The sequence below is a fragment of the Pseudomonas sp. AU12215 genome (assembly GCF_001675465.2).
In the GTDB taxonomy this organism is placed as follows: Bacteria; Pseudomonadota; Gammaproteobacteria; order Pseudomonadales; family Pseudomonadaceae; genus Pseudomonas; species Pseudomonas nitroreducens.
This window is the reverse complement of record NZ_MACM02000016.1, coordinates 1-56,199: the sequence shown is the minus strand read 5'-3', so window position 1 is coordinate 56,199 and position 56,199 is coordinate 1. Positions and strand designations below refer to the sequence as shown.

The 56,199-nt window shown below is 66.4% G+C and carries 48 protein-coding genes and 1 pseudogene (1 of these 49 only partly in view); 27 read left to right on the top strand and 22 right to left on the bottom strand.

Annotation, left to right across the window (positions count from 1 at the left end; all coding sequences use genetic code 11):
- From pcaF to pcaC, 4 genes are all read left to right on the top strand, one after another.
- Positions 1-560, top strand: partial view of a 3-oxoadipyl-CoA thiolase gene (pcaF, locus tag A9513_RS05030; protein ID WP_065084133.1) — the 3' portion only. 646 nt of this gene lie to the left of the window's left edge; the window shows 560 of its 1,206 coding nt (coding positions 647-1,206); the start codon falls outside the window, past its left edge; it ends in the stop codon at positions 558-560.
- 213 nt (positions 561-773) lie between these two features.
- Positions 774-2,144, top strand: a complete 1,371-nt coding sequence (locus tag A9513_RS05025; protein ID WP_083196000.1) for a 3-carboxy-cis,cis-muconate cycloisomerase — start codon at positions 774-776, stop codon at positions 2,142-2,144.
- Positions 2,145-2,153: 9 nt separating this feature from the next.
- Positions 2,154-2,942 (top strand): 3-oxoadipate enol-lactonase, encoded by a 789-nt coding sequence (pcaD, locus tag A9513_RS05020; RefSeq protein WP_037016936.1) that lies wholly within the window; start codon positions 2,154-2,156, stop codon positions 2,940-2,942.
- A 37-nt stretch (positions 2,943-2,979) separates the two neighbouring features.
- Positions 2,980-3,378, top strand: coding sequence for a 4-carboxymuconolactone decarboxylase (gene pcaC / locus A9513_RS05015; protein WP_024765605.1), 399 nt, complete (start codon positions 2,980-2,982; stop codon positions 3,376-3,378).
- 150 nt (positions 3,379-3,528) lie between these two features.
- Here the strand turns inward: pcaC and A9513_RS05010 are convergent, their stop codons facing one another.
- The 11 genes from A9513_RS05010 to A9513_RS04960 all read right to left on the bottom strand — a co-directional run bounded on the left by A9513_RS05010 (position 3,529) and on the right by A9513_RS04960 (position 18,579).
- Positions 3,529-5,484: an acetoacetate--CoA ligase gene (locus tag A9513_RS05010; RefSeq protein ID WP_065084132.1), complete on the bottom strand. Its 1,956-nt coding sequence runs from the start codon at positions 5,482-5,484 to the stop codon at positions 3,529-3,531.
- Positions 5,485-5,579: 95 nt separating this feature from the next.
- Positions 5,580-6,350: a 3-hydroxybutyrate dehydrogenase gene (locus A9513_RS05005; protein WP_065084131.1), complete on the bottom strand. Its 771-nt coding sequence runs from the start codon at positions 6,348-6,350 to the stop codon at positions 5,580-5,582.
- A 202-nt stretch (positions 6,351-6,552) separates the two neighbouring features.
- Positions 6,553-7,944: a GntP family permease gene (locus tag A9513_RS05000; protein WP_065084130.1), complete on the bottom strand. Its 1,392-nt coding sequence runs from the start codon at positions 7,942-7,944 to the stop codon at positions 6,553-6,555.
- A 78-nt stretch (positions 7,945-8,022) separates the two neighbouring features.
- Positions 8,023-9,288, bottom strand: coding sequence for an OprD family porin (locus tag A9513_RS04995; RefSeq protein ID WP_065084129.1), 1,266 nt, complete (start codon positions 9,286-9,288; stop codon positions 8,023-8,025).
- Positions 9,289-9,597: 309 nt separating this feature from the next.
- On the bottom strand, positions 9,598-11,022 hold the full coding sequence (locus tag A9513_RS04990) for a sigma-54-dependent Fis family transcriptional regulator (RefSeq protein WP_065084128.1): 1,425 nt from the start codon (positions 11,020-11,022) through the stop codon (positions 9,598-9,600).
- 328 nt (positions 11,023-11,350) lie between these two features.
- Positions 11,351-12,253 carry a hydroxymethylglutaryl-CoA lyase gene (locus A9513_RS04985; RefSeq protein ID WP_037018116.1) on the bottom strand — a complete coding sequence of 301 codons (903 nt, stop codon included), beginning with the start codon at positions 12,251-12,253 and terminating at the stop codon, positions 11,351-11,353.
- 135 nt (positions 12,254-12,388) lie between these two features.
- The gene (locus A9513_RS04980) at positions 12,389-14,350 is read right to left on the bottom strand and encodes an acetyl/propionyl/methylcrotonyl-CoA carboxylase subunit alpha (protein ID WP_065084127.1); all 1,962 of its coding nucleotides are present in this window, start codon (positions 14,348-14,350) and stop codon (positions 12,389-12,391) included.
- Positions 14,350-15,162: a gamma-carboxygeranoyl-CoA hydratase gene (locus A9513_RS04975; RefSeq protein ID WP_065084126.1), complete on the bottom strand. Its 813-nt coding sequence runs from the start codon at positions 15,160-15,162 to the stop codon at positions 14,350-14,352. The genes A9513_RS04980 and A9513_RS04975 overlap by 1 nt, the downstream gene beginning before the upstream one ends.
- Before the next feature lie 10 nt (positions 15,163-15,172).
- Entirely contained in the window at positions 15,173-16,780 is a 1,608-nt protein-coding gene (locus A9513_RS04970; protein WP_065084125.1) for a carboxyl transferase domain-containing protein, read from the bottom strand.
- Between the two features lie 174 nt (positions 16,781-16,954).
- Positions 16,955-18,118 carry an isovaleryl-CoA dehydrogenase gene (locus A9513_RS04965; RefSeq protein WP_024765596.1) on the bottom strand — a complete coding sequence of 388 codons (1,164 nt, stop codon included), beginning with the start codon at positions 18,116-18,118 and terminating at the stop codon, positions 16,955-16,957.
- A gap of 56 nt (positions 18,119-18,174) precedes the next feature.
- Positions 18,175-18,579 (bottom strand): MerR family DNA-binding transcriptional regulator, encoded by a 405-nt coding sequence (locus A9513_RS04960; RefSeq protein WP_024765595.1) that lies wholly within the window; start codon positions 18,577-18,579, stop codon positions 18,175-18,177.
- A gap of 241 nt (positions 18,580-18,820) precedes the next feature.
- Here A9513_RS04960 and A9513_RS04955 point away from each other — a divergent pair, with 241 nt between their 5' ends.
- The 5 genes from A9513_RS04955 (at position 18,821) to A9513_RS04935 (ending at position 25,193) form a co-directional block, all read left to right on the top strand.
- Entirely contained in the window at positions 18,821-20,719 is a 1,899-nt protein-coding gene (locus tag A9513_RS04955) for a sigma-54-dependent Fis family transcriptional regulator (RefSeq protein ID WP_024765594.1), read from the top strand.
- Complete coding sequence (locus tag A9513_RS04950; protein WP_065084124.1) at positions 20,719-22,446, top strand: ABC transporter ATP-binding protein; 1,728 nt, start codon at positions 20,719-20,721, stop codon at positions 22,444-22,446. Before A9513_RS04955 ends, A9513_RS04950 begins: the two co-directional genes overlap by 1 nt.
- Positions 22,436-23,107: a S8 family serine peptidase gene (locus A9513_RS04945; RefSeq protein ID WP_065084123.1), complete on the top strand. Its 672-nt coding sequence runs from the start codon at positions 22,436-22,438 to the stop codon at positions 23,105-23,107. The genes A9513_RS04950 and A9513_RS04945 overlap by 11 nt, the downstream gene beginning before the upstream one ends.
- A 178-nt stretch (positions 23,108-23,285) precedes the next feature.
- Positions 23,286-24,602: an NAD(P)/FAD-dependent oxidoreductase gene (locus tag A9513_RS04940; RefSeq protein ID WP_024765592.1), complete on the top strand. Its 1,317-nt coding sequence runs from the start codon at positions 23,286-23,288 to the stop codon at positions 24,600-24,602.
- A 63-nt stretch (positions 24,603-24,665) separates the two neighbouring features.
- Positions 24,666-25,193 (top strand): DUF3828 domain-containing protein, encoded by a 528-nt coding sequence (locus tag A9513_RS04935; protein ID WP_038803153.1) that lies wholly within the window; start codon positions 24,666-24,668, stop codon positions 25,191-25,193.
- 249 nt (positions 25,194-25,442) lie between these two features.
- On the opposite strand, the gene A9513_RS04930 is transcribed toward A9513_RS04935, so the two are convergent.
- Positions 25,443-26,828 carry an NAD-dependent succinate-semialdehyde dehydrogenase gene (locus A9513_RS04930; RefSeq protein WP_065084122.1) on the bottom strand — a complete coding sequence of 462 codons (1,386 nt, stop codon included), beginning with the start codon at positions 26,826-26,828 and terminating at the stop codon, positions 25,443-25,445.
- Positions 26,829-26,960: 132 nt separating this feature from the next.
- On the opposite strand from A9513_RS04930, the gene A9513_RS04925 reads away from it, so the two are divergent.
- From A9513_RS04925 to A9513_RS04915, 3 genes are all read left to right on the top strand, one after another.
- Positions 26,961-27,839, top strand: coding sequence for a LysR family transcriptional regulator (locus A9513_RS04925; protein WP_065084121.1), 879 nt, complete (start codon positions 26,961-26,963; stop codon positions 27,837-27,839).
- A gap of 223 nt (positions 27,840-28,062) precedes the next feature.
- Positions 28,063-29,049: a hypothetical protein gene (locus A9513_RS04920; RefSeq protein WP_024765588.1), complete on the top strand. Its 987-nt coding sequence runs from the start codon at positions 28,063-28,065 to the stop codon at positions 29,047-29,049.
- Complete coding sequence (locus tag A9513_RS04915) at positions 29,046-29,855, top strand: N-acetylmuramoyl-L-alanine amidase (RefSeq protein WP_065084120.1); 810 nt, start codon at positions 29,046-29,048, stop codon at positions 29,853-29,855. Before A9513_RS04920 ends, A9513_RS04915 begins: the two co-directional genes overlap by 4 nt.
- Before the next feature lie 49 nt (positions 29,856-29,904).
- Here A9513_RS04915 and A9513_RS04910 read toward each other — a convergent pair whose 3' ends face one another.
- The gene (locus A9513_RS04910) at positions 29,905-31,452 is read right to left on the bottom strand and encodes a nucleobase:cation symporter-2 family protein (RefSeq protein ID WP_024765586.1); all 1,548 of its coding nucleotides are present in this window, start codon (positions 31,450-31,452) and stop codon (positions 29,905-29,907) included.
- Between the two features lie 379 nt (positions 31,453-31,831).
- On the opposite strand from A9513_RS04910, the pseudogene A9513_RS36400 reads away from it, so the two are divergent.
- From A9513_RS36400 to A9513_RS04905, 3 genes and pseudogenes are all read left to right on the top strand, one after another.
- Positions 31,832-31,966: pseudogene (locus A9513_RS36400) on the top strand (LysR family transcriptional regulator); the annotation flags it as partial.
- Positions 31,967-32,064: 98 nt separating this feature from the next.
- On the top strand, positions 32,065-32,241 hold the full coding sequence (locus A9513_RS36395) for a LysR substrate-binding domain-containing protein (RefSeq protein ID WP_226046402.1): 177 nt from the start codon (positions 32,065-32,067) through the stop codon (positions 32,239-32,241).
- A 494-nt stretch (positions 32,242-32,735) separates the two neighbouring features.
- On the top strand, positions 32,736-33,428 hold the full coding sequence (locus tag A9513_RS04905) for a B3/4 domain-containing protein (RefSeq protein WP_065084119.1): 693 nt from the start codon (positions 32,736-32,738) through the stop codon (positions 33,426-33,428).
- A gap of 4 nt (positions 33,429-33,432) precedes the next feature.
- Here the strand turns inward: A9513_RS04905 and A9513_RS04900 are convergent, their stop codons facing one another.
- Positions 33,433-34,062: a TetR family transcriptional regulator gene (locus A9513_RS04900; protein WP_065084118.1), complete on the bottom strand. Its 630-nt coding sequence runs from the start codon at positions 34,060-34,062 to the stop codon at positions 33,433-33,435.
- Positions 34,063-34,157: 95 nt separating this feature from the next.
- Between A9513_RS04900 and A9513_RS04895 the strand changes: the two genes are divergently transcribed.
- Positions 34,158-34,823, top strand: coding sequence for an O-methyltransferase (locus tag A9513_RS04895; RefSeq protein WP_037012220.1), 666 nt, complete (start codon positions 34,158-34,160; stop codon positions 34,821-34,823).
- Between the two features lie 11 nt (positions 34,824-34,834).
- On the opposite strand, the gene A9513_RS04890 is transcribed toward A9513_RS04895, so the two are convergent.
- Positions 34,835-35,758, bottom strand: coding sequence for a LysR family transcriptional regulator (locus A9513_RS04890; RefSeq protein ID WP_065084117.1), 924 nt, complete (start codon positions 35,756-35,758; stop codon positions 34,835-34,837).
- 153 nt (positions 35,759-35,911) lie between these two features.
- On the opposite strand from A9513_RS04890, the gene A9513_RS04885 reads away from it, so the two are divergent.
- Together A9513_RS04885 and A9513_RS04880 are read left to right on the top strand one after the other, a co-directional pair.
- The gene (locus A9513_RS04885) at positions 35,912-36,307 is read left to right on the top strand and encodes a RidA family protein (RefSeq protein WP_037012222.1); all 396 of its coding nucleotides are present in this window, start codon (positions 35,912-35,914) and stop codon (positions 36,305-36,307) included.
- A gap of 84 nt (positions 36,308-36,391) precedes the next feature.
- A complete protein-coding gene (locus A9513_RS04880) occupies positions 36,392-36,892 on the top strand; it encodes a GNAT family N-acetyltransferase (RefSeq protein ID WP_065084116.1) in 501 nt (166 codons plus the stop codon).
- 4 nt (positions 36,893-36,896) lie between these two features.
- Here A9513_RS04880 and A9513_RS04875 read toward each other — a convergent pair whose 3' ends face one another.
- Positions 36,897-37,316, bottom strand: a complete 420-nt coding sequence (locus A9513_RS04875) for a hypothetical protein (protein ID WP_024765580.1) — start codon at positions 37,314-37,316, stop codon at positions 36,897-36,899.
- 202 nt (positions 37,317-37,518) lie between these two features.
- On the opposite strand from A9513_RS04875, the gene A9513_RS04870 reads away from it, so the two are divergent.
- Together A9513_RS04870 and A9513_RS04865 are read left to right on the top strand one after the other, a co-directional pair.
- Positions 37,519-37,908: a hypothetical protein gene (locus tag A9513_RS04870; protein WP_226046405.1), complete on the top strand. Its 390-nt coding sequence runs from the start codon at positions 37,519-37,521 to the stop codon at positions 37,906-37,908.
- A 449-nt stretch (positions 37,909-38,357) separates the two neighbouring features.
- Positions 38,358-40,052: an amidase gene (locus tag A9513_RS04865; RefSeq protein WP_065084115.1), complete on the top strand. Its 1,695-nt coding sequence runs from the start codon at positions 38,358-38,360 to the stop codon at positions 40,050-40,052.
- Positions 40,053-40,202: 150 nt separating this feature from the next.
- Here A9513_RS04865 and A9513_RS04860 read toward each other — a convergent pair whose 3' ends face one another.
- Positions 40,203-41,216, bottom strand: a complete 1,014-nt coding sequence (locus tag A9513_RS04860; RefSeq protein WP_141678342.1) for a GlxA family transcriptional regulator — start codon at positions 41,214-41,216, stop codon at positions 40,203-40,205.
- A gap of 260 nt (positions 41,217-41,476) precedes the next feature.
- Here A9513_RS04860 and A9513_RS04855 point away from each other — a divergent pair, with 260 nt between their 5' ends.
- Positions 41,477-42,136: a glutathione S-transferase family protein gene (locus A9513_RS04855; RefSeq protein ID WP_065084113.1), complete on the top strand. Its 660-nt coding sequence runs from the start codon at positions 41,477-41,479 to the stop codon at positions 42,134-42,136.
- 87 nt (positions 42,137-42,223) lie between these two features.
- On the opposite strand, the gene A9513_RS04850 is transcribed toward A9513_RS04855, so the two are convergent.
- The gene (locus tag A9513_RS04850; protein ID WP_065084112.1) at positions 42,224-43,717 is read right to left on the bottom strand and encodes an aldehyde dehydrogenase; all 1,494 of its coding nucleotides are present in this window, start codon (positions 43,715-43,717) and stop codon (positions 42,224-42,226) included.
- Between the two features lie 173 nt (positions 43,718-43,890).
- A complete protein-coding gene (locus A9513_RS04845; protein ID WP_065084111.1) occupies positions 43,891-45,567 on the bottom strand; it encodes an MFS transporter in 1,677 nt (558 codons plus the stop codon).
- Between the two features lie 489 nt (positions 45,568-46,056).
- Between A9513_RS04845 and ccsA the strand changes: the two genes are divergently transcribed.
- The 5 genes from ccsA (at position 46,057) to peaD (ending at position 53,033) form a co-directional block, all read left to right on the top strand.
- On the top strand, positions 46,057-48,240 hold the full coding sequence (gene ccsA, locus A9513_RS04840; protein ID WP_065084110.1) for a cytochrome c biogenesis protein CcsA: 2,184 nt from the start codon (positions 46,057-46,059) through the stop codon (positions 48,238-48,240).
- Between the two features lie 197 nt (positions 48,241-48,437).
- A complete protein-coding gene (peaA, locus tag A9513_RS04835; RefSeq protein ID WP_065084135.1) occupies positions 48,438-50,009 on the top strand; it encodes a quinohemoprotein amine dehydrogenase subunit alpha in 1,572 nt (523 codons plus the stop codon).
- A gap of 75 nt (positions 50,010-50,084) precedes the next feature.
- The gene (gene peaB, locus A9513_RS04830) at positions 50,085-51,515 is read left to right on the top strand and encodes a quinohemoprotein amine dehydrogenase maturation protein (RefSeq protein ID WP_024765571.1); all 1,431 of its coding nucleotides are present in this window, start codon (positions 50,085-50,087) and stop codon (positions 51,513-51,515) included.
- A gap of 1 nt (position 51,516) precedes the next feature.
- Positions 51,517-51,840, top strand: coding sequence for a quinohemoprotein amine dehydrogenase subunit gamma (gene qhpC, locus A9513_RS04825; RefSeq protein WP_015477047.1), 324 nt, complete (start codon positions 51,517-51,519; stop codon positions 51,838-51,840).
- 59 nt (positions 51,841-51,899) lie between these two features.
- On the top strand, positions 51,900-53,033 hold the full coding sequence (gene peaD, locus A9513_RS04820) for a quinohemoprotein amine dehydrogenase subunit beta (protein ID WP_083195996.1): 1,134 nt from the start codon (positions 51,900-51,902) through the stop codon (positions 53,031-53,033).
- A gap of 76 nt (positions 53,034-53,109) precedes the next feature.
- On the opposite strand, the gene A9513_RS36705 is transcribed toward peaD, so the two are convergent.
- Positions 53,110-53,247, bottom strand: a complete 138-nt coding sequence (locus A9513_RS36705) for a PSPA7_2676 family Cys-rich small protein (RefSeq protein WP_280050495.1) — start codon at positions 53,245-53,247, stop codon at positions 53,110-53,112.
- A gap of 338 nt (positions 53,248-53,585) precedes the next feature.
- Here A9513_RS36705 and A9513_RS04815 point away from each other — a divergent pair, with 338 nt between their 5' ends.
- Positions 53,586-54,392 (top strand): SDR family oxidoreductase, encoded by an 807-nt coding sequence (locus A9513_RS04815; RefSeq protein WP_037013022.1) that lies wholly within the window; start codon positions 53,586-53,588, stop codon positions 54,390-54,392.
- A 160-nt stretch (positions 54,393-54,552) separates the two neighbouring features.
- On the opposite strand, the gene A9513_RS04810 is transcribed toward A9513_RS04815, so the two are convergent.
- Positions 54,553-55,119 carry a TetR/AcrR family transcriptional regulator gene (locus A9513_RS04810; protein WP_065084108.1) on the bottom strand — a complete coding sequence of 189 codons (567 nt, stop codon included), beginning with the start codon at positions 55,117-55,119 and terminating at the stop codon, positions 54,553-54,555.
- A 204-nt stretch (positions 55,120-55,323) separates the two neighbouring features.
- A partial coding sequence (locus A9513_RS04805; RefSeq protein ID WP_065084107.1) for a thiolase family protein occupies positions 55,324-56,199 on the bottom strand: 876 nt, incomplete at its 5' end.

The window sequence follows — 56,199 nt, the reverse complement described above, 5'->3', positions numbered from 1 at the left end:
GCGAAACCGTCGTCGATACCGACGAACACCCGCGCCCGGATACCACCCTGGAAGCGCTGGCCAAGCTCAAGCCGGTCAACGGCGAGGGCAAGACCGTCACCGCCGGCAACGCCTCGGGCGTCAACGACGGCGCTGTGGCGCTGATTCTCGCCAGTGCTGAAGCGGTGAAGAAACACGGCCTGACACCGCGTGCGAAAGTGCTCGGCATGGCCAGCGCCGGCGTCGCCCCGCGGGTGATGGGCATCGGCCCGGTGCCGGCGGTGCGCAAGCTGCTGGAGCGCCTGAATCTGTCGATGGATCAGTTCGACGTCATCGAGCTGAACGAAGCCTTCGCCGCGCAGGGCCTGGCGGTGACCCGTGAACTTGGCGTCGCCGATGACGATGCGCGGGTGAACCCCAACGGCGGCGCCATCGCCCTTGGGCATCCGCTGGGCGCCAGCGGTGCACGGCTGGTGCTCACTGCTGTGCATCAGTTGCAGAAGACGGGCGGCAAGCTCGGTCTGTGCACCATGTGCGTGGGCGTAGGGCAGGGTGTGGCGCTGGTGGTCGAGCGGGTGTGATCCCAAGAGCCCCTCACCCTAACCCTCTCCCGGAGGGAGAGGGGATTGTCCGTCATGGCGGTGATTGCGTGCGCATCCTGAAGTGTCAGGATGCATGGCGGAATATCTTCTCACTGCGAACGGCTCCCTCTCCCTCTGGGAGAGGGCTGTGGTGAGGGCCGCCCAACGCGCCATACTGTCCCGACAACGCCCGCCGATCTCCGGAGCTGCCTCGTGAGCACCAACCTTCTGTTCGACGCCTACTTCACCCAGCCCGCCATGCGCGCGATCTTCAGCGACCACGGCCGGGTGCAGGGCATGCTCGACTTCGAGGCCGCCCTGGCTCGTGCCGAGGCCCGCGTTGGCGTGATCCCGGCGAACGCGGTGGCACCCATCACCGCTGCCTGTCGCGCCGAGCTCTACGATTTCGAGGCACTGGCCCAGGCCATCTGCAGTGCCGGCAATTCCGCGATCCCGCTGGTGAAGGTGCTGGGCAAGCGCATCGCCGCTGAGGACGCCGAGGCCGAGCGCTACGTGCATCTGGGCGCCACCAGCCAGGACGTCATGGACTCCGGGCTGGTCCTGCAACTGCGTGCTGCCATCGAGCTTCTGGAGAGTGATCTCGCTCGACTGGCCGACGCGCTCGTCGCTCAAGCACAAGCCCACGCCGGTACGCCCATGGTCGGCCGCACCTGGCTGCAACATGCCACGCCGGTCACCCTTGGCATGAAGATCGCCGGTTGGCTGGGCGCGATCACCCGCCACCGCCAACGCCTGGATGAACTCAAGCCGCGCCTGCTCTGTCTGCAGTTCGGCGGCGCTTCCGGCAGCCTCGCCGCATTGGGTGAGAAGGGCTTTGCCGTGGCTGAGACGTTGGCTGAAGAGCTGGACCTGCAACTGCCCGAGCAACCCTGGCACACCCAGCGCGACCGTCTGGTGGAGTTTGCCAGCCTGCTCGGCCTGATCGCCGGCAGCCTCGGCAAACTGGGCCGCGACCTCAGCCTGCTGATGCAGACCGAAGCCGGCGAAGTCTTCGAGCCATCCGCGCCGGGCAAGGGTGGTTCCTCCACCATGCCGCACAAGCGCAATCCGGTGGGCGCTGCCGTGCTGATCGGTGCGGCCACCCGTGCGCCGGGGCTGGTCTCGACGCTATTCGCCGCCATGCCCCAGGAACACGAGCGCAGCCTTGGCCTGTGGCACGCCGAGTGGGAAAGCCTGCCGGAGCTGTGTTGTCTCGTCTCGGGTGCCCTGCAACAGGCGCTGTCCCTCGTGCCGGGCCTGGAAGTCGACGCCGAGCGCATGCTCGCCAACCTCGACCTGACCCGCGGCCTGGTGCTCGCCGAAGCAGTGAGCATCGCCCTGGCCCAGCGTATCGGCCGCGATGCCGCGCACCACCTGGTGGAAAAGTGCTGCAAGCAGGCGGTGAAGGAGGGCGCGCACCTGCGCGTGGTGCTCGGCGCCAATGCCGAAGTCGCTGCACAACTGAATACCGAGGAACTGGATCGACTGCTCGATCCTGCCCATTACCTGGGTCAGGCGCGCCGCTGGGTCGAACGCGCGCTGGCCGAACACCAAGAACTTTCCTTGCGCAAAGAATCCCGATAGGAGCCTTGCATGCCTGCCGTACGTCTCGCCGATGGCGACCTGAACTACCAACTGGACGGCCCGGCCGGTGCGCCGGTGCTGGTGCTGTCCAACTCCCTGGGCACCGACCTGCACATGTGGGACGCACAGGTCGCGGCCTTCGCCGAACACTTCCGCGTGCTGCGCTATGACACCCGTGGCCACGGCGCTTCGCTGGTCACCCCCGGCCCCTACAGCGTCGAGCAGAACGGCCGCGACGTGCTGGCGCTGCTGGACGCGCTGGACATTCCGCGCGCGCATTTCTGTGGTCTGTCCATGGGCGGCCTGATCGGTCAGTGGCTGGGCATCCATGCGCCGGAGCGCCTCTCGCGGCTGGTGCTGTGCAATACCGCCGCGAAGATCGGCACCCCGGAAGTCTGGAACTCGCGCATCGAGACCGTACTCAGCGGTGGTGCCGAGGCCATGCGCAACTTGCGTGACGCGTCGATCTCGCGCTGGTTCACCGCTGACTTTGCCGAGGCTGAGCCGGGCAAGGTGGAGCCCATCGTCGGCATGCTGGCGCAGACGTCGCCGGAAGGTTATGCGGCCAACTGCGCAGCCGTGCGTGATGCCGATTTCCGTGGCGAGATCGGTGCGATCACCGCGCCGACCCTGGTGGTCTGCGGCTCAGCTGACCCGGTGACCACTACCGAGGACGGCCGCTTCCTGCAGGCGCGCATTCCCGGCGCCGAGCTGGTGGAGTTCCGCGCCGCGCACCTGTCCAACGTGCAGGCGGGGGATGCCTTCAGCCAGCGCGTGCTTTCCTTCCTGCGCGCGTAATTGCTCGCTCCTACAAGGTTCCGATTTGGAGTTTGAGATGGACGAAAAAGAACGCTACGAAGCCGGCATGCAGGTGCGTCGCGCGGTACTCGGCGATGCCCACGTCGACCGCAGCCTGGCCAAGCGCAACGCCTTCAACGAAGAGTTCCAGGAAATGATCACCCGCCACGCCTGGGGTGACATCTGGACCCGCCCCGGCCTGCCGCGCCACACCCGCAGCCTGATCACCATCGCCATGCTGATCGGCATGAACCGCGAGGGCGAACTCACACTGCACCTGCGCGCCGCGCGCAATAATGGAGTGACCCGCGAAGAGATCAAGGAAGTGCTGCTGCAGAGCGCTATCTACTGCGGCATCCCCGCCGCCAACGCCACCTTCCACCTCGCCGAGGCGGTGTGGGACGAGCTGGGTACCGAGTCGCTGGACGACGCCTGATTCAGCGCCGCCCGGACCACGCATCCGGGCGGTGCCTGATTGGCTGATGCTCGTCCGCCCTACGACCCTGCGATATTCCGAGCGGGAGAGTCTCGCGGAGAAACTCCGCTCCCATGAGATCAAGAGCCGCTCCCACGACTCTGGAGAGACTCAGCTCTCCAGCTCCTTGCGATCCCTGAACAACTCCAGCGCCTGCGGATTGGCCAGCGCATCGGTGTTCTTCACCGGCCGGCCGTGCACCACGTTACGCACCGCCAGTTCGACGATCTTGCCGCTGATGGTGCGCGGGATGTCGGTGACCGCGAGAATCTTCGCCGGCACGTGGCGCGGGGTGGTGTTGCTGCGGATGGTCTGGCGGATGCGCTCCTGCAGTGTCTCGTCCAGTTCCACGCCGTCGCGCAGGCGCACGAACAGCACCACGCGCACGTCGCCCTGCCAGTCCTGACCGATAGCGATGGATTCCAGCACCTGCTCGACCTTTTCCACCTGGCGGTATACTTCCGCGGTGCCGATGCGCACGCCGCCGGGGTTGAGCACGGCATCCGAACGACCATGGATCACCAGGCCGCCGTGCTCGGTTTCTTCGGCGTAGTCGCCGTGGGCCCACACGCCGGGGAAGGTGGCGAAGTAGGCCTCGTGGAATTTCTCGTCGTTATCGTCGTTCCAGAAACCCACCGGGATCGATGGGAAGTGCTTCACGCAGACCAGCTCGCCCTTTTCACCGTGCACCGCTTTACCCGTCTCGTCCCAGACCTCAACTGCCATGCCCAGCGCCTTGCACTGGATTTCCCCGCGCCAGACCGGCGCAGTCGGATTGCCGATGGCGAAGCAGGAAACGATGTCGGTGCCGCCGGAAATCGACGACAGGCAAAGGTCGGGTTTCACCTCGCGGTAGACGTAGTCGAAGCTCTCGTGGGCCAGCGGTGAACCCGTGGAGAGGAGCGTCTTCAGACGCTCCAGCGAGTGGGTCAGGCGCGGGCGCACACTGGCTTTCTCCAGCGCCGCGATGTACTTGGCGCTGGTGCCGAAGACACTGATGTGTTCCGCATCGATCAGGTCCATCAGGCGCTCGGGGCCGGGGTGGAAGGGCGAGCCGTCGTAGAGCACCAGCGTGGCGCCGACGGCCAGGCCGGAGACCAGCCAATTCCACATCATCCAGCCGCAGGTGGTGTAGTAGAACAGCGTGTCGTCCTGCCCCAGGTCGACGTGCAGGCCGTGTTCTTTCAGGTGTTGCAGCAGTACGCCGCCGGTGCCGTGGACGATGCACTTGGGTACGCCGGTGGTGCCGGAGGAGTAGAGGATGTACAGCGGGTGATCGAAGGGAACCGGGGTGAATACGGGCTCGCCGCCGCTGTGGAAGAAGTCCTGCCAGAGGCTGACCCGCGCCGGCGTCTGGAAGTCCGTGCGGCGCGCATGGCCGTTGGCGTAGGGGACGATCAGCAACTGTTCGAGGCTCGGCAACTGGGCGAGGATTTCGTTGAGCTTGGCGGTCAGGTCCAGCACCTTGCCGGCGTAGCGGTAGCCGGCGCAGGCGATCAGCACCTTGGGTTCGATCTGGCCGAAACGGTCGATCACGCCCTGGGTGCCGAAGTCCGGTGAACAGCTCGACCAGGTGGCGCCCAGGCTGGTGGTGGCGAGCATGCCGACCACGGTCTGCCAGGTGTTGGGCATGAAGGCCGCGACGCGGTCGCCGACGCCCACGCCGGCTTCGCGCAGGGCGCGCTGCAGGCCGGCGACCTGGGCGGCCAGTTCGGCGTGGCTGAGCACTTCGCGCTGTTCATCCTCGCTGACGGCGATCAACGCCGGCTTGTGGTCGCGGCGGCGCAGCAGGTGTTCGGCGAAGTTCAGGGTGGCGCCGGGGAACCAGCGCGCATCGGGCATTTCCGGGCCTTCCTCGAGGACCGCCGTGGGCGCCTCGTGGAATTGCACGTCGAAGCTGTCGACGATGGCCAGCCAGAAGGCCTCGCGCTCGGCGATGCTCCAGGCGTGCAGGGCGGCGTAATCGGGCAGGTCAAGGCCGTGCTGCTGCGCTACCTTGCGCCGGAAGGCGTCCATGTGGGTGGCGGCGATGCGTTCGGGGGAGGGGCTCCAGAGCGCCTGGTTCATCGACTACGACTCCAACTGATTCGTGTGGGGCGGAAGGCACCGCCGACGAACGGTGCCTGCGCAGCATGTCACGAAGCGCCGCAAGAACCCTCAAGTCACTGGGCGACCCAGCCGCCATCCATGTTCCAGGCGGCGCCGCGGACCTGGGCGGCAGCTTCAGAACACAAGAATAGCGCCAGCTCGCCGAGCTGGTCGGCGGTGACGAAGTCCAGCGACGGCTGCTTCTCCGCCAGTAGGTCGTGGCGCGCCTGTTCGGGGCTGGCGCCGGCGGCGATACGCGCGTCGATCTGCTGTTGTACCAGCGGCGTCAGCACCCAACCGGGACAGATGGCGTTGCAGGTGATGGCCGTGGTGGCGGTTTCCAGGGCGGTGGTCTTGGTCAGCCCGATCACCCCGTGCTTGGCCGCCACGTAGGCGCTCTTGCCGGCAGAGGCGACCAGGCCGTGGGTCGAGGCGATGTTGAGGATGCGCCCCCAGCCGCGCTGGCGCATGCCCGGTAGCGCCAGGCGGGTGGTGTGGAACACCGAGGAGAGGTTGATGGCGAGGATCGCGTTCCAGCGCTCCACGGGGAAGTCCTCCAGCGCCGCAACGTGCTGGATGCCGGCGTTGTTGACCAGGATGTCGGGGCCGCCGAACTCGCGTTCGACGTAGGTGATCATCTCGGCGATCTGCTCGGGTTGTGCCATGTCCGCACCGTGGTGCCCGATGCGCGTGCCGTGCACCGACAGCTCGCGCACGGCCGCGTCGATGTCGCCGAAGCCGTTGACCACCACATTGGCGCCCGCCTGGGCCAGGCGCGCAGCGATGCCCAGGCCGATGCCGCTGGTGGAGCCGGTGACCAGTGCGGTCTTGCCCTTGAGTGTCATGCAAATCTCCTCTGGAACGGGTTAGCCGCATCGCTGCGACTATCAAAACATTGGAATACCCAGAATTCGTTTGTGGCCTTGCGAGCTAGAGCAGAACAAGGAAAAAGCAGGCGAGGACGCGGAGTTGACGTGTAGTCAATGAGCAGTCATCGCCTGCTTTTGACGCAGTTATGCCGACGCGCAGCTAGCCACAAGCGGATTCTCAGACGATGCCGGTGGCGTAGAAGGTGCTTATCACCACGAACACCGCGAGGGTCTTGATCAGGGTGATGGCGAAGATGTCCTTGTAGGCTTCGCGGTGGGTCAGGCCGGTGACCGCGAGCAGGGTGATCACCGCGCCGTTGTGCGGCAGGGTGTCCATGCCGCCGGAGGCCATGGCCGCCACCCGGTGCAGTACTTCCAGCGGGATGTTGGCGGCGTGGGCGGCAGCGATGAACTGTTCGGACATGGCCGCCAGCGCGATGCTCATACCGCCGGACGCGGAGCCGGTGATGCCGGCCAGGGTGGTGACGGTGATGGCCTCATTGACCAGCGGATCGGGAATCTTCTTCAGTGCCTCGGCCAGTACCAGGAAGCCCGGCAGCGAGGCGATCACCGCGCCGAAGCCGTATTCCGAAGCCGTGTTCATGGCCGCCAGCAGCGCGCCGGAAACAGCGGTCTTGCTGCCCTCGGCGATCTTGCTGCGAATCACCGCGAAGCTGGTCACCAGCACCAGCAGGATGCCCAGCAGTAGCGCCGCCTGCACCGCCCAGATGCCGGTCAGCTTGGCCACATCGCTGGCCACCGGCGCGGCCATGCCGGCCAGTTGCAGGCTGTGGGTCTTGCCGTAGACCTGGGGAATCCAGTGGGTGAACAGCAGGTTGGCGACGCCCACCAGCACCAGCGGCGAGAGCGCCAGCAGCGGGTTGGGCAATCGGATGTCGTCCGCGGTTTCCGGCTCGTTGCGCAGTTCGTTGCCGTAGCCTTCACCGGCCGCGCGCGCCTTGCCGGCCTGGCGGCGGAGGAACAGCATGCCCACGGTGAACACGAACAGGCTGCCGATCACCCCCAGCCAGGGCGCGGCCCAGCCGGTGGTGTTGAAGAAGGCAGTGGGGATGATGTTCTGGATCTGCGGGGTGCCGGGCAGGGCGTCCATGGTGAAGCTGAAGGCGCCCAGGGCGATGGTCGCCGGGATCAGTCGCTTGGGGATATTGCTCTGGCGGAACATCTCGGCGGCGAACGGATAGACCGCGAACACCACCACGAACAGTGACACGCCGCCGTAGGTGAGCAGGGCGCAGACCAGCACGATCACCAGCATCGCCTGGCGGGTGCCGAGCAGGCGGATGGCCGCGGCGACGATGGAGCGCGAGAAGCCCGACAGCTCGATCAGCTTGCCGAACACCGCACCGAGCAGGAACACCGGGAAGTAGAGTTTGACGAAGCCGACCATCTTCTCCATGAACACCCCGGTGAAGGCCGGTGCCACGGCGGAAGGGTCGGTGAGCAGCACTGCCAGCAGCGCGGCGATGGGGGCGAAGAGGATCACGCTGTAGCCGCGGTAGGCGGCGAGCATCAGCAGGGCGAGGGCCGCGAGGGCGATGACCACGCTCATCGAAGTATCTCCAGTTGTCGCGCGGCTCCGGGCCGCGCGTCGTTCTTGTTGTAGTGGGATTGCCTGACGCTCAGATGATCACCACAGCGGCAGCACGTAGCTGAGGATCAGGCGGTTTTCGTCGAGGTCGTTGCCGAAGTGGCTGGAGCGAACTGTCGCATTGCGCCACTTCACGCCGAAGTTCTTCAGCGGCCCGTTCTGCACCACGTAGCTGATGTCGGTGTCGCGCTCCCACTCCTTGCCTTCGGGCTTGCCGGCGCCCAGTTCGATGTTGTCGCCGGACAGGTAGCGCGTCATGAAGGTCAGACCGGGCACGCCAAGGGCGGCAAAGTCATAGTCGTAGCGCGCCTGCCAGGATTTCTCGTCGCGGTTGGCGAAGTCGCCGATCTGCACGAAGTTGACCAGGAAGGCGTCGGTGCCGCCGATGTAGGCGAAGCCGGTGTCGCCACTCATCTTCTGGTAGCCGGCGCCGAAGCCGTGGCCGCCGAGGGTGTAGGTGAGCATGGCGCCGAAGGCGCGGTTGTCGACGTTGCTGTGGCCGTCGTCGTCGGAGCGGGCGTAGCGCAGGTCGGTCTTCAGTGACTGGCCGGCGGCGATGGGCAGTACGTGCACCAGGTTGACGATGTGCTGGTCGTAGAGCCCGTCGAGCTTGGCGTAGCTGTAGCCGGTGGTGAGTTGCGGCGTCCACTTGTAGCTGAGGCCGGCGAAGTCGAACTGGTCGCTGGTGTCGGTGGCGACGATGCCGCGCGCGCTGCCACTGGTGACTGTCATGTCCTCGCGGTTGGACGAGTCGCGCTGGCTCACCTGGCGCAGGCGGCCGCCGTCGAAGGTCAGGCCGGCGAACTCGGCGGAATTCAGGTGCGCACCTTCGAAGGTCTGTGGCAGCAGGCGCGAATCGTTGGCCAGCACGGTGGGCAGCTTGGGCAGCAGGGTGCCGATCTTCAGCGTGCTCTTCGAGGCGCGCAGCTTGGCGGTCAGGCCCAGTTCGCTGTAGTCGTCCGGCGCGCCGTTGACCTTGTCCTTGTCGCGTGGCAGCAGGCCGGACCCGGCGCGGTCGGGGCTGGAGTCCAGCTTTAGGCCCAGTAGACCGATAGCATCGACGCCCACGCCGATGGTGCCTTCGGTGAAGCCGGATTCGTAGCGCAGCAGGAAGCCCTGCGCCCACTCGTCCTGCTTGGACTGCGCGGCGTTGTCCTGGCGGAAGTCGCGGTTGAAGTAGAAGTTGCGCAGTTCGACGCTGGCCTTGCTGTCGGCAAGGAATTCGGCGAAGGCCTGGGGCGAAAGGGCGAGGGTGGAACCGAGGGCGGTGATGACGGCGGCATGATTGAGCGTGGAGCGGCTCATCGGGTGATCTCCTGGCGCGGCGCCGTATGCGAAGCGGGACTAGCCGTGGTGTCCGCTGGGGTCTGTTCGCGTTCGGGCAGCGTTGATTGTTGTTATGTCGGCTGTGCGGCGCGAAGGCCGCGAGAGGCGACATAGCCAGGACCGTGCCAGGATTGTAACTATTTGATTTATAAGTCTTATTTTGAGATTTTCGTGAATTGGGAGAAGCGGTTTGTCTCTAACTGGAGACAAGGCGACGGATTGAATCGCCTGGGGGCCATCATTCAAGAGCTTGGAGTGTTTGTCTCTTTTTTGAGACTTGTCTCTTTTTCAGGACTGAAGGCCCAGCGCTGCCATTTTCTTGTACAGCGTCGAGCGCCCCAGGCCCAGGCGTTGTGCGGCCGCATCGACGTTGCCGGCATGCTCGGCCAGGGTGTTGGCAATCAGTTCGCGCTCAAAGGCATCCCGTGCTGCGTAGAAGTCCTGCCCCTCGGCCAGACGGGTTCCCGGTGTCGTCGAGGCGGCGGGCAGTGGCTGCAACTCGCCCAGTGCCGAACGCAGCGCGGCGGCGTCGATCTGCGGGCGATCACCCAGCAGCACGGTGCGCTCCAGCAGGTTGCGCAGCTCGCGCACGTTGCCCGGCCAGGAGTGCCGGGCGAGTAGGGCGAGGCCATCGGTGTTCAGTTCATAAAGTGTCTGGCGGTCGTCGCGCAGGCCGTCGAGGATGGCTTCACACAGCGCCGGCAAATCCTCCAGGCGCTCGCGCAGCGGCGGAATCTCGATGGGCAGGACGTTGATGCGGTAGAACAGGTCGGCGCGGAAACGTCCCTCGCGCACGGCCGCAGCGAGGTCGATGGAGGTGGCGGCGATCAGGCGGATGTCGCTGCGCAGGACTTCGTTCGAGCCGACCGGTTCGAACTCCTTCTCCTGTAGCACCCGTAGCAGTTTGCTCTGCAAGGTCAGCGGCATGTCACCAATCTCGTCGAGGAACAGCGTGCCGCCTTGGGCGATCTGCAGCTTGCCGGCGCGGCCCTTGCGGTCGGCGCCGGTGAAGGCGCCCGGCGCGGTACCGAAGAACTCGGCTTCCAGCAGGGACTCGGGAATGGCGGCGGCGTTGAGGCTGACGAAGGGTTTGTCGGCGCGTGGCGAGGTCGCGTGGATGGCGTGGGCCAGCAGTTCCTTGCCGGTGCCGGTCTCGCCCAGCAACAGGATCGGTGCCTCGCTGGCGGCACCCCGGCGGGCGCGGCGCTTCACTTCCAGGCTGGCCGGGCTGGTGCCGATGAAGTGGCCGAAGCTGTACTTCGCCTGGCGCGCCTGCAGCAGCGAACGGGTCGAGGCCAGCTCGGCCTGCATGCGCTGGTAGCGGGTGAGCAGGGGCGACAGCGCACGCAGTTCGTCGAACAGGGCGAAGCCGATGCCACCGATGACCTCGCCCGCATCGTCGCGGATCGGCACGCGCATGACCACCAGCGGGTCCTTGGCCATGTCGAGGATGTCCAGCAGCATCGGCCGGCCGCTGCTGACCACTTCGCGCATCAGGCTGCCGGGGATCACCTGTTCTACCGGGCGGCCGACGGCCTGCTCGGCACTGTCCAGGCCGAAGCGCTGCGCATAGCGCTGGTTGATCCAGACGATCCGCGCCTCGCGGTCGACGATCACCGTGCCCTCGCTGAACTGCTCGAAGATCTCGAACAGCGAGCGGATCGCCAGTTGGCGGACGCTGGGGTAGTCCTTGAGGCTGTGGGTGTCGGTCATGGTCAGGCCGTGCGCGGGGAGGCAGAGGGCGCACTGTACCGGGATGCGAAGATCAGGTCAGCCGGTAGGGCGAATAACGCCACAGGCGTTATCCACCGATGGCTCGGCGCTGGATGAAGCGCGCTGCTTCAGGCGCCCTACGTTCTGGGAGTGTGCCGGCGAGCAGCCCCGTGAATCGGCGTCGCCGGCTCCCCCTCACCCCAGCCCTCTCCCCGAGGAGAGGGGGCAGTCCGTGCCGGCTGACACATTGGTGTCAGCCGGCGCCGAACGGTTCCCTCTCCCTTTGGGAGAGGGTTAGGGTGAGGGGCTCTTGTAGGATCGGTCGACGTCAGCGCTTGGACAGTTGCGCCTTGGCCACCCGCGAGCCGTTGGGCTTGTCCAGCACCGCGCAGATGCGTTGGCCAGCATCGATCAGCTGGTCCAGGTCGACGCCGGTGTGGATGCCCAGGCCGCCCAGCAGGTAGAGCACGTCCTCGGTGGCGACGTTGCCGGTGGCGCCCTTGGCGTAGGGGCAGCCGCCCAGGCCGGCGACCGAGCTGTCGAACACCGCAATGCCTTCCAGGAGGCTGGCGTAGATGTTCGCCGTCGCCTGGCCATAGGTGTCGTGGAAGTGCCCGGCCAGTTGCGCGCGCGGCACGCGTTGGCCGACGACGTCGAACATGTGCCGGGTGGCGCCGGCGGTGCCGACGCCGATGGTGTCGCCCAGGGAGACTTCGTAGCAGCCCATGGCGTGCAGTTCCGCGGCGACGGCGGCGACCTGCTCTGCGTCCACTTCACCCTGATAGGGGCAGCCGAGCACGCACGAGACATAGCCGCGCACGCGCACGCCGTGCTGGCGTGCCGCTTCCATCACCGGCACGAAGCGCTCCAGGCTCTCCTTGATCGAGCAGTTGATGTTCTTCTGCGAGAAGGCCTCGGAGGCGGCGGCGAATACCGCGACTTCCTTCACCTGGGACTCCAGCGCGGCTTCGAAGCCCTTCAGGTTCGGCGCCAGGGCTGCGTAGGTGACGCCGGCCTTCTGCCGGATGCCGGCGAAGACTTCGGCCGAGCCGGCCATCTGCGGCACCCACTTGGGCGACACGAAACTGCCGACTTCGATGTAGCCCAGGCCGGCGGCGGTGAGGTCATCGACCAGGCGCACCTTGTCGGCGACGGCGATGGGTTGCTTCTCGTTCTGCAGGCCGTCGCGCGGGCCGACTTCGACCAGGCGGACGGATGTTGGCAGTGTCATGAAATGTCCTCGTTGGGTTTGGGCGAAGGGCGCAGGAGCTTTCGGCCAAGTAGGGCGCATAAAGCGGAACGCTTTATGCGCCGTTGCCTGGTGGCGGATAACGCTGGCGCGTTATGCGCCCTACAAGAGCCGGCGTCAGGCCGGCGCTTCTTCCAGTTCGACCAGCGCGGTGCCTTCGGACACCAGTTCGCCCTCGCTGCAATACAGCGATTTCACCACGCCGGCGTGCGGCGCGCGAATGCTGTGTTCCATCTTCATCGCTTCGAGCACCACCAGTGCGGCGCCGGCTTCGACGCTCTGCCCCGGTTCGACCAGGATGCGCACGATGCTGCCGTTCATCGGCGCGCCCAGGCCGCCCTGGTGCGAATGCGCGGCTTCGGCCTCGGCGATGGCGTCGAAACGCTGCACGTTGACCAGTTCACCGTTCCACTCCAGGTAGAGGCTGTCGCCACGGCGGATCACCTGATGGCGGCGGCGAATCTCGCCGTCCTTCACATCCAGCCACTGACCCTCGAGCTGGGCGATGCGCTGCCCGTCGGCATGGCGCAGGCGCACCACGTGCGACTCACCCTTGGCCAGCAGGTGCAGGTCGGTCTCGCCCGGCAGGCCGCTGCGCCAGCCGCTCTGGGCGGACCAGGGCGAATGGGCGTCATCGCCGCGCACGCGGGCGGCTTCGCTCTGCACCCAGGCTTCGCCAGCCAGCTGCCAGAAGCGCTCGGGCAGGGCGGTCGGAGCGGGCAGCAGGGTGTCCTGGTAACGGGCGATGAAGCCGGTGTCCAGCTCGCCGTCGGCGAAGGCCGGATGGGCCAGCACGCGGCGCAGGAAGGCCAGGTTGGTCTTGAAGCCGCCAACGGCGGTTTCGGCGAGCATCGACAGCAGGCGCTGGCGCGCTTCTTCGCGGTTCTCGCCCCAGGCGATCAGCTTGGCCAGCATCGGGTCGTAGAACGGCGAGATGTCATCGCCCTCGCGGATGCCGCTGTCGGTGCGGCGGCCGGGGCCGGCGGCGGGTTCGCGGTACAGCGCGAGATGGCCGCTGGCGGGCAGGAAGCCGCCTTCGGGGTCTTCGGCATACAGGCGCACTTCGATGGCGTGGCCGTTCAGCGGCACCTGTTCCTGGGTGATCGGCAGCGGCTCGCCACGGGCGACGCGGATCTGCCAGGCGACCAGGTCGAGGCCGGTGATGGCTTCGGTGACCGGATGTTCCACCTGCAGGCGGGTGTTCATTTCCATGAAGAAGAACTGCCCGCTGCCTTCGTCGTAGAGGAACTCCACGGTGCCGGCGCCGACGTAGCCGATGGCCTGGGCCGCGCGCACGGCGGACTCGCCCATGGCGGCGCGCAGTTCGGCGGAGAGGCCCGGAGCCGGCGCTTCCTCGACGACTTTCTGGTGGCGGCGCTGGATCGAGCAGTCGCGCTCGTTGAGGTACAGGCAGTGGCCATGCTGGTCGGCGAACACCTGGATTTCCACGTGGCGCGGCTTGGTCAGGTACTTCTCCACCAGCATGCGCGAGTCGCCGAAGCCGGACTGCGCTTCACGCTGGGCGGATTCCAGCGCCTCGGCCAGTTCGGCCTCGCGCTCGACCACCTTCATGCCTTTGCCACCGCCACCGGCGGCGGCCTTGAGCAGCACCGGGTAGCCGATGCGCTGCGCTTCGCGCTGGAAGGTGGCGTAGTCCTGCGCTTCGCCGTGGTAGCCGGGCACCAGCGGCACGCCAGCGGTTTCCATCAGCGCCTTGGCCGCGGACTTGCTGCCCATGGCGTCGATGGCGCTGGCCGGCGGGCCGAGGAAGATCAGCCCGGCCTCTTCGCAGGCGCGGGCGAAGCCGGCGTTCTCCGAGAGGAAGCCGTAGCCGGGGTGGATGGCCTGGGCGCCGGCAGCTTTCGCGGCGGCCAGCACAGCGTCGGCGCGCAGGTAGCTTTCAGCGGGTTTGGCGCCGCCCAGGTCGATGGCGATGTCCGCCTCCTCGACGTGGCGGGCGTTGCGGTCAGTGCCGCTGTGCACGGCCACGGTGGTCAGGCCCAGGGCCTTGGCGGTGCGCATCACGCGGCAGGCGATCTCGCCGCGGTTGGCCACCAGCAGGGTATCGATCTTCTTCATCAGACTTGCTCCTGCCAGGCCGGTTTGCGTTTTTCCAGGAAGGCGTGCAGGCCTTCCTGCCCCTCGGGGCTGATGCGGATGCGGGCGATGGCGGCTTCGGTGTAGTGGCGGCGTTCGGGGGTGAGCTCGCCGGCGCCGATTTCGTGGAACAGCGCCTTGCAGGCCACCAGGGCCGCCGGACTGTTGTTCAGCAGGTTGGCGATCCACGCTTCGGCCTCGTCGTCCAGTTCGGCCGCCGGATAGGTTTCGTCCACCAGGCCCAACTCTCGCGCGCGGATGCCGCTGAAGCGCTCGGCGGTCATGGCGTAGCGGGTGGCGGCGCGCTGGCCGATGGCCTTGGTGACGAAGGGGCCGATGGTGGCCGGGATCAGGCCGATGCGCACTTCGGACAGGCAGAACTGCGCGTCCTCGGCGGCCAGCACCATGTCGCAGCAGGCGGCCAGTCCGACACCGCCGCCAAACGCCGCGCCCTGGACGATGGCGAGGGTCGGCTTCTTCAGTTGGTGCAGGTTGTAGAGCAACTCCGCGAGCTGCTGGGCGTCGTTCAGGTTGCCCTGGTAGTCCAGCTTCACGGACTCCTGCATCCACGCCAGGTCCGCACCGCCGCAGAAGTGGCGGCCACGGCCGCGCAGCACGACGAGGCGTACGCGGTCGTCGTTGGCCACGGTGTCCAGTGCCTGGATCAGCTCGGCGATGGTCTGTGCGTTGAAGGCGTTGTTCTTCTCCGGGCGGTTCAGCCACAGGCTGGCGACGCCGCGCGGGTCGATATCGAGCTCGATGCTCTCAAAAGAGAAAGTCTGATAGTCGGTCATGGCTGCGGCCTTACATGCGGAAGACGCCGAAGCGGGTTGCTTCGACAGGCGCGTTGAGCGAGGCGGAGAGGGCGAGGCCGAGCACGTCGCGGGTCTGCGCCGGGTCGATCACGCCGTCGTCCCACAGGCGGGCGCTGGAATAGTAGGGATGGCCCTGGCGCTCGTACTGCTCGAGGATCGGTGCCTTGATCTTTGCCTCGTCTTCGGCGGACAGCGCGTTGCCGGCGCGTTCGGCCTGCTCGCGCTTGACCTGGGCCAGCACGCCGGCGGCCTGTTCGCCGCCCATCACGCCGATCCGCGCGTTGGGCCACATCCACAGGAAGCGCGGGTCGTAGGCGCGGCCGCACATGCCGTAGTTACCGGCGCCGAAGCTGCCGCCGATGATCACGGTGAACTTCGGCACCTGGGCGCAGGCCACCGCGGTGACCAGCTTGGCGCCGTGCTTGGCGATGCCGCCGGCCTCGTACTTCTGGCCGACCATGAAGCCGGTGATGTTCTGCAGGAACACCAGCGGGATGCCGCGCTGGCAGGCCAGTTCGATGAAGTGCGCGCCTTTCTGCGCGGCCTCGGCGAAGAGGATGCCGTTGTTGGCGAGAATCGCCACCGGGTAGCCGTGCAGGTGAGCGAAGCCGCACACCAGGGTGGTGCCGAACAGCGCCTTGAACTCGTCGAATTCGCTGCCGTCGACCAGGCGGGCGATGATCTCGCGCACGTCGAAAGGCTGCTTGCTGTCCACCGGAATGACTCCGTACAGCTCGTCGGCGGCGTACAGCGGCGCGCGCGGGGCGCGGGTGTTGAGCTGGCCCTGCTTGGTCCAGTTGAGGTTGGCGATGCAGCGGCGGGCGATGGCCAGCGCGTGCTCGTCGTCCTCGGCGTAATGGTCGGCCACGCCGGAGGTCTTGCAGTGCACGTCGGCGCCGCCCAGGTCCTCGGCGCTCACCACCTCGCCGGTGGCGGCCTTCACCAGCGGCGGGCCGGCGAGGAAGATGGTGGCCTGGTTGCGCACCATGATGGTCTCGTCGCTCATCGCCGGCACGTAGGCGCCGCCGGCGGTGCAGGAGCCCATCACCACGGCGATCTGCGGGATGCCCTGGGCGCTCATGTTGGCCTGGTTGAAGAAGATGCGGCCGAAGTGTTCGCGGTCGGGGAACACCTCGTCCTGGCGCGGCAGGTTGGCGCCGCCCGAGTCCACCAGGTAGATGCACGGCAGGCGGTTCTGCTGGGCGATGGTCTGGGCGCGCAGGTGCTTCTTCACGGTCAGCGGGTAGTAGCTGCCACCTTTTACCGTGGCGTCGTTGCCGACGATCATGCACTCCACGCCTTCCACGCGGCCGATGCCGGCGACCACGCCGGCGGCGGCGACGTCTTCGCCGTACACCTCATGGGCGGCGAGGGCGGAGACTTCGAGGAAAGGGGAGCCTGAGTCGAGCAGGCGGTTGATGCGCTCGCGCACCAGCAGCTTGCCGCGCGCGGTGTGCTTGGCCTGGGCGGCGGCGCCGCCGCCTTCATGGACGCGGCCGAGGACGGCGCGCAGGTCCTGGACGTTCTCCAGCATGGTCGCGGCGTTGGCGGCGAAGTCGGGGGAACGCGGGTTGATCTGGGTGTGCAGGATGGCCATGGGGGCTCCATCAGGTTGAGCTCGGTGCCGGGGCTTTTCTCTCACCCCGACCCTGGCTGCGCGCCCCGCTCCTGAGGGAGAGGGGGCGCAATCGGAACGCTGAAGGTTCAGCCGGCACCGCTCAGTTCCCTAACCCTCCGGGAGAGGGTTAGGGTGAGGGTGCTCTCAGGCTGCTCAGCGGGTCTCGTTGAACAGCTCGCGGCCGATCAGCATGCGGCGGATTTCGCTGGTGCCGGCGCCGATCTCGTAGAGCTTGGCGTCGCGCAGCAGGCGGCCGGTGGGGAACTCGTTGATGTAGCCGTTGCCGCCAAGTATCTGGATGGCGTCCAGGGCCATTTGCGTGGCGCGCTCGGCGGTGTAGAGGATCACCCCGGCGGCGTCCTTGCGGGTGGTTTCGCCACGGTCGCAGGCCTGGGCCACGGCATAGAGATAGGCGCGGCTGGCGTTGAGCTGGGTGTACATGTCGGCGACCTTGCCCTGGATCAGCTGGAACTCGCCGATGCTCTGGCCGAACTGCTTGCGGTCGTGGATGTAGGGAACGATCACGTCCATGCACGCCTGCATGATGCCGATTGGGCCGCCGGCGAGGACGACGCGCTCGTAGTCCAGGCCGCTCATCAGCACCTTCACGCCGCCGTTGACCGCGCCCAGCACGTTCTCTTCCGGCACTTCCACATCATCGAAGAACAGCTCGCAGGTGTTCGAGCCGCGCATGCCCAGCTTGTCGAACTTGCTGCCACGGCTGAAGCCCTTCCAGTCGCGCTCGACAATGAACGCGGTGATGCCGTGGGCGCCTTTTTCCGGTTCGGTCTTGGCGTAGATCACATAGGTGTTGGCGTCCGGGCCGTTGGTGATCCAGGTCTTGCTGCCGTTCAAAACGAAGCGGTCGCCGCGCTTCTCGGCGCGCAGCTTCATCGACACCACGTCGGAGCCGGCGTTGGGCTCGCTCATGGCCAGGGCGCCGATGTGCTCGCCGCTGATCAGTTTGGGCAGGTACTTAGCCTTCTGCTCGGCGTTGCCGTTGCGCTTGATCTGGTTGACGCACAGGTTGGAATGCGCCCCGTAGGACAGGCCGACCGACGCCGAGCCACGGCTGATTTCCTCGATGGCGATGACGTGGGCCAGGTAACCCATGTTGGCGCCGCCGTATTCCTCCGCCACGGTGATGCCGAGCAGGCCCATGTCGCCGAACTTCTTCCACATGTCCATGGGGAACAGGTTGTCGGCGTCGATCTGCGCGGCGCGCGGGGCCAGTTCGCTGGCGACGAAGCCCTGCACCTGCTCGCGCAGCATGTCGATGGTTTCGCCGAGGCCGAAGTTGAGGGAGGGGTAGCTCATGGAATCACCTGTACTTGTATTTATATGCGGATGAGAGGGCGGGCAGGGCGGCGAGATCAACTCGTGGCGCGCTGCTTGCGGGGTTTGTCGGTCTCGGCCATGGCCGCCAGGCAGCGCTCCTCGGCCGTGTCCAGTTCCAGTTTCATCTGCTCGATGTCGAGCAACTGTTGCTCAAGCTGCGCGCGGCGCGCGGTGATCTTGTCGAGGAAGGTCTGCAGCTGCCTGGTGTTGCCGCTGCTGGGGTCGTAGAGGTCGATCAGCTCCTTGCACTCGGCCAGCGAGAAGCCGATGCGCTTGCCGCGCAGGATCAGCTTCAGGGCTACCAGGTCCTTGGCGCTGTAGATGCGCTCCTGGCCACGGCGCTCGGGGCTGAGCATGCCTTGCTCCTCGTAGAAGCGGATGGCGCGGGTGGTGACGTCCAGTTCGCGGGCCAGCTCGGAGATGGTGTAGGTCGTGGGCATGGGAATCTTCTTGCTCGGTCGTTTACCTTTACGTTAACGTAAACCTGCCTTGGGTCACTGTCAACACACCTCGCAGGCGGCGTAGGAAAGGTGGATGGCGCGGGAATTGCCTCGTGGTCGCCTCTAACCTTTCCCACCAGGGGCTTCCCCTTTACGGACGCCGCCGGCGGGTGTACACAGCCCTGACCAGCCTGCGAGTTCCGTGCCCTGAAAGAGGGCGCGGAACCTACCGGAGCGATGCATGACGACAAGAACAATAAGCAGCAACCTGTTGCGCGAAGCCCACCTTGCCCGTGAACACCTGCAGCAGGAGGGCGAAGTGCCCAACGGCGTGCTCCGCGAGGAAATCGACGCCTCCTGGCGACGCAGCCTCGGCCACGGCCTGGACTGCGCCAGCGGCACCGAGCACGGCCTCGACACGCGGGTGAAGCCCGACGTGCTGCTGGCCGGCAATCGCCTACTGCTCGACGCCGCCACGCCCGAGCTCGACTACCTGCAGCAGCGCCAGGGCCACGACGGCGTGATCATCCTGGCCAACGCCGACGCCACCATCCTGTCCGTCGAAGGCGCGCGCGAGCGCATGCAGAGCAAGGGCCTGGCCGATATCGTCCAGGGCGCCTGCTGGAGTGAAGCTTCCCGCGGCACCAACGCCCTGGGCACCGCGCTGGTGGAAAAGCGCGCCACGCAGATCGACTGCGGCGAACACTTCCTCGACCGCCTGAGCCGCTTCTCCTGCACCTCGGTGCCCATCGAGGGGCCGCAAGGCACGTTGCTCGGTGTGCTCGACATGACCCGCGAAGGGCCGCTTTCCGGTCCGCGGGAAAGCCTCTCGCTGCTCAGCCTCGCGGTGTTCCAGATCGAGGCGCGGCTGTTCGCCGTCAGCCATCCGGGACAGGTGGTGATCGCCTTCCATTACCGCCGCCAGTACCTCGATTCCGCCTGGCAGGGCCTGCTGGCGCTGGGGCTGGACGGCAAGGTGCTGGCCGTCAGCGGCCAGGCCTGCCAGTTGCTCGGCGCCAACCGCGAAGCCCTCGTCGGCCGGCGCAGTGAAGATTTCCTCGGCGTGCGCGGTGAGCAGCTCATCGCGCGGCTATACCAGGGCGGCGTGGGCAGCCTGCAGACGCCCAAGGGCGAGCTGTTCTACAAGACCCTGCAAGCGCCGCTGCGCAGCCATGCGGTGCCGGTCAGTACGCGTGCACCGCGCCCGGCGGCCGGTCCCGAACTCGAAGCTCTGGCCGGCAATCACCCCCGCTACGCCCGTGCCCTGCGCATGGCGCGCCAGGGGTTGGTGAACGAACTGCCCGTGCTGCTGCTGGGCGAAACCGGCAGCGGCAAGGAAGTGGTGGCCCGTGCCCTGCACCAGGCCAGCGCGCGCAGCGACAAGCCCTTCGTCGCGGTGAACTGCGCGGCGATTCCCGAGGGCCTGATCGAGTCCGAACTCTTTGGCTACCGCGACGGCGCCTTTACCGGCTCTCGGCGCGGCGGCATGGTCGGACGGCTGCAGCAGGCCCACGGCGGCACGCTGTTCCTCGATGAAATCGGCGATATGCCCCTGGCCCTGCAGGCGCGGCTGTTGCGCGTACTGCAGGAGCGCAAGGTGGCGCCGCTGGGCGCCGGCGAAGAGCAGGACATCGACGTCGCGCTGATCTGCGCCACCCACCGCGACCTCAAGCGCCTGGTGGAGGAAAAGCACTTCCGCGAGGACCTCTACTACCGCGTCAACGGCATCAGCGTGAAGCTGCCGGCGCTGCGCGAACGCGACGACCTCGCCGAGCTCGCCAGAGGTCTACTGGCACGCCTGGGCGCGCCGAAGGTGAAACTCTCCGCCGAACTGCTCGGCCTGCTGCGCGAATACCATTGGCCGGGCAACATCCGCCAGCTGGAGATGGTCCTGCGCACCGCGCTGGCCATGCGCGAGGAGGGCGAGGAGGAACTTGGCCTCGACCATCTGCCCGACAGCACTCTCGACGAACTCGCCGCCGGCGAGCGGCCGCAGAGCGGCAGCATCCGCGAGAACGAACTGGAGTTGATCCGCCAGGCGCTGGAGCGCCACCAGGGCAACGTTTCCGCCGCTGCCGATGCGCTGGGCATCAGCCGCGCCACGCTGTACCGCAAGCTCAAACAACTCAAGGTGGGCTGATGTTCTTCACCCGCCTGATCGAGAGCGACGATCCCCAGGCGCTCAAGGCTTCGCTGCGTTGGCTGTACGGCTTCGTGAGGCCGCACAAGGCGGCCATCGCCGGCCTGCTCGGGTTGTCGTTCTGCGCATCCCTGCTGGTGCTGGCGCAGCCCTGGCTGACCAAGACGCTGATCGACGACGGCCTGCTGGCGAAGAACTTCCCGGTGCTGGTGACGGTGGCGGTGGCGATGATCATCGTCGGCCTGGCGGGTACGGCGTTGTCCGGCCTCAACCGCTACCTGCACACGCGGCTGTCCGGGCGCATCCTGTTCGCCTTGCGCGATGCGTTGTACCGCCACCTGCAGACGCTTTCGCCGAGCTTCTTCGGCCGCCGTCGCATCGGCGACCTGATGTCCCGGCTGGATGGCGATGTCGCGGAAATCCAGCGCTTCGCCGTGGACTCGCTGTTCTCCGCCGTCTCCAGCGTGATCGGCCTGGTTGGCGCGCTGGTGCTGTTGCTGACCCTGTCGTGGAAACTGTCGCTGCTGGTGGCGCTGCTGATTCCGCTGGACGTGCTCTGGCTGCGCTGGATGCGGCGCAAGGTCGAGCGCGAGGCGCGCGGTTTGCGCGAGCGTTCGGCGGACCTTTCGTCGTTCTTCGTCGAGACCCTGCCGGCAATGAAGTTCATCCAGTCCGCCGGCCAGCAGAACCGCGAAGCCGGGCGCCTGGAAGGCCTGGGGCAGGGCTATCTGGGCCAGCTGCTGCGCCTGCAACTCACCGAGTTCTTCACCCAGGCCGTGCCGGGCACGCTGATGTCGCTGTCCCGCGCCTGCGCCTTCCTGGTCGGTGGCTACTGGGTGGTGCAGGGCACCTGGCAACTGGGTTCGCTGATCGCCTTTTCCACGTACCTGGGCATGGCCATCGGGCCGGTGCAGAGCCTGCTCGGCCTGTATGTCGCGTTGCAGCGCATGACGGTCAGCCTTGGCCGGGTGATGGAACTGCGCGGCGAGGAAGCCAGCATCGTTTCACCGGTCACTCCACGGGCCATGCCTGCGATTGGCGAGCTGCGCCTGGAGAACCTGAGCTACGCCTGGCCGGGCCGTGCGCAAGCCGTTTTGCTGGACGTACAGGCGGTGATTCCTGCCGGCCTGAAAGTCGCGCTGAGCGGCCCGTCCGGCGTCGGCAAGAGCACTTTGATCGACTTGCTGCAACGCTTCTACGACCCCGACAAGGGGCGCATCCTGCTGGACGGCGTGGACCTGCGCGAACTCGACCTGCAAGCCCTGCGCCGGCGCGTGGCGGTGGTCAGTCAGGACATCGTGCTGTTCCGCGGCAGCCTCGCCGACAACCTGGCCTACAGCGCACCCGAGTCGAGCCGCGAGGCCATCGAGAAGGCCGCTCGCGCCGCGCAGCTGGACAGCCTGATCGCCAGCCTGCCCGAAGGCCTCGACAGCCCGCTGGGCGAGCGCGGCCAGCAGCTGTCCGGTGGGCAGAAGCAACGCATCGCCATTGCCCGCGCGCTGCTGCAGGACCCGCTGATCCTGGTGCTGGACGAGGCCACTTCGCAAGTGGACGAGAGCACCGAACGCGAGGTGATCGCGGCCATCGACCAGTTGTTTGCCGGGCGTACGCGATTGCTGATCAGCCACCGTACTTCGACGTTGGCCGCCGCCGACCTGTACCTGGAATTGCAGGACGGGCAGATGCGCGTGCGCGCAGCGCAGCCGGTGCAGCGACATGAGGCCTGAGCTGCGGGTTGGGGTGGTCGATAGCGGTTTTGCCGAGTCGCAGTCAGCGAGTGTCAGCGCTGCGCGCCGTTTCTTCCTCACCGACACCGGCCATGCTGGAAGCGAACCCCAGGTGGATGCCCTTGGCCACGGAAGCGCTGTCTGCGAGGCCATTCTTTCCCGTACGCCGGATGCTCGCCTGTCTGTCGCACAGGTCTTCGATGAACGCGGCGTGACCAGCCCGCTGCAGATCGCCGCTGCGCTGCACTGGCTCGGCGAGCAGGGTGTGCGGGTGATCAACCTGAGCCTGGGCGTGCGCCAGGATCGGCCGATCCTGCGTGATGCCGTGGCGGAACTGGTCGAAGCCGGCCTGATCGTTTGCGCGTCCAGCCCGGCGCGGGGGGAAGCGGTGTTTCCGGCAGGTTATCCGGGTGTGATTCGCGTGACGGGTGATGCGCGCTGCGGTGAAGGCGAGTGGTCCTGGCTGGATAGTCCGCAGGCGGATTTTGGCGCGGCGGTGAAGGTCGGCGGGCGTTCCGGGGCGAGCCTGGGGTGTGCGGCTTTTTGCGGGCATCTGGCGGCATTGCTGGTGGAACGACCGGAGCTTTCCAATGTGCAGCTCATTGAGCTGATGCGGGAGCGGGCAGCTTTTCGGGGGATCGAGCGGAAGGTGAGTTTGTGAGTCATGGTCGAGTTCTTTCCCCTCACCCCAACCCTTTCCCGGAGGGAGAGGGAGCCGTCCTCTGCAGGCGTTCAGTTCTGAGACTTTGCTGCAGCCCTCGGCGTGAACAGAAATCCCCATGCACGCCGATCAGTCCCCTCTCCCTCTGGGAGAGGGCTAGGGTGAGGGCCTCCGTAGCATGAGTGAACGCCCGATCCTGATTCTTGGCGCCGGCCCCGCCGGAGCCGCCGTCGCCCTCGGCCTGCGCCGTCTCGGTCATCCCGTCACAGTGATCAGCGAATGGCGCCGCTTCGCCGCCGTCGAAGGTGTCTCCCAGCGCGTACTCGAAGGCCTGCGCAATGCCGGCTTGCGGCATGCGCTGGAGTGCGCCGCGCCACCCTCACAGCGTCGCGTGCACTGGAACGGCGTGGAAAGCGCGCAGAATATCGAATGCATCCTCGACCGTCCGCGCTTCGATGCCGGGCTGCGCGAGGACATGACCCAAGCCGGTGTCGAGCTGATCGAAGCGCAGGTGCTGGCAGTGGAGAAAGACGGCGCTGCTTGGCGCGTGACGCTGGATGACGGCCGGGTAGTGCAGGGCGCCTTCCTCGTCGAAGCCCGCGGCCGCCAGGCACCATTGAATCAAAAGGGCCAGAAGGCCCGGCGCGGCCCGGAAACCCTCAGCCTGCTGAATCGCTGGCGGGGCGAGCCCGGTCCTTTGGCGACAGCGGTGGAGAGTCTGCCCGACGGCTGGGCGTGGATGGCGCGGCTGGAGGATGGGCGCTGCTACTGGCAGCTCACCCTGGACGTCGCCAGCAGCCAACTGCCGCCCCGCGAGCAACTGCTGGACTACTGCCGCGAGCGCCGCCGCGCGTCGAGGCTGGTCCGGCAACTTTTCGGGGATGCCGAGGAGCGCGAACTGGACCTGCACGCCCGCAGCAGCACGGCGATCCTCTGCCTGGAGGCTTGCGGCGATAACTGGATTCGCGTGGGCGATGCGGCGATGGCGGTGGATCCGTTGTCGGGCAATGGCATCTTCCAGTCGCTGTCCTCGGCCTTGCAGGCGCCGCTGGTGATCAACACGCTGCTGCGCGCGCCGGAGCGGGCTGAATTGGCCAAGCGCTTCCACCGGCAACGGGTCGAGCAGCTGTTCCTGCGCTTCGCCCGCGTTGGCCGTGACTTTTATGCCAGCGAAGAACAATGGAGTGGCCAGCCGTTCTGGCAGGCTCGCCGCGGGTGGCCGGACGAGCAGCCGAGCCACGTGCCTGCGGATTTCGCCAGCCTGCGCATCGAGCGTGCACCGGTCCTGAAGGGCGAGTTCGTCGATGAGGCGGAAGTGGTGGTCAGCGCCGATCAGCCGCTGGGCATCTGGCACCTCGACGGCCTGGAACTGGCGCCCTGGCTACGGCGGCTGCGCGCGGAGCCGGAAGCCCAGGTGCTGGCGGACCTGCCGCCGGAACGGCGTCGAGCCTTCCAGGGCTGGCTGCTCGCCCAGGGCTATCGCCCGCAGCTTTAACCACTTCACGGATTTTCGAGGCTGCGCCGGGCGATGATGTACGGCTGCCCGATGGAGAATCCCATGGCCTTCCTGCGATCCGCCTTTGCCCTGTCGCTGATCCTGCTGACGCTCTTCGATACCTCGCTCGCGGCTTCGACGTCGGCGGTCGACACCGCCAGCGCGGAACGCTTCCTGCGCCAGTTGTACGCCAGCTATTCGCCGGACGGGCCGGGCGTGCCGAACCCGTCGCTGAAGGAAGAGGACGTCTACGATGCCTCGCTGATCGCCCTGATGAAGGCCGACCAGGACGCCGCCGATGGCGAGCTGGGCTACCTGGGTGGCGACCCGCTATGCGATTGCCAGGACTGGGGCGATATCAAGGTGAAGTCGCTGGAGTTTGCGCCGGTGGACGATGAGCGAATCAAGGCCCGGGTGGTGCTCAAGGATGCACTGACCGGGGAGGACCGCGACCTTGGCCTGCTGTTGCATCGCACGTCAGGCGGCTGGCTCGTCGAGGACTGCTTCAACGAGCAGGGCAGCCTGGCCGAGAATCTCCGGCATAGCACCCGTGAGCTCCTGCAGCTGAAGAAGGGCGCGGCCAAGCCCTGATGCAGAAGCGCCTCAAGTTCTTGTAGGGCGCATAACGCGCAAGCGTTATCCGCCGAAGGATGAGCCGGCGGATAACCTGTTCCAGGTTATGCGCCCTACGGCTTGATGACGGACTTCGGTCCGGTTCGCGAGCAAGAAGTCTGCCCCTGCAAAGGCCCTTCTGCCTTGAACGAAACGCACGGCACATCGCCCATGAAAAAGGCCCCGCTACCGCTTGGCGATAGAGGGGCCTTCTGCTTTCAGAGCGGCTTACTTGCGGTCGATCCAAATGGTCTGCGGGTTGGTGAACTCGCGCAGGCCGAAGTGCGACAGTTCGCGACCGAAGCCGCTTTTCTTCACGCCGCCGATCGGTACGCGCGGATCGGAAGCGGAGAAGCCGTTGATGAACACGCCACCGCTGACCAGGCGACGGGCCATGTGCTGGGCCTTGGCCTTGTCGGCAGTCCAGATCGCGCCGGAGAGGCCGAACTCGCTGTCGTTGGCCAGTTCCAGGGCGTGCTCGGCGTCGCGGGCGACGATCAGCGAGGCGACGGGGCCGAAGATTTCCTTCTTGAACGCGGTGTTGCCCGGCTGCACGTTGGCCAGCACGGTCGGCGCGTAGTAGTTGCCTTCGCCGTCGAGCTTGTGGCCGCCCAGCAGCAGGGTGGCGCCGTCGGCGATGGCTTGCTGTACCTGGCCGTCCAGCTCGTCGCGCAGGTCGAAGCGGGCCATGGGGCCGACGAAGGTGTCGTCTGCCAGCGGGTCGCCGATCTTCAGCGCTTTCACCGCAGCCAGCAGCTTCTCGGTGAAGGCCGGGGCGATGGATTCTTCGAGGATCATGCGCTTGGCGGCGATGCACACCTGGCCGCAGTTGCCGAAGCGGCTGGCGACGGCAGCCTTCACGGCGGCGTCGAGGTCGGCGTCGGCGAGCACGATGAAGGCGTCGGAGCCGCCCAGTTCCAGCACGCACTTCTTCAGCGCGGCACCGGCCTGGGAGGCGATGGCGGCGCCCGCGCCGACGCTGCCGGTCACGGCGATGGAGGCGATACGGTCATCGGCGATGGCCTTGGAGACCAGCGGCGGCTCGACGTTCAGCACCTCGAACACGCCTTCCGGCAGGCCGGCCTGCAGCCAGGCGTCGCGCAGCTGATAGGCGCAGCCCATGACGTTGGGCGCGTGCTTGAGCACGTAGGTGTTGCCACCGAGGATGATGCTGACCGCGCCACGCATGACCTGCCAGGTGGGGAAGTTCCACGGCATCACGGCCAGGACCGGGCCCAGCGGCAGATAGGAGATGTACGCGCCGTCGATGCTGGTCTTCTCGTCTTCGAGCATGGCCGGGCCGTTGTCGGCGTACCACTCGCAGAGGTTGGCGCACTTGTTGATCTCGCCCCGGGCCTGGGTGACCGGCATGCCCATTTCCTGCGCTTCCATGCGAGCCATCGGCTCGACGTTGGCGCGCAGCACCTCGGCCATCTTGCGCAGCACGGCGACACGTTCGGCGATGCCGGTGTCGCGCCATTGGCGGAACGCGGCGTCGGTGCGGGCCAGCGCGGTTTCCAGCTGGGCGGCGTCTTCGAAGGTGTAGCGGGCCAGTTCCTGGCCGGTGGCGGGGCTGCGGGAGATGGCAGCGGGGATGGCGGCGATCTGGTTCATGGTGAGTCCTGCTTGTTCTGTAGGAGGCGGTTCGTCCGGTCGCACTGGCTCCGGAATGACGCTGAAATTAAGATGTCGAACCATTCATGTAAAATGAATAATCAAGAAAGACTCTTTCTCCAGGAGAGAATGATGGACCTGACCCAGCTGGAAATCGTCCGCGCCGTCGCCACCGAAGGCAGCATCACCGTCGCTGCGGCCCGTCTGCACCGCGTGCCTTCGAACCTGACCACGCGGATCAAGCAGTTGGAAGCGGAGCTGGGCACCGAGCTGTTCATCCGCGAGAAGCTGCGCCTGCGTCTGTCGCCAACCGGGCGCAGCTTTCTCGACTACGCCGAGCGCATCCTCGATCTGGTGGAGGAAGCCAGGCAGGTCGCGGTGGGCGCCGAGCCGCACGGCGGGTTCTCCCTGGGCTCGATGGAAAGCACGGCGGCGGTGCGCATCCCGGAGATGCTCGCTCGCTATCACCAGAATTGCCCCAAGGTACAGCTGGACCTGTCCACCGGCCCGTCGGGCGAGATGATCGACGGCGTGCTCTCCGGCCGCTTCATCGCCGCCTTCGCCGACGGCCCGGCCAACCACCCGCAACTGGACGGCCAGCCGGTGTACCGAGAAGAGCTGGTGTTGATGAGCGCCAAGCACCATGCGCCGGTGCATGACGCGCGGGACGTGGCGGGGGAGACGGTATTCGCCTTCCGCGATACCTGTTCCTACCGCAAGCGCCTGGAGGGCTGGTTCGCCGAACACCGGGTGGTGCCGGGCAAGATCGTCGAGATGGAGTCCTACCACGGCATGCTCGCCTGCATCGCGGCGGGCGGCGGCGTGGCGATCATCCCGCGGGGGATGTTCGAAAGCCTGGCCGGCGGTCGCAACGTGGCGATCCACCGGCTGGCGCCGCAGCATGCCGATGCGACGACCTGGCTGTTCTGGCGGCGCGGCACCGATACGCCGGCGCTGCGGGCCTTTATCGAGCTACTGGACGCGCCGGGCGCGGAAACCGAAGCGGCTTGATTTCAGCGCTGAAACAGCAGCTGTTTCAGCGCTGCAACGTAACGGTGGCAATACGCTCGAATTTATCCGCAAAGCCCCCTTGCAGAGCCTTTGCGCTGCGCTAACGTGAGCTGGACTGTCAGCCGTGCGAATGCGCGGAAGGCGCCCGTGGTTGGAGCATTGGGCGCATGCCGTGGCGCTTCGCGACAGGGATCGTTTCCATCCCTCGTTGCCCGGAGCCACTATGGACACACGCCCCCGGACCCGTCGCGCGAATCGTCTGCAGATATGGACGATGGGCGCTGGCCTGATCTTCCTTTCCCTTCTGCTGGCCTGGCTGCTGGTGTCGTTGTGGCCGCAGCACTACCCGAAGTTCCCGCTGGCCGGTGTCGAAGGCGATGCTGGCGCGCAATGCCTGCTCGGCTGGTGCCCTGGCCCAGATGCCCGGCTGCTGGTGATGGTGATGGTCGCGGGCGGCCTGGGCAGCTTCGTGCATATCGCCAAGTCGTTCGGCGACTTCGTCGGCAACGACCGCTTCATGGCCAGCTGGATCTGGTGGTACATCCTCAAGCCCTTTATCGGCATGATCCTCGCGCTGATGCTCTACCTGGTCATCCGCGGCGGATTCCTCACCGTCGGCACCACGGCGGCTGCCGATGACGGTGTGGTCAACGTCAACCTCTACGGCCTGGTGGGCATGGCATGCCTTGCCGGTATGTTCGCCAAGCAGGCCACCGACAAGCTGGGCGAGCTGTTCGACACCCTGTTCCGTACCCGTGAAAGCGACAAGCGCCGCGACGGTCTGGGCAACCCCGTGCCGACCTTGACCGACGCACAGCCTGGCGCCGTGGATGCCCAGTCCCTCCATGTCTGCCTGCAGGGCGGCGGTTTCGTGCGCGGCGCCGTCGTCCAGGTCAACGGCGTGAGCCGTGAAACCACCGTCAGCGACAGCACTCGCCTGGCGGTGCAGCTGCTGGAGGAGGACCTGCTGACGGGCCGCCAACTGAGCCTGGTGGTAGTCAATCCGCCTCCGGGGGGAGGCGCCTCGGCGCCGCTGATGCTGCCGTTGCTGGAGGCTGCCGCGCCGCCGCTCGCGGCGCCGGTGGGGCTGTCGGCGCCTGGCGTCGTCATGCTGCACCCGGAGGTTGAGATCGACGGTTGCGATTGCCCCATCGAAGAGGAAACCGCGGACGAGGACCTGCCCGCCGCTACCGGAGGAGTCCAAGCATGAACTACGCGTTGACCTGGTTGCCGGACGTGCTCGAAGCCGCCGGCTTGAAAGTCGCCCGTGTGGACGGCTGGAGCAGTCGCGGGGTGGGTGATATGGGGCAGGTGCATGGCGTGATCTGCCATCACACCGCTGGCCCGTTGCGCGGCAATATGCCCAGCCTGAAGACCCTGATCGAGGGGCGCCATGACCTCAGTGGGCCACTGGCCCAGCTGGGGCTCGGGCGTGACGGCACCTACTACGTGATCGCCGCCGGCCGCTGCAACCATGCCGGCAAGGGAAGCTGGGAAGGCTTAAGTTCCGGCAACAGCAGCTTCATCGGCATCGAGGCGGAAAATACCGGGCTCGACGAAGCCTGGAGCGATGTACAGATGGACAGTTACCAGCGCGGTGTCGCGGCCATTCTCAAGCACCTGAAGCAGGACGAACAGGCCTGCGCCGGCCACAAGGAGTACGCCCTGCCGCATGGGCGCAAGAACGATCCGACCTTCGACATGGAGGCATTTCGCACGAGGGTGCGCGAGATACTCGATGGCAAGGCGATCCTGCGTCCGATGATCCCGGCCCTGGAGCCGGATACGGTGCCTGGTCAGTTACCGCGGCCGACCTTGCGGCGCGGTGCGGTAGGTGACCTGGTGCGCCTTGTCCAGCGTGCCTGTGGTGCCGATGAGGACGCCCATTTTGGCGCGAAGACCGAAGCTGCGGTGCGGGAGTTCCAGCGCCGCCACGAGCTGGTGGCCGATGGCATAGTGGGGCCGAAGACCTGGCGGCTGATCGATCAGGCCCTGCAGCAGGAACAGGCGCCCTGAATGAAAAAGGCCCCGGAAGGGGCCTTTTTCATGGACGTCTGACCGAGTATCAGGCGCTGCTGTTCACCGTCTCGCGCTTGAGCGGTCTGGTCGCTGGCGCGTGGTGCTCGTCGTGGTCGTGATCGTCGACGATTACCGGTACTTCGTTGCCCTCGGCGTCAAACAGCTTGCCGTTCTGGAAGTAGTCACCCTCGTTCAGCGCGGCGATGTCACGGTAGCGCAGGGTGCGTTCCTCGGCGGCGACGAACACCGACTGCTGGTCCGAGTTGCCGGTCTTGAAGTGGTTGAACAGCAGGTTGAGGCCGATGGCCATGATCGCCGCCGAGCTGATGCCCGAGTGGAAGATGGTGGCGAACCAGCTGGGGAAGTGCTCGTAGAAGCTCGGCGCGGCGATCGGGATCATGCCGAAGCCGATCGAGGTGGCGACGATGATCAGGTTCATGTTGTTGCGGTAGTCGACCTTGGACAGCGTGCGGATGCCGCTCGCCGCCACGGTGCCGAACAGCACCACGCCAGCGCCGCCCAGCACGGAGGAGGGCACCGCGGCGATCACCCGACCCATCACCGGCAGCAGGCCGAGGGTCACCAGAATCAGGCCGCCGGTGGCTACCACGTAGCGGCTCTTGACGCCGGTCACCGCCACCAGGCCGACGTTCTGGGCGAACGCGCTCTGGGTGAAGGAGCCGAAGATCGGCGCCACTATGCTCGACGCCATGTCGGCGCGCAGGCCGTTGCCCAGACGCTTGGAGTCGACCTTGGTGCCGATGATCTCGCCCACGGCGAGGATGTCCGCCGAGGTCTCCACCAGGGTCACCATGATCACGATCAGCATCGACAGGATCGCGGCGATGTGGAAGGTCGGCATGCCGAAGTGGAAGATCGCCGGGAAGGCCACCATCGGGCCTTCGGCCACGCGGGAAAAGTCGGTCATGCCCAGGGCGGCGGCGATCAGGGTGCCGATCACCATGGCCAGCAGGATCGACAGGCGCGAGATCGACGCGCTGCCCAGTTTGCTCAGCAGCAGGACGATCACCAGGGTGAGCGCGGCCAGGCCGATGTTGGCCATGCTGCCGAAGTCCGGTGCCTTGGGGTTGCCGCCCATGGCCCAGCGCGCGGCCACCGGCATCAGCGTCAGGCCGATGGTGGTGATGACGATGCCGGTCACCAGCGGCGGGAAGAACTTGGTGATGCGCGAGAAGATCGGCGTGATCAGGAAACCGATGAACGAGGCGGCCATGACTGCGCCGAGCACGGCATTCAGACCGCCGCCCTCATAGCCGCCGCCGAGGATGGCGATCATGGTGGCGACGCCGGCGAAGGATACGCCCTGCACCAGCGGCATCTGTGAGCCGAAGAACGGGATGCCGAGGGTCTGCAGCAGGGTGGCGAGGCCGCCGGCGAACAGCGAGGCGGCGATCAGCAGGCCGATTTCGCTGGGGGAGAGCCCGGCCGCCTGGCCGAGGATCAGGGGTACGGCGACGATACCGCCGTACATGGTCAGAACGTGTTGCAGGCCGTACGCCAGGTTGGCGCCGATTCCGAGGTTCTCGTCTTCCGGGCGTGCTCCGGCGGACGCTACAGCTGAACGATCATTCATGGCTGAGGACTCGCTTGTTTTTGTTGTGCGGCCACTGTAGACAAAGTTCGTGGGAAATATCCACTGGTTTGTATACATTTTCGCGTCCAATGGTCCGGAATCTGACCGGGTGGTTAGGTGCCTTTTCCGTTGAGATGGCTCTGTAATCAGCGTTATGCATGAAATCCTGACTCGGTATGCTCTGCCCAAAATGTGTGCATTCTTGAATCCAAAAGCACCAGTTGGCTGCATGCAAAGCGCCGCAAGCTTCTTTGCACCCACCTGGACACAGGACTTCGCAAATTGCGGGCCAGAGGTGCCTGGAGCGCGTTGCGTTCCCGGGTGAAGGCCGCTCCTGCTATAACCGTCCGTCACGATTTGCGCAGGATTGCTTCAGAAGATGGCCTTCCCGCCACTGCACAGTTTCAGGGTGTTCGAAAGCGTGGCCCGCCTGGGCAGCCTGGCGGCGGCTGCCATCGAACTGCACGTGACCAGCGGCGCGGTCAGCCAGCCGGTCAAGGCGCTGCAGGCCGGCCTGGGTGTGGAGCTGTTCGAGAAGCGCGGCCGCCAGTTGGTGCTGACCGCCAGTGGGCGAGCGCTGCAGAAAAGCGTGGCCAGCGCGCTGGCTTCGGCGTGGCGCTCAGCGACGAGACGGTTTCACAGCGCGACCTCGACGAAGGCCGGCTGGTGCGTCCGGCGCCGATCTCGGTGGCGGCAGTGCACAACTACTACGTGGTCTGCCCCGAGGCGAAGCGGGAACGCCCGGAGGTCCGGGCGTTCATCGAGTGGTTGCTGTCGGTTGGTGAGTAGTGCTCAACCCGGGAGCGCTGTGGCTTGGGTGAGTCTGCAAAAGGCGGCTTGGGCGCAGGCCTCAGTAGCCGTAACCGCGCCCATCCGTGAACTGGATGTCGGTCAGGATGCTGATGTCCTTCTCCATCTCACCGCTGGCAGGGGCGCACTTCAATGCACGATTTCTGTTGCCCGACAGTTCAGTTCGACTAAAGCATTGCGGATTAGCTGGGCTGATTTTTGAGAGCTTGCATAAGCCTGGCTAATACTTCATTCGGGGATTTCATGGCAGCGTCGGCGCCTTCCCGGTAGAAATAGCCTGGCCAGGCTTGCTGCCCGGCGCCTTCGTGCCCACCGATTCCGGAGACATTCCCATGAAGTCCAGATGGACCACTTTGCTTTGCCTGCTGAAAACCCTGTCCGTTGCCTGGGGCGACTACCACAAGCGCAACTTCGTCCACCGCTGAGATGGGCAATTTGATCGTCCGCATTCGCTGTACACCAAGGATTTCGTCATGCATCCCGTCACGCCTCGCATTGCCCCCGCCATCGCCGCCATCGCCCCCGGCTTTCGGGCCCTGAGCATCACGGTCGAGGCCGCGCCGATCCGCCACCCGGCGGTGGCCGAGCAGGCCCTGCAGCGAGCCTGCGCGGCTCTCCTGGCGGGCGAGCCGGCCTGGGCCGAGGCACACCTGGCGGCGTGGGCCGACGTGTTCCGCCGTTTTGGTGCCAAGCCTCAGCGCACGCCCTGCTCGGCGGAGGCGCTGCGCAAGCGTGTACTGCGTGACGGCAGTCTGCCGGTCATCAATCCGGTGGTGGACCTGTACAACGCCATCAGCGTGCAGTTCGCGATTCCGGTGGGTGGGGAGAACCTCGCCGCCTACGCCGGAACCCCGCGCCTGGTGATCGCCGACGGCAACGAACTCTTCGACACCATGAAGGACGGCGCGCCGGCCCACGAATCGCCCGAATCCGGCGAAGTCATCTGGCGTGACGACCTCAGTGTCACCTGTCGCCGCTGGAACTGGCGGCAGGGCGTGCGCACCCGCCTGGACGCCGAAGCGCAGCGGATGTGGTTCATCCTCGAAAGCCTGCCGCAGATGCCGCTGGAAGCCCTGCGCGAGGCGGGCGACCAACTGATCGCCGGGTTGCAAGAGATGATGCCGGGCGCCAAGGCCGAGGCGCAGTTGGTGGAGTGCCGGGAGTAAGCCTCTACTGCATGAGGCTCTTCAGGTAGGCGCAGAACATATCTGCCAGCGCATCGCTGAAGGCGTCGATCTGCTCGGCGCTGCGCGGGCTTTCCGAGAACTGCTTGCCCACTGAGCCGAGCGTCGTGGTGATCAACTCGCAAGCCAGCGTGCGCTGGGTTTCGGGAGCGAGCGGGAGGGCTTCGGCGATGAACGCCTGGAAAATCCCCTCGCCGGCGGCCTTGGCTTCGCGGGCCTCCGGCGCATCGCGGTAGAGCGGGGCGGCATCGCTCAGGGCGATGCGCATGCGCGCCTCTTCGCACTCGGAGCGGATGAAGGCATGGACGAGGTTGCGCAGGCGCTGCAATGGCGCCTGCGTTTCGTCCGCCAGCAGGCCGCGCAACATCTCGGTGGTCTGCCGCCATTCGTCGCTCTGCAGGCGGAACAGGATCGCCGCCTTGTTCGGGAAGTACTGGTACAGCGAGCCGACACTGACCCCGGCGCGCTCGGCCACGCGCGCGGTGGTGAAACGCGAGGCGCCTTCCTTCTCCAGAACCTGAACAGCGGCATCCAGAATGGCCGTCACCAGGTCGTTGGAGCGCGCCTGTTTCGGCTCCTTGCGCGTGGAAATACGCGGGCTGCGGCGTTCGGGCATGGGGCTCTCCGGCAATGCGAATAGTGGAACATGACGAATTAGTCGCATTCTAGTCGGGCGCTTTTTCGCGCTCAATCCCCTATCCGGAGACCAGCATGACGACCCTCACTTCTGCCCCCTTGGCACCCCTGCTGCAACGCCTCTTCGAGGAAGCTGATGCGGCCTCTCCCCAGTCCAGCCCGGCCTTCGCCAATCTCGACCAGGCCGCGCTGACGCGCCTGATGCAGAGCAAGACCCAGTATCGGGAGCTCTACGGCCAGCTCAGGGACCAGCCGCTGCCCGTCTCGCGGGAAACCGCTGCGCTGTTGTACATGCTGGCGCGCAGCATCGGCGCCAGGCACATCGTCGAATTCGGCACTTCCTTCGGTATTTCGACGCTGCACCTGGCGGCTGCCTTGCGCGACAACGGCGGCGGCCGGCTGATCACCAGCGAGTTCGAGCCTTCGAAAGTGGCACGCGCCCAGGCCAACCTGGTCGCGGGTGGCGTGGCCGACCTGGTGGAAATCCGCGAGGGCGATGCACTGCAGACGCTGGCCCGCGACCTGCCTGAGAGCATCGACCTGTTGCTGCTCGACGGCGCCAAGGCGCTCTACCCGGAAGTCCTCGCCCTGGTGGAAAACCGCCTGCGGCCCGGTGCGCTGGTCATCGCCGACAACGCCGACTACAGCGCGGAGTACCTGGCGGAGGTCCGCCTGCCGGGCGGGCGCTACCTGTCGATTCCGTTTGCCGATGACGTGGAATTGTCCATGCGCCTGGGTTGAAGTTGCGCTGTCTAGAGCTGGGGCTGGGCCACCGGCGCGTGCCGCGCCATCAGCTCGACGATCCAGTCGATGAACACCCTCAGCTTCGCGCTGACGTGGCGGTTGGGCGGGAAGGCCACGAACAGCGGCATGGTTTCCATCGTCCAGCCGGCGAACAGCTCCACCAGTTCGCCGCGCGCCACGGCCTCGTCGGCCATGTAGCGCGGCAGCCAGAGCACCCCCATGCCGGCGATACCGGCGGCGAGGTAGGCGTTGCCGTCGTCCACGGTCAGCACCGGCCGCCCCTGGACCTGCACGGTCTCTCCCGCCTTGTGCAGCGCGTACGACAACGGCTTGCCGGTGCGCGCCCAGAGGTAACCGACGATGCGCTGCTGGCTGTTCCCCAGGTCACGCGGGTGTTCCGGCATTTCGGCGCGCTGCAGGTAGGAAGGCGCGGCGAAGACCCCCAACTGCAGGTCGCCGACGCGCCGGGCCATCAGCGATTGATCGGTAAGTTCGCCACCGCGGACCACGCAATCCACATTCTCATCGATGAGGTCGACCATGCGGTCGCTGACGCCCAGGTCGATCTGGATGTCCGGGTAGCGCGCGTGGAAGTCCGGCAGCGCGGGGATCAGCAGGATGCGCGCCAGCGGGCTGGGCACGTCCACCCTCAGGCGCCCGCGAGGCAGGGCGGCGGCGCTGGAGAGGCTGGTCTCGGCGTCGTCCATGTCCGCCAGCAGGCGCACCACGCGCTCGTAGTAGGCGGCGCCGTCGGCGGTGAGGTTGAGTTTGCGCGTGGTGCGGTTGAGCAGGCGCACGCGCAGGCGCGCCTCCAGCTGCTGGATCAGCTGGGTCACGCTGGTGCGGCTCATGTGCAGGGTGTCGGCGGCCTTGGTGAAGCTGCCGGTTTCCACCACGCGGGCGAAGGCTTGCATCGCATCGAAACGGTCCATGGCGGCTCCGGCTGACCTGCGTTGAGAGGGGCTGATTGTTTGGATTCTACAAACAATGCTGACCAGTGTTGCCCGATTATCGCTGCCCCCGCGCGCCGTAACCTGCCTCCATCGTTGAACCGGGGCCATCGCGCCCCTCGCTGGAGCAAGCAGATGAGTACACGTGACGTGGTTTTCCCTTCCGGCCGCCAGGCTCTTTATGAACGCAACCGCTATTCCCCGGCGATCCGCAGCAACGGCCTGCTGTTCGTCTCAGGTCAGGTTGGCAGCCGCGAGGACGGTTCGCCCGAGGCCGGGCTGGATGCCCAGGTGCGGCGCGCCTTCGCAAACCTCAACGGGATCCTCGACGCCGCCGGTTGCAGCTTCGATGACGTGATGGACGTGACGATCTTCATGGTCGACCCCCAGGCGAATTTCGAGCGCGCCTGGCAGGTCGCCGCCGACTATTGGGGCGCAGCCCCCTATCCGACGGTGACGGCGGTGGGCGTGACCTGGCTCTACGGCTTCGATTTCGAGATCAAGGTGATCGCGCGCCTGCCACAGGGCTGAAACCGGCCGCAGGGCAGGGCGGCGAGACGGGACGGCCGGGTTTCTTTACCATGCCGTCCTGTTTTGCCCTGCCAGGATTTCCCCATGACCGCTCCGACCTTCCGCACCGCCGTTCCCGCCGACACCGACCGTTGCTTCGCGATCGAAACCACCGCCTACGAGGGCGACGAGGCGGCGACGCACGAGAAGATCGCCACGCGCATCGCGCAATATCCCGAAGGCTTCCTGATCATGGAGCTGGACGGCGAGATCATCGGCTTCATCAACAGTGGCTGCGCGTTCGACGTGGTGATGTCCGACGAGGGCTTCAAGGAACTCATCGGCCATGATCCGGCGGCGCCCAACGTGGTGATCATGTCGGTGGTGATCGACCCGGCGCAGCAGGGCAAGGGCTATGCGTCGCTGCTGATGCGCACCTTCGTCGAACGCATGGCGGGCCTGGGCAAGCGCACCATCCACCTGATGTGCAAGGACCGCCATGTGCCGCTCTACGAGCGCTTCGGCTACCGCTACGTCAAGCCGTCGGCGTCCGACCATGGCGGCATGGCGTGGCACGAGATGGTCATGGAATTGCCAGCCGCCTGAGCCTTCAGCGCTCCGGTCGATCGTTCACCCGGTCGCGGGTGGCGCGCTCGGCCAGCCGGTCGAAGGATTCCGGCAGCAGCGCCGCCTCGCCCTGCTCGTCGAGCAGCTGGCGGAATACCAGGTGGTCCGGGAAGCTGCGGCTGATCAGCGTGAGCAGCTCGGTGCCGCGTTCGGTCAGCTCGAAGTTGTTGCCGGTGCCGCCGTGCTCGCGCGGGCGCTCCTGGATATAGCCGTTGGCGTAGAGATCGCCCTCCAGGTCGCCAGCGACCTTCTTCAGATGATCCGTGCTGCCCTCCACCGGCTCGCCCTGCAGCCGGTGCTGCTCGGCCACTTCCTCGCCGCATTCGCGAGCCTTGTAGGGTTGGTCGGCGCATTCCTGGGCGCGCAGCAGCAGGCGTTCGATCAGGTCCCAGTCGTAGCTCATGGCATGTCCTCCGGGGTTGGAAAGTCGGGGGCTTCCTGATTTGCGACCGGCCAGGGCGGGGAGGGTTCGAACTTCCTGCGCAGCGGCGCGCAACCATCAATGCCGTCGAGCTTCACTATCGATGCAATCGAGTGGTGCGCGGGCCGGGCGCGGCTGACTATCTGCCCCACGAGATCGATGAACCGAGCAAGGGACAGAATCGATGAACACCCAGCGCCCCACCGCCAATCGCCCGGCTGCCCGTATCGCCCTTGGTCCGCTGCTGCTGGCGTTGGCAAGCCTGACCGGCTGCGCGGCGACCTCCGAAAGCCAGCTGAGCTGGGATAGCCTCGGTGGCATGACTGCCCAGGACAGCAGCGCCTACCTCAACTGCGTCGACGGCAGGCTGACTCCCGGCACCGCCACGTTCGTCAGCGACCGCGGCACCACCCGCCAGTTGCTCACCGGCAGCGCCGATCCGCTGCAGGCCAGCGGCATCGTCCAGGTGACCCCCATCGCCGGCGGCAACCATTTCAGCGCCTTCCAGCGCAGCGCCTGGCAGGACAAGGGCGAGTTGCTGGACGCCGCCTACCAGTGCTCGCAGCACGGTTGATGATCTGTAGAGGTTGATACGTCTTCGGGCGGATCGCTCCCCCCAGCGACCCGCCCAGCGCCGGCAGGCGGCGAGTAGCCTGCGCCAGCGTCTGCCTTCGGGCTTTCGCTGATTCACTCTCCAAGGGTGCTTCCCCCGGCACCCGTATCTCGCCCGTCGAGTCCGCGCTCGGCGGGCGTTTTTTTTAATTTACGCGTGTTGTGTATTCTGATCGGACATGCCAGTGTGTGCGCCCTGGCGGCTGTATTCGCCCTGCCTTGCCCAGGATGCGCATCCGGTTTGTCCGCCGGGCGCTGAACGACGCCGCCGGCCGACGGTAAACTCACTCCCGTCGCGTAACAGAAGTACAAGAGAATCGAGATGAACACGCATTTTCCGACTTGCGCCGTCTGGGTCCTTCGCGACGCAGACCTGCCCCTTCCCACCAACCTTCAGCCGACGGTGAAAGCATGATCGAGGTAACCGAAGTTTCCATTGCGCAGCTGCGTGAAGCCCTCGAGTCGGGCCGCACCACCGCGGTCGAACTGGTCAAGGCCTACCTCGCGCGCATCGATGCCTACGATGGCCCGACCAAGCTCAACGCCGTGGTCGTGCGCAACCCCGAGGCCCTGAAGGAAGCCGAAGCCTCCGACGCCCGCCGCGCCCGTGGCGAAACCCTCGGCCCGCTGGACGGCATTCCGTACACCGCCAAGGACAGCTACCTGGTGAAAGGCTTGACCGCCGCTTCCGGCAGCCCGGCCTTCAAGGACCTGATCGCCTACCGCGACGCCTTCACCGTCGAGCGCCTGCGCGCCGGCGGCGCCATCTGCCTGGGCAAGACCAACATGCCGCCCATGGCCAACGGTGGCATGCAGCGCGGCGTCTACGGCCGTGCTGAAAGCCCGTACAACCGCAAGTTCCTCACCGCGCCCTTCGCCTCCGGCTCCTCCAACGGTGCCGGCACTGCGACCGCCGCGAGCTTCTCGGCCTTTGGCCTGGCGGAAGAGACCTGGTCCAGCGGCCGCGGCCCGGCCTCGAACAACGGCCTGTGCGCCTACACCCCGTCCCGTGGCGTGATCTCGGTGCGTGGCAACTGGCCGCTGACCCCGACCATGGACGTGGTGGTGCCCTACGCCCGCACCATGGCCGACCTGCTGGAAGTGCTCGACGTGGTCGTCGCCGAAGACGCCGACAAGCGTGGCGACCTGTGGCGCCTGCAGCCGTGGGTGCCGATCCCCGCCGTCAGCGAAGTGCGCCCGGCGTCCTACCTGGACCTCGCCGCCGGCCCCGAAGCCCTCAAGGGCAAGCGCCTGGGCGTGCCGCGCATGTTCATCAACAAGGACGAACTGGCCGGCACCAGCGAGAAGCCTGGCATCGGCGGCCCGACCGGCCAGCGCATCAACACCCGCGCCTCGGTCATCGACCTCTGGGAACAGGCCCGCAAGGCCCTGGAAGCCGCCGGCGCCGAAGTCGTCGAAGTGGATTTCCCGCTGGTCTCCAACTGCGAGGGCGACCGTCCCGGCGCGCCGACCGTATTCAACCGCGGCATCGTATCCCCCGAGTTCCTCCACGATGAACTGTGGGAGCTGTCCGGCTGGGGCTTCGACGACTTCCTGCGCGCCAACGGCGACCCCAAGCTGAACAAGCTGGCCGACGTCGATGGTCCGCAGATATTCCCGCACGATCCGGGCACCTTGCCCAACCGCGAGGACGACCTGGCCGCCGGCATGGACGAGTACGTCAACATGGCCAAGCGCGGCCTGAAGACCTGGGACCAGATCGAGACCCTGCCCGACGGCCTGCGCGGCCTGGAAAAGACCCGCAAGCTCGATCTGGAAGACTGGATGGACGGGCTGAAGCTGGACGCCGTGCTGTTCCCCACCGTGGCCGATGTCGGCCCGGCGGACGCCGACGTCAATCCGGAGTCGGCCGACATCGCCTGGAGCAACGGCATCTGGGTGGCCAACGGCAACCTGGCGATCCGTCACCTGGGCGTGCCGACCGTCACCGTGCCCATGGGCGTGATGGCCGACATCGGCATGCCGGTGGGCCTGACCTTCGCCGGTCGCGCCTATGACGACTCGGCGCTGCTGACCTTTGCCGCGGCCTTCGAGGCCACCGGCTCCAAGCGCCTGGTGCCGCCGAGCACGCCGCCGCTGGGCTGATCGGTCGATTGCTTCCAGCAGGATGAAAAACCGCGCCCCAGGGCGCGGTTTTTTATTGCCAGAAGCGCTGGGTGCGACGTTTTCGATGATCTGGTGTGCTAATGGGCCATATTAGCGACCAGGCGCCGGCCCGGTTGGCGAAGCGTGCCTCTACAACCGCTCCCCTGTGCGCACCGCCTTCACGCAACCGAAGCGCGACTCCTTGGACGGCGAGTAGCCGTAGAAGGACGTGTAGCACTTGCTGAAATGGCTGGGCGAGACGAAGCCGCAGGCCAGCCCCACCTCGTACATCGGCAGGCTGGAATGCTGCAGCAGGCGACGGCTTTCGGTAATGCGCAGCTCCAGGTAATAGCGTACCGGCGTGGTGCCCAGTTGGTCCTGGAACAGTCGCTCGATCTGCCGCTTGGAGCGCCCGACGTAGTTCGACAGCTGGTCCTGGCTCAGCGGTTCCTCGATGTTCGCGCTCATCAGGTTGATCGCCTCGCGCAATGGCTCGCTGAGCTTCTCGTGCAGTGCCGGGCGAGTGCGGCGGAAGCGGGACTCCTCGAAGGCCAGAATGTCGACGATGGCGTCCACCAGTTCGCGGCCGTGGCGCGCGTTGATCCACTCCAGCACCAGGTTGAAGGCGCCGGTGGGGCTGGCGGCGGTGAGGCGGTCGCGGTCGGCCTGGTAGCTCTCGCTGGTGACATCGCTGTGCCGGGCGATCTCCGCCAGCGCCGCGCGGTTCTCCGGGTGGATGGCGCAACGGTAGCCGTCCAGCAGGCCCGCCTGGCCGAGGAACCAGGCGCCGTTCCACAGGCCGGCGAGGGCGATGCCGCGGTCGGCGGCGATCCGCAGCAGGCGCGTCAGCTCGGGGGTCGCGCGCAGCGAGGTGCGCAAGCCGCCGCAGACCACCAGCAGGTCGAGCTCGGCGAGTTGCGCCGAGGTCAGTGTCGCGCCGGGGCAGATCACCAGGCCCAGGTCGCTGGTGACCGACTCGCCGTCGAGGCTGAAGGTCTGGGTGGCGAAGGTCTGTGCGCGGATGAGGTTGGCGGTGACCAGAGTATCCAGAGCCTGGGTGAAGGCCGGCAGGGAGAAGTGCTCCAGCAGCAGGAAGCCTACCCGCGCGAGACGGCCGGGCTCCCGGGACTCTCCGTCGAGATAGCGCAGGTTGCGCCTCTGCATGGCCCCACTGAACTGGCGGCGTTCGACCAATTGGCGGTTCTCCTGTGGGCAAGCGTCAACCGTGAACGGCCCGATGGCCGTGGGCGGGCTGGGAATGGGGGCGCCGTGAGACTCAAGCTAAGGCAGTGGCAGAGCTGTGAGTTACTCGACATCGTCGTGGGCATCGCCAAAAACGACATGGCCGGTCGGCGGGGCCGTCGGTCGCTCCCCTGCATTCGGGGCTAGGCTCAAGGCTTTGGTCCACCCCAGGTAATTCCGCCATGTCCCTTGTCCTTTTCGGCCATCTCTTTTCCTCCTACACGCAGAAGGTGCTGATCGCGCTGTACGAGAACGCCACGCCCTTCGAGTTCCGCGGCCTGGGCCCGGATGAGCCGGACAACGGTGCGCACTGGCTGCGCCTGTGGCCGCTGGCGAAGTTCCCGGTGCTGCTCGACGGTGAGCACAGCGTCGCCGAGACCAGCATCATCATCGAGTACCTCCACCTGAAGCATCCCGGCCCAGTGCGGCTGTTGCCGGACGATCCGCTGAAGGCGCTGGACGTGCGCTTCCTCGACCGCTTCTTCGACTGGCACGTGATGACCCCGGTGCAGCACGCCGTGCTGGGGGCCATGAGTGGCGAGGCGAGCAAGCGTGCCGAAGGCCTGGCCCACGCGGTGAGCAAGCTCGAACTGGCCTATGCGTGGCTGGAAGAGGAACTGGCTGGGCGCGCCTGGGCGGCGGGTGACAGCTTCAGCCTGGCCGACTGCGCTGCGGCACCTTCGCTGTTCTACGCCGACTGGACCCACCCCATCGGCGACCGCTACCCGACCCTGCGCGCCTACCGTTCGCGCCTGCTGGCGCGCCCGTCCTTCGCCCGCGCGGTAGAGGATGCGCGACCTCTGCGGACACTGTTCCCGCTGGGAGCGCCGGATCGCGATTGAGCGCAAAAAAATCCCCCGTGCGCTGCCGCGTCCGGGGGATGCAAGACCCGCACAGAGGATGCGCGGATGAGGTAGACGAGTGGAGAGTTACAGGCGAATCAGCACCGACTTCAGCTCGGTGTAGTGCTCGATGGCGGCGGCGCCCATTTCGCGGCCGAGGCCGGACATCTTGTAGCCACCGAAGGGCAACGCCGGGTCCAGAGCGCTGTGGCAGTTGACCCACACCGAGCCGGACTTGATGCGCGGCACCATGCGGTGCACCGCCGCCAGGTCGTTGGACCAGACGCTCGCGCCGAGGCCGTAGGGGCTGTCGTTGGCCAGGCGCAGGGCATCCTCGATGTCGTCGAAGGGCAGGGCGACCAGCACCGGGCCGAAGATCTCTTCCTGCACCAGCGGGTTCTTCTGGTCGACGTCGACGATCACCGTCGGCTTGACGAAGTAGCCGGGGCCGAACTGCTCGCCGCCGCAGGCGATGGTGGCGCCCTTGTCGCGGCCCAGTTCGATGTAGTCGAACACGCGTTTCTGCTGCTTGGCGGAGATCAGCGGGCCCATGTCGATGCTCGGGTCGAGCCCGTTGCCCAGCTTCATGCCGTTGGCGATGCCGGCGATGTCGGCCACCACGTTGTCGAAGTGCTTGCGCTGCACATACAGGCGCGATCCGGCGCAGCAGACCTGGCCCTGGTTGAAGAAGATCGCCTGGGCGGCGCCGGCTGCGGCGGTGGCCAGGTCGGCGTCGGCCATGACGATGGTCGGCGACTTGCCGCCCAGCTCCAGGGTCACGCGGGTCATGTTGTCCATGGCCGCCTTGCCGATCTGCTTGCCCACCGGCGTGGAGCCGGTAAAGGTCAGCTTGTCCACCAGCGGGTGGTGGGAGAGGGCGGCGCCCGCGGTGATGCCGGTGCCGGTGACGACGTTGAACACGCCGGCCGGGTAGCCCGCTTCGAGGACGAGTTCGGCAAGTTTCAGCGCGGACAGCGGCGTCTCGTCGGCGGGCTTGAGCACCACCGAGCAGCCGGTGGCCAGCGCCGGGCCGAGCTTCCAGCAGGCCAGCAGCAGCGGGAAGTTCCAGGCGACGATGGCGCCGACCACGCCGACGGCTTCGCGGCGGATGTAGCCGTGGAAGTCGCCGTCGGGCATCAGCGGCATGGACACATCCACCGTGCTGCCTTCGATCTTGGTGGCGTAGCCGGCCATGTAGCGCAGGAAGTCGATGGCCAGTTGCACGTCCATCACGCGGGCGACGGCGGCGCTCTTGCCATTGTTCAGGCACTCGAGTTCGGCCAGCAGGTCGGCGTCGCGTTCCATGAGGCCTGCGAGCTTCCACAGCAGGTTCTGCCGCTCACGCGGGCGGGTGCGGCTCCAGGCGGAGTCATCGAAGGCCTGGCGTGCGGCGCGCACGGCGCGGTCGACATCGTCGACGGTGCCGGCCGGCACCTGGCAGAGCACTTCGCCGGTGGCCGGATTGCGCAGGTCCATCAGGGCGCCGTCGCTGGCGGAGGTCCAGTCGGCACCGATGAGCATCTTCGGCGCGCGCTGCAGGAAGGCGCGGGATTCGGGCTTGATGGGCAGGGAAGCGAGCATTGCGGTGGCCTCTTGTTGTCTGTTCCAGGAACGTTGAGGCGGGATATCGCAACGGCTGTGCCAAGGCTGAAAATTGAAGGCAACTTTATGAATTAAAAGGATTTTATTTTTATGGAGGAAAAGAAAAAGGAAAGCCGCTGTCGCATTGTGCGACAGCGGCTGAGACGTCGGGCTCAGGTGCGGGTGATATCCCGGTCCTTGGTCTCCGGCAGGAACAGAATGCCCAGCACCGCCGTCATCACGGCAATGACGATGGGGTACCAGAGCCCGTAGTAGATGTCCCCGGTGGCCGCCACCATGGCGAAGGCGACGGTGGGCAGGAAGCCGCCGAACCAGCCGTTGCCGATGTGGTAGGGCAGCGACATGGAGGTGTAGCGGATACGCGTCGGGAACAGCTCCACCAGCCACGCGGCGATGGGGCCGTAGACCATGGTCACGTAGATCACCAGGACGGTCAGCAGCACCAGCATCATCAGGTGGTTGATCTTCGCCGGGTCGGCCTTCTCGGGGTAGCCGGCTTCCTTCAGCGAGGCGGCCAGTTGCGCGGTGAAGACTTCGGACTGCACCTTGAACTCTGCCGCCGGCATGCCGGCCCCTTCGAAGCTGGCGATGACCTTGTCGCCGATGTGCACCTGGGCGACGGCGCCCGTTTCGGCCTTGAGGTTTTCGTAGGGGATCGCGCGCTTGGCCAGCAGGCTTTTGGCCATGTCGCAGGAGCTGACGAATTTAGCCTTGCCCACCGGGTCGAACTGGAAGGCACAGGCGCTCGGGTCGGCGACCACCGTCACCGGGTTCTTCTCCTGGGCGGCGAACACGTCCGGGTTACCGAACTGGGTCAGCCCGTGGAAGATCGGGAAGTAGGTCAGCGCCGCGAGGATGCAGCCGGTCATGATGATCTTCTTGCGGCCGATGCGATCGGACAGGCTGCCGAAGAACACGAAGAACGGTGTGCCCAGCAGTAGGGAGCCGGCGATCAGCAGGTTGGCGGTCTGCGGGTCGATCTTCAGTGTCTGCAGCAGGAAGAACAGCGCGTAGAACTGCCCGGTGTACCAGACCACGGCCTGGCCGGCGGTGCCGCCGAGCAGCGACATGATCACTACCTTGAGGTTCTCCCAGCGGCCGAAGGACTCGGTCAGCGGCGCCTTGGAGGCCTTGCCTTCTTCCTTCATCTTCATGAACACCGGCGACTCGGCGAGTTGCAGGCGGATGTACACCGAGATGATCAGCAGCAGGATCGACAGCAGGAACGGAATCCGCCAGCCCCAGGCTTCGAACGCCTCGGTGCCGAGCACGGTGCGGCAGGCCATGATCACCAGCAGCGAGAGGAACAGGCCGAGGGTCGCGGTGGTCTGGATCCACGAGGTGAAGAAGCCCCGCTTGCCCTTGGGCGCGTGCTCGGCGACGTAGGTCGCCGCGCCGCCGTACTCGCCGCCCAGCGCCAGGCCCTGCAGCAGGCGCAGGGTGATGAGGATGATCGGCGCAGCGACGCCGATGGTGGAGTAGGCCGGTAGCAGGCCGACTACGGCGGTGGACACGCCCATGATGACGATGGTGATGAGGAAGGTGTGCTTGCGCCCGATCATGTCGCCCAGGCGGCCGAACACGATGGCGCCGAAGGGCCGCACCGCGAAGCCGGCGGCGAAGGCCAGCAGGGCGAAGATGAAGGCGGTGGTTTCGTTGACTCCGGCGAAGAAGTGCTTGGCGATGATCGCCGCCAGGGAGCCATAGAGGTAGAAGTCGTACCACTCGAAAACGGTGCCCAGGGAGGAGGCAAAGATGACCTTGCGCTCCTCCTTCGTCACTCCGGTGGAAGGCGCGTTGCCCGCGGACGGGCTGTATGTCTGTGCCATGTTCGTCTCCGTCTTGTTGTTGTGTTGGGCCGGAGTCCCTCAATACCGTTACCGCACTCGAGCCCAGGGCTGATGTCAGGTCGTACGGATTGCGCGAAGCTTGAATACAGGCAGCCCTGCGGCACGTCGCAAGGTCAATGAGAAGCATAATCGGCCTGCCGCGGATATCCACTGGCCATCACCGGAAAAGCCCCGGCTGGCGCGGATTGGCACCTGTTCTGGACAAGCGGTGGGAAGTGACGCGTCTGGCTGGCGCCTTTCTCGGGAGCGGTATTCGATGATGGCTTTCTGCTGTTAGACCATCGTCTATAACGGGTGGAGCTGTCTCAGGCTGCTACAGCTGTCGCGATCTGCCACGCCGCATTGCCCATCGCGTGAGCGCAGCCTGCTGTTTCACAAGGATTTTCCCCCCTGGCACGCAACGTGAAGAGCGCTGGGTTTCGCCAAGCGCCGCGTCGGCGCTGCACAAGGAGGCCTGGCTTGAAGAGGATGCATCTGTCGTTGCCGTGGATGGCGGGGCCGTCGGCCGCCGCGCTGACCTGCCTTTTGCTGTGGTTGCTGCCCGGCGTGGGCAACGCTTTGCTCTGGGCGCTGGCGGGTCTGATTGCCCTGGGCGCCATCCGCCATGAATGGCGAGGGCCGGCTTGGCCGATTGCCGTCGGTGCGCTCTGCGGCGCCTGCCAGGCGCTGGCGTTGCACCTGGTGGCCGACCACTTTCAGCTGCGTTATGCGTGGCTCTACAGCAGCGCGGGGCTGCCGGCCTACCTGAAGTTTTCCAATCTCTGGGGTGGCGACGAAGGCACGGTGCTGCTGCTGGCGACCTTCTGCATGGCGATCGCCCTGAAAAGCGCCGCGCTGCCCGGTTGGGCGGGGCGCGGCATGGCGCTGATCGCTGCCTGGTATGCCGCCACCGCCGCCTGGCTCGGACCGTTCAGTGCGACGCCGGCTGACTGGTTGGCGGCGCAGCCGAGCCAGGGCATGAACGCGCACCTGCAGACGTTCTGGATGTCGTTGCATGCGCCGCTGATTCTCTGCGCCTACGCCTGGGTGCTGGCGCCCGCCGGGGCCGCGCTCGAAGCGCTGGGGCGAGGCGGGCACGCCTACGCCTGGGTGATGCCGCGCTACAGCCGTCGTGCCTGGCTGATCCTCAGTGCCGGTATCGGCGTCGGCATGGCCTGGGCCATGGAAGATTTCACCTACGGCCAGCTGTGGCACTGGGACCCGGTGCAGACCTCGGCCTTCATCATCTGGGCGCTGCTTGGCGCGGTGTTGCACGGCGCCCGTCGCTGGCGCGCTGACGGCGCCTACGCACGTCTGCTGCCGGTGCTCAGCCTGCTGGCGGCGGCCATGGCCTGCGGCGCCATGGCGGTGACCCGCAGCACGCTGCTGGCCAGCTCGCACCGCTACATCGGCACCACGTCCTGGCTCAGCCACCTGGCGTTGGCGGCGATCCTGCTGGCCCTGGCGGCGTTCCACCTGCTGGCCGGATGGCGATCCCGCAAGCGGGCAGGGCGGCGGCGCGGAGCCTCGGACTGGACGCTGGACGTGGCCATCTACCTGTTCGCCGGCACCGGCCTGCTGGCCCTCGGCGTGCTGCTCCAGGCGCACCTCTACGAATGGCTGGGGATGGAGCGGCCGAGCGAGCTGAAACCCTTCTTCGAAACCCTGACCGCCTGGGCCACCACCGCCGAGATGGACAGCCTGCGTCGCGCCTTCGACCAGTGGGACGTCAACGGCTACGGCCTGGCGCACTGGGTGGTGCCGCTGCTGGCGGCCCTCGGCCTGATGGGCGGCTACAGCTTCCTGCGTCGATGTGGACGACCGCGGCCGGCGCTGCTGGCAACTGCCCTGATGGCCGCCCTGATGCTCTGGACCGGCTGGCGCGGCGGTTGGCTGAGCGGCGGCTACAACGGCGACGGCATGCTTTCGCAGAATATCGTGCAGGTGCTGCCCTGGCTGGACGCGGCGCTGCTGGGGGGCGCCTTCCTGATGGGCAGTTGCCTGCTGTGGGGCGTGCAGAGCCTGTGGCGCAGCCGACGCCTAGGCAACCTGCGCTACAGCGGCGGGCTGGCGCTGGTGCACGGCGGCGCGGTGATTGCGCTGGTGGGCGGGCTGGCCGCCACGGCGCTGAACAGCTACCAGCAGATCAGCATCCCGCCGGGCACGTCCTTTGAGCAGTGGCACGCGGTGATCGGCGGCATGCAGATGCGCGTCTCGCCGGATTCCAGCCGCCCGGATTTCTCCGGTTACCACGCGGTGGCCAAGGTCGAGTTGCGCGACGGCGAGCGCACATTGGCCGGCCACGCGCTGTTCCAGGACAGCCGCGGCAACCCGCCGGCCTACCAGGGCCCGGTCCGCCAACTCTGCGAAATCCTCGACTACCACTACGCGCGCTTCGCCTCGGACCGCGGCTACGTGCTGCATCCCTTCATCGTTCGCGGCTGGAGGGGCGATCTGCAGATATGGGTGCCAGCCTCGGCGCGTCTGCTCAACCAGCCCGGCGACGACATTGAGAGCGTGGTGGTGGTGCGCCGCTTTCCGTTCCTCTCGCTGGTCTGGATCGGCCTGCTCACCATGCTGTTCGGCGCCCTGATGCTGCCGGCGGGCGGCACTTTGCGCAGGCAGGACCATACTGCTTCGCAGGGTGTCTCACAGGCCCTGTCTCAGAGTTAGACAGCAATCGCGAAATGTGACGTCGCAACCCCGCTGCCACCCGCCGGGCGTGCCGGCAAGTACCGCCGGAAGCCTGAGTAGGCGGGGTTTGCAAAGGAGTGGCACACAACCTGCTAAACCGCTTTCAAGAGCTCGCTCTTAGCCCATCGGTGGGCGCCAATAACCAACAAGAATACCGAGGAGGCCTGACCTTGAAGATGACACGACTTCGGCACTATCTGGGTGCCGGAACCCTGGCCGCAATGGCCCTTGCGCTGCACCAGACGGCCGAGGCCGCACCCGAGGGCCAGGCGATCATCAACGCCAAGTGCCAGGCGTGCCACACGCCCGAAGGCAACAACTCCCTCAGCCGTATCAGTCATCAGCGGAAGACCCCCGAGGGCTGGCTGATGAGCATCGGCCGCATGCAGGTGATGTACGGCCTGAAGATCACCGACGAGGAGCGTCGTGCGGTGGTCAAGTTCCTCGCCGACAAGCAGGGCCTGGCGCCCAGCGAGACCGAAGGCGTGCGCTACGCCCTCGAGCGCCGGCTGAACACTGTCGAGACATTCGATACCAACTTCGAGCAGATGTGCGCCCGTTGCCACTCGGGCGCGCGCATCGCCCTGCAGCGCCGCCCGGCGGCGGAGTGGGAGAAGCTGGTGAACTTCCACCTCGGCCGCTGGCCGTCGCTGGAATACCAGGCCCTGGCCCGTGACCGTGACTGGTTCGACCTGGCGAAGAAGGAGATGGTCCCGGAGCTGGCCAAACGCTTCCCGCTGGAAGACAAGGCCTGGAGCGACTGGCAGAAGAACCGGCCCAAGGCCGAGACACTGGCTGGCGAATGGAGCTTCGCCGGGCACATGCCGGGCAAGGGCGATGTCGCCGGCAGCATGAAAGTGGCAAAGGACGGCGACGACGCCTTCAAGGTCAGCGTGACCGGCAAGTATGCCGACGGTTCGCCGTTCGATGGCGAGGGCAGCGCTGTGCTCTACAACGGCTACGAATGGCGCGGCGCGGTGAAGGTCGGTGACGTCACCATGCGCCAGGTGTTCGCCGCCCTGAACGGCCAGATGCAGGGCCGCATGTTCGACAAGGCCCACGACGAGCGCGGCCTGGACTTCGTCGCCGCACAGAACGGCACCAGCCGCGTCCTGGGCGTGCAGCCGGCGTACCTGAAGGCGGGCGCCGAGACCGAAGTCAGCGTCATCGGCAGCGGCCTGAAAGGCAAGCCGTCGTTCGGCCCGGGCGTCGAGGTGGTGTCGGTGGTTTCCGCGACGCCCGAGCGCGTGACCGTCAAGGTCAAGGCTGCCGACTCCGCTGCCGTCGGCGAGCGCGATGTTGCCGTGGGCAGCGCCAAGGGTGGAAGCCTCGCGGTGTACAAGGACATCGCCGAAGTGAAGGTGGTGCCGGAGTTCTCCATCTCCCGCATCGGCGGCAATGGCGGCTCGACGCCCAAGGTCCAGGGCAGCTTCGACGCCGAGGCCTGGGGCAAGGGTGCCGACGGCAAACCGTTCCGCATCGGCGTGTTCCCCGCGCAGTGGTCGGTGGAGCCGTTCGACGACCGCGCCAAGGAAGACCAGGACGTGAAGTACGCCGGGGTGATGGACGCCGACAGCGGCATCTTCACGCCGGGTGACGCCGGCCCGAACCCGGCGCGCAAGATGATGACCAACAATGCCGGCAACCTGAAGGTAATCGCCGCGGTGGACGACGCCGGCCAGTCGCACAAGGGCGAAGGGCACATGATCGTCACCGTGCAGCGTTGGAACAACCCGCCGATTCCGTGATGCGGGATCGGATGAACTGAACCCTTGAGCCCCGTTTTCGGACGGGGATTGGCAAGCAAGTTCCGGGAGGTCGCCATGGGCGCCATCTTGAATCTGGTCGAACGCAACCTGCATGAAGTGCAGGTCGACGCCGACCGCCTGTTGTTCCATATCCCCAGCTCCTCGCTGTTCGCCAGCGACGAGTTGACCGGCGGGATCATCGACGCGCTGCGCGGGCATGCCTGCTCGCCGGACGAGCTGACCCAACGCCTGGCCGGGCGCTTCGGCGCCGAGGAAATCGACGAGACCCTGCGCGAGCTGATCGCGCTGGAGCTGGTCAGCGACGGCTCGCCGCTGACCCCTGAAATCGGTATCAAGAAGGTTGACCGCACCGCACTCAATACCGTGGTGCTGAACGTCAATACCGGTTGTAACCTCAGCTGCACCTACTGTTACAAGGAAGACCTGGACAAGCCTTCCGCCGGCAAGAAGATGGGTGCGGAAACCGCCGAGGCCTCGGTGGAAATGCTGATCCAGGAGTCCCCCGACGAGCAGCGCTACACCGTGGTGTTCTTCGGCGGCGAGCCGCTGTCCAACCGCCCGCTGATCGAGCACATGGTCGCTTACTGCGAGCGCCGTTTCGGCGACCTGGGCAAGACGGTGGACTTCGTCATGACCACCAACGCCACGCTGCTCACCGAGGAAATCGTCGACTGGCTCAACGCCCATCGCTTCGGGCTGTCCATCAGCATCGACGGGCCGAAGACGGTGCATGACCGCAACCGCATCACCGTGGGCGGGCAGGGCACCTATGACGTAGTGCGGCGCAAGGCCGACATGCTGCTGTCGCGCTACACCGCGCGGCCGGTCGGCGCGCGGGTGACGCTGACCACCGGCGTCACCGATGTCGAGACCATCTGGAACCACCTGTTCAACGAGATGGGTTTTGCCGAAGTCGGCTTCGCCCCGGTCACCTCGGGCGACATCAGCAGCTACAACCTCACCGGAGACGAGCTGAAGGCGGTCTTCGCCGGCATGAAGGCCCTCGGCCGGCGCTACCTGGACGAGGCGCTGGAAGGGCGCAACATTGGCTTCTCCAACCTGCACCAGCTGATCACCGATATCCACGAAGGGCAGAAGAAGGCCCTGCCGTGCGGCGCCGGGCTGAAGATGCTGGCGGTGGACCACAAGGGCGAGTTGAACCTGTGCCATCGCTTCACCGGCTCCTCGCTGCCGACCTTCGGCAACGTCCATGAAGGGGTGAAGCAGGCCGAGCTGAACGACTTCCTTTCCCAGCGTCTGGACCGCACCGACACCGGCTGCGCCAGCTGCCACATCCGCAACCTCTGCTCCGGCGGCTGCTACCACGAGAGCTATGCGCGCTACGGCGACCCGGCGCACCCCACCTACCACTACTGCGAACTGATGAGGGACTGGGTCGATTTCGGTATCGAGGTCTACAGCCGGATCATGGCTTCCAACCCCAGCTTCATCGACCGCCACATCACTCCGCGGAAGGCGCACTGACATGAAACATCTGAAAGCGATCAACACCAAAGCACAGAAGCTCGAACAGGCCGCCGCCGAGGATCGCATCGAGGACGTGGTGGCGATGAACTCCGTGGCCGGCTGCGCGGCCACCACCGACCCGGGCTGGGAAGTCGACGTGTTCGGCGGCGTGTCCTCGCTCTGCCAGCCGATGGAAGCGGACCTCTACGGCTGCTCCGACCCCTGCTGGTGGCCGGCCCAGGTGCCGGACATGATGAGCACCTACCCCGACTGGAACAAGGATGCGCAGGCCTCGGCCGAGAACTGGCGCAACCTCGGCACCGTATTCCCGGACGACAAATGACCGGACTGACGAATATCGGCCCAAAGAGCATGGACCAGAAGAACAAGAGGAAAACCTGCATGTCCAGAAAAGCATTCGCCGCCGCGCTCGGTGGCCTCTCGCTGGCCTGCGCGCTGCAAGCCGTCGCCGCCGATGCCGGCACCGACACCGGCAAAGCGCTGGAAAGTGGCCACGAGTACCTGATCAGCACCAACTACCCGAACAACCTGCACGTCATCGACATGCAGACCGACAAGCTCTACAAGACCTGCGCGATCCCCGGCGCCTATGGCCCGGGCATGACCCAGCTGTCGCCGGATCGCAAGGTCGCCTACATCCTCAGCAACCACTACGCGGACATCTACGGCATCCAGCTCGATGACTGCAAACCGGTGTTCCACGCCACCATCGCGCAGAAGCCGGGCGAGAACGCGCGGGCGATGTTCTCCATGACCGTCAGCCACGACGGCAAGGAGATCTACGCCATCGCCAACCCGACGCTGATCCTCTCCGAACACTACGAAGTGCAGCAGCCGCGCCTGCAGGTCTACTCGGTGGCAGACGGCATGGGCGCCAAGCCGGTGCGCACCTTCCCGGCGCCGCGCCAGCTGACCATCATGCAGAGCGGCGATGACGGCACCCTCTACGTGGCGGGCCCGGACATCTACAAGGTGGACGTGAAGACCGGCAAGTTCGACGTGATCATCCCCAGCCGCAACTGGAAGCGCCCCAACTACGCGCCGCCAGATGTGCTCTACGTGTGGAACCAGCAGACCTACCCGCGTGACTTCTCGCTGCTCTACACCACGGCGAAGTTCAAGGACGCCAAGCAGGACATGGCCACGGCCGATTTCCTCTACGGCTTCTTCAACATCGACCTGGCCACCGGCAAGACCGAGACCGTCGATTTCGGCCCGGTCACCGAGGTGTACTTCAGCGGTATTCGCTCGGCCAAGGACCGCAATGTCATCTACGGCGTGCTGAACCGCCTGGCCAAGTACGACATCAAGGAGCAGAAGCTGGTCAAGGCGGCGAACCTGGACCACTCCTACTACTGCCTGTCGACCAACAAGGCCGGCAACAAGCTGTACCTGACCGGCACCCTGAACGACGTGGCGATCTACGATGCCGACAGCCTGGAGCGCATCGGCGATCTGAAGCTGCCCGGCGGCGACATGGCGATCACCACCAGCCAGGCCTTCGTGGCCAACTGATTCACCTTCGCTGTACCGGACTGCCCGGAGCACTTGCGTACTCCGGGCAGTTTCGTTTCCGGCCCGCAATCCCGGCTCAGATTTCCGGAGCGGGCCTCAGGTACCGCTGCGCCCCGCAGCGCGCACAGCGCTGGCACAGCATCGGCACATGGCCGATCTCGGTCAGATTCCCTTCATCCCAAACACAGCCCAGGAAAAAGCAGCGCAATCGCATGTGTCCTCCTCCGGCAACGCCGGTGTTGAGACAGGCAGAAAGGTGCAGGTGTGGCTCCCGGTTTGTTCTTGTGTGGAGACGCCCGAGAGGTTCTCGCGAGCGCTCTAGAATGGGCAATCTAAACCGCCCAATGGCCTTCATGGCCTGTGCGGTGCGGTCTGTCGCCACGCCGGTTACCACTCGTCACCCTCAGGGAATGGACCTTGACAGTTAATATTATGAGCATAATATTCACCTTCAGATGACGGCCATAATCTGAATCGGGTCGGACATTCCAGACGGCCAATCGGCCCTACCCACCTTGCATGCGGGGCAACCGCCTCACTGGAGACAGAACCATGAATGCCAAATCCGAACTGGGCCGCGCACTGATCACCGGTGCTTCCTCCGGCATCGGCGCCACCTACGCCCAGCGCTTCGCCGCCCAGGGCTACGACCTGCTGCTGGTGGCCCGCGACCAGCAACGCCTGGAGGCCCTGGCCGCACGGCTGGGCGAGGAGTACGGCGTTTCCGTGGATGTGCTCAAGGCCGACCTCACCCGTCGCGAGGATCGTGCCCGCGTCGAAGCGCGCCTGGCCGAAGACAGCAGCATCAGCCTGCTGCTGAACAATGCCGGTGTCGCCATCAACGGCACCCTGCTGGAGACCGACCTGGACCGCCTGGAAAGCATGATCGAGCTGAACGTCACCGCCACCGCGCGCCTGGCCGGCGCTGCCGCCAAGGCCTTCGCCGGGCGCGGGCGCGGCACCATCATCAACGTGGCCTCGGTGCTGGCCCTGGCGCCGGAGCTGTTCAACGGCAGCTACAGCGCCACCAAGGCCTTCGTGCTCAACCTGACCCAATCCATGCAGCAGGAACTGGCGCCGCAGGGCCTGCGTATCCAGGCCGTGCTGCCGGGTGCCACCCGCACTGAAATCTGGGATCGCGCTGGCACCGATATCTCCGCACTGCCGGCGGAAATGCTGATGGACGTGAACCACATGGTCGACGCCGCGCTGGCCGGCCTGGCCCAGGGCGAAGTAGTGACCCTGCCGGCGCTGCCGGATGCCGGCGAGTTCGACGCCTTCACCGCTGCGCGCCTGAAATTGGCGCCGAACCTCTCGCGCAGCGTGCCGGCGCAGCGCTACGGAGTTGCAGTGGGCTAACCGAGTAACTGAGTGGCGAAAAGCTTGCCCCGGCCTTGCGCCGGGGCTTTTTTATGCGCGGCTCTTTGTAGGAGCGAGCTTGCTCGCGAACCTGCAAGGCACGCTGCCAAGCGGTTCGCGAGCATGGACTGGGCGTCCCCCTCGGTCCTGCGGGTGTCTCTTATTCCGCCGCGCCGATTTCCCGCTTCAGGTGCCGGCGGGTGCTGTCCAGGATGCGCTCGGCCAGCTCGGTGTCCGCCACGCTGCGCGACAGCACGAGCGCGCCAATCAGGGTGGCGAGCAGGGCGACGCTTTGGTCCTCGGCATGCTCGGTTGGCAGCGCCTGCTCGATGGCTTTGATGCGTGCCTGGACGATGGCGTCCGTGGTGGCGCTGGCATGCCCGCGGGCGCCCAGTTCGGCAGAGATGGTCGGCAACGGGCAGCCCTTGCCCGGCGTGTTGCGATGGCCGGTGGAGAGGTACTGGTCGATGAAGCCGGGCAGCGGGTCGTCCTTGGCGAACTGCTGGTCGACCACCGGGCGCAGTTGCTCGGCGGCCTGCTGCAGGGCGATTTCCACCAGTTCGTCCTTGGACTTGAAGTGCGCGTAAAAGCCGCCGTGGGTCAGGCCCAGCGCCTTCATCAACGTCTGCAGGCCGGTGGCGTCGACGCCTTCGCTGCGGAAGCGCTGTGCCGCCTCGTTGATGATGCGTTCGCGGGTCTGGGCCTTGTGGTCTTCGGAGTAACGCATGACCGGGTGTCTCCTGCGGTGCATGGAATGCTGGGTGACATTCTAACGCAGGGTGGGTGAGGAGAGGTGATTCAGGGCAGAGGTGTGGATGGAGTTGCAGGAGCGAGCTTGCTCGCGAACGAACCCCCGCAGCGGGTCCAGGTTCGCGAGCAAGGACCAGGCGTTCCCCTCGCTCCCACAAACGTCAATAGCGCTCGGTAACCGTCAGCGAACAGCTTCCAGCAACGTCGCCACACCTTGCCCGCCACCAATGCACTGGGTGGCAATGGCATAACGCCCGCCGGTTTCCTTCAGCAGCGCCGCCGCCTTGCCGGTGATGCGCGCGCCGGTTGCGCCCAGCGGGTGACCGATGGCCAGAGCGCCGCCGTGCAGGTTGACGCGGTCGATATCCAGCTCAAGCCCGCGCAGGCAGGCCAGTGCCTGGCTGGAGAAGGCTTCGTTGATTTCCACCAGGTCGATGTCGGCCATGCGCAGACCCGCGCGGTCGAGCAGCTTGCGGGTGGCATAGAGCGGGCCCATGCCCATGATTTCCGGCGGGCAGCCAACCACGGCGACGGCTTTCACCCGCGCCAGGATGTCCAGCCCATGGGCACGGGCGAAGTCTTCGCTGCACACCAGCACGGCCGCTGCGCCATCGGTGAGGGGGGAGGCAGTACCCGCGGTGACGCTGCCGCCGAACGCCGGTTTGAGCTGCGCCAGCGCCTCCAGGTTGGTGCCGGGGCGGATGCAGCCGTCCTCGTTGACCACGCCGTTGGGTGTGTCGATGGGCACGATCTCCGCGGCCAGCAGCCCTTGCTCGCGGGCACGGGCCGCCTTGGCATGGGAGTCCACCGCCATGGCTTCCTGGTCCGCGCGCGAGATGCCGAAGCGCTCGGCGACGATTTCCGCTGTCTGCCCCATCGGCATGTAGGCCTGCGGGAATTCGGCCAGCAGGTGCGGGTTGGGTGACAGGTTGAAGCCACCCATGGGCACGCGGGTCATGGATTCCACACCGGCGCAGATGAACGCATCGCCGGCGCCGAGCTGGATCTGCCCGGCGGCGAAGTGGATGGACGTCATGGACGAGCCGCAGAWCGGAAG

Excerpts from the sequence above, each read along its gene's own strand:
- A9513_RS04860 (WP_141678342.1), bottom strand. The coding sequence starts at position 41,216 with ATGCAGAGGCGCAACCTGCGCTATCTCGACGGAGAGTCCCGGGAGCCC.
- A9513_RS04815 (WP_037013022.1), top strand. The coding sequence starts at position 53,586 with ATGAATGCCAAATCCGAACTGGGCCGCGCACTGATCACCGGTGCTTCC.
- A9513_RS04930 (WP_065084122.1), bottom strand. The coding sequence starts at position 26,828 with ATGAACCAGATCGCCGCCATCCCCGCTGCCATCTCCCGCAGCCCCGCC.
- A9513_RS04965 (WP_024765596.1), bottom strand. The coding sequence starts at position 18,118 with ATGAGCTACCCCTCCCTCAACTTCGGCCTCGGCGAAACCATCGACATG.
- A9513_RS04870 (WP_226046405.1), top strand. The coding sequence starts at position 37,519 with ATGAACACCCAGCGCCCCACCGCCAATCGCCCGGCTGCCCGTATCGCC.
- peaD (WP_083195996.1), top strand. The coding sequence starts at position 51,900 with ATGTCCAGAAAAGCATTCGCCGCCGCGCTCGGTGGCCTCTCGCTGGCC.
- peaA (WP_065084135.1), top strand. The coding sequence starts at position 48,438 with ATGACACGACTTCGGCACTATCTGGGTGCCGGAACCCTGGCCGCAATG.
- A9513_RS04940 (WP_024765592.1), top strand. The coding sequence starts at position 23,286 with ATGAGTGAACGCCCGATCCTGATTCTTGGCGCCGGCCCCGCCGGAGCC.
- A9513_RS04865 (WP_065084115.1), top strand. The coding sequence starts at position 38,358 with ATGATCGAGGTAACCGAAGTTTCCATTGCGCAGCTGCGTGAAGCCCTC.
- A9513_RS04950 (WP_065084124.1), top strand. The coding sequence starts at position 20,719 with ATGTTCTTCACCCGCCTGATCGAGAGCGACGATCCCCAGGCGCTCAAG.
- A9513_RS04810 (WP_065084108.1), bottom strand. The coding sequence starts at position 55,119 with ATGCGTTACTCCGAAGACCACAAGGCCCAGACCCGCGAACGCATCATC.
- A9513_RS04980 (WP_065084127.1), bottom strand. The coding sequence starts at position 14,350 with ATGAAGAAGATCGATACCCTGCTGGTGGCCAACCGCGGCGAGATCGCC.
- A9513_RS04905 (WP_065084119.1), top strand. The coding sequence starts at position 32,736 with ATGCATCCCGTCACGCCTCGCATTGCCCCCGCCATCGCCGCCATCGCC.
- A9513_RS05005 (WP_065084131.1), bottom strand. The coding sequence starts at position 6,350 with ATGACACTCAAGGGCAAGACCGCACTGGTCACCGGCTCCACCAGCGGC.
- qhpC (WP_015477047.1), top strand. The coding sequence starts at position 51,517 with ATGAAACATCTGAAAGCGATCAACACCAAAGCACAGAAGCTCGAACAG.
- A9513_RS04975 (WP_065084126.1), bottom strand. The coding sequence starts at position 15,162 with ATGACCGACTATCAGACTTTCTCTTTTGAGAGCATCGAGCTCGATATC.
- A9513_RS04990 (WP_065084128.1), bottom strand. The coding sequence starts at position 11,022 with ATGACCGACACCCACAGCCTCAAGGACTACCCCAGCGTCCGCCAACTG.
- A9513_RS04925 (WP_065084121.1), top strand. The coding sequence starts at position 26,961 with ATGGACCTGACCCAGCTGGAAATCGTCCGCGCCGTCGCCACCGAAGGC.
- A9513_RS04850 (WP_065084112.1), bottom strand. The coding sequence starts at position 43,717 with ATGCTCGCTTCCCTGCCCATCAAGCCCGAATCCCGCGCCTTCCTGCAG.
- A9513_RS04985 (WP_037018116.1), bottom strand. The coding sequence starts at position 12,253 with ATGACACTGCCAACATCCGTCCGCCTGGTCGAAGTCGGCCCGCGCGAC.
- peaB (WP_024765571.1), top strand. The coding sequence starts at position 50,085 with ATGGGCGCCATCTTGAATCTGGTCGAACGCAACCTGCATGAAGTGCAG.
- A9513_RS04910 (WP_024765586.1), bottom strand. The coding sequence starts at position 31,452 with ATGAATGATCGTTCAGCTGTAGCGTCCGCCGGAGCACGCCCGGAAGAC.
- A9513_RS04880 (WP_065084116.1), top strand. The coding sequence starts at position 36,392 with ATGACCGCTCCGACCTTCCGCACCGCCGTTCCCGCCGACACCGACCGT.
- A9513_RS05010 (WP_065084132.1), bottom strand. The coding sequence starts at position 5,484 with ATGAACCAGGCGCTCTGGAGCCCCTCCCCCGAACGCATCGCCGCCACC.
- A9513_RS04890 (WP_065084117.1), bottom strand. The coding sequence starts at position 35,758 with ATGGACCGTTTCGATGCGATGCAAGCCTTCGCCCGCGTGGTGGAAACC.
- A9513_RS04895 (WP_037012220.1), top strand. The coding sequence starts at position 34,158 with ATGACGACCCTCACTTCTGCCCCCTTGGCACCCCTGCTGCAACGCCTC.
- A9513_RS04845 (WP_065084111.1), bottom strand. The coding sequence starts at position 45,567 with ATGGCACAGACATACAGCCCGTCCGCGGGCAACGCGCCTTCCACCGGA.
- A9513_RS36705 (WP_280050495.1), bottom strand. The coding sequence starts at position 53,247 with ATGCGATTGCGCTGCTTTTTCCTGGGCTGTGTTTGGGATGAAGGGAAT.
- pcaD (WP_037016936.1), top strand. The coding sequence starts at position 2,154 with ATGCCTGCCGTACGTCTCGCCGATGGCGACCTGAACTACCAACTGGAC.
- A9513_RS04885 (WP_037012222.1), top strand. The coding sequence starts at position 35,912 with ATGAGTACACGTGACGTGGTTTTCCCTTCCGGCCGCCAGGCTCTTTAT.
- A9513_RS04900 (WP_065084118.1), bottom strand. The coding sequence starts at position 34,062 with ATGCCCGAACGCCGCAGCCCGCGTATTTCCACGCGCAAGGAGCCGAAA.
- A9513_RS04960 (WP_024765595.1), bottom strand. The coding sequence starts at position 18,579 with ATGCCCACGACCTACACCATCTCCGAGCTGGCCCGCGAACTGGACGTC.
- A9513_RS04855 (WP_065084113.1), top strand. The coding sequence starts at position 41,477 with ATGTCCCTTGTCCTTTTCGGCCATCTCTTTTCCTCCTACACGCAGAAG.
- A9513_RS04915 (WP_065084120.1), top strand. The coding sequence starts at position 29,046 with ATGAACTACGCGTTGACCTGGTTGCCGGACGTGCTCGAAGCCGCCGGC.
- pcaC (WP_024765605.1), top strand. The coding sequence starts at position 2,980 with ATGGACGAAAAAGAACGCTACGAAGCCGGCATGCAGGTGCGTCGCGCG.
- ccsA (WP_065084110.1), top strand. The coding sequence starts at position 46,057 with ATGCATCTGTCGTTGCCGTGGATGGCGGGGCCGTCGGCCGCCGCGCTG.
- A9513_RS04875 (WP_024765580.1), bottom strand. The coding sequence starts at position 37,316 with ATGAGCTACGACTGGGACCTGATCGAACGCCTGCTGCTGCGCGCCCAG.
- A9513_RS05000 (WP_065084130.1), bottom strand. The coding sequence starts at position 7,944 with ATGAGCGTGGTCATCGCCCTCGCGGCCCTCGCCCTGCTGATGCTCGCC.
- A9513_RS04920 (WP_024765588.1), top strand. The coding sequence starts at position 28,063 with ATGGACACACGCCCCCGGACCCGTCGCGCGAATCGTCTGCAGATATGG.
- A9513_RS04995 (WP_065084129.1), bottom strand. The coding sequence starts at position 9,288 with ATGAGCCGCTCCACGCTCAATCATGCCGCCGTCATCACCGCCCTCGGT.
- A9513_RS04945 (WP_065084123.1), top strand. The coding sequence starts at position 22,436 with ATGAGGCCTGAGCTGCGGGTTGGGGTGGTCGATAGCGGTTTTGCCGAG.
- A9513_RS04970 (WP_065084125.1), bottom strand. The coding sequence starts at position 16,780 with ATGGCCATCCTGCACACCCAGATCAACCCGCGTTCCCCCGACTTCGCC.
- A9513_RS04955 (WP_024765594.1), top strand. The coding sequence starts at position 18,821 with ATGACGACAAGAACAATAAGCAGCAACCTGTTGCGCGAAGCCCACCTT.
- A9513_RS04935 (WP_038803153.1), top strand. The coding sequence starts at position 24,666 with ATGGCCTTCCTGCGATCCGCCTTTGCCCTGTCGCTGATCCTGCTGACG.